Origin of the sequence: Modestobacter sp. VKM Ac-2977, assembly GCF_026968045.1 — a bacterium.
Taxonomy (GTDB): domain Bacteria; phylum Actinomycetota; class Actinomycetes; order Mycobacteriales; family Geodermatophilaceae; genus Modestobacter.
This window is the reverse complement of record NZ_JAPVBQ010000005.1, coordinates 113,686-171,356: the sequence shown is the minus strand read 5'-3', so window position 1 is coordinate 171,356 and position 57,671 is coordinate 113,686. Positions and strand designations below refer to the sequence as shown.

At 73.1% G+C, this 57,671-nt stretch carries 48 protein-coding genes, 1 tRNA gene and 1 pseudogene (2 of these 50 only partly in view); 22 read left to right on the top strand and 28 right to left on the bottom strand.

Annotation, left to right across the window (positions count from 1 at the left end; genetic code table 11):
- The 5 genes in view from O2V63_RS20315 to O2V63_RS20295 are tightly spaced (at most 56 nt apart) and all read left to right on the top strand, a layout consistent with a single transcriptional unit that may run on beyond the window.
- Positions 1–352, top strand: partial view of a mannitol dehydrogenase family protein gene (locus tag O2V63_RS20315; RefSeq protein ID WP_269169289.1) — the 3' end only. The gene continues 1,007 nt to the left of window position 1, outside the view; only the last 352 of its 1,359 coding nucleotides appear in the window; its start codon lies beyond the left edge, outside the window; the stop codon is at positions 350–352.
- 27 nt (positions 353–379) lie between these two features.
- Positions 380–1,009 carry a bifunctional 4-hydroxy-2-oxoglutarate aldolase/2-dehydro-3-deoxy-phosphogluconate aldolase gene (eda, locus tag O2V63_RS20310; protein WP_269169288.1) on the top strand — a complete coding sequence of 210 codons (630 nt, stop codon included), beginning with the start codon at positions 380–382 and terminating at the stop codon, positions 1,007–1,009.
- 43 nt (positions 1,010–1,052) lie between these two features.
- Positions 1,053–2,150, top strand: a complete 1,098-nt coding sequence (locus O2V63_RS20305; protein WP_269169287.1) for a sugar kinase — start codon at positions 1,053–1,055, stop codon at positions 2,148–2,150.
- Positions 2,147–3,385 carry a D-mannonate dehydratase ManD gene (manD, locus tag O2V63_RS20300; protein ID WP_269169286.1) on the top strand — a complete coding sequence of 413 codons (1,239 nt, stop codon included), beginning with the start codon at positions 2,147–2,149 and terminating at the stop codon, positions 3,383–3,385. Before O2V63_RS20305 ends, manD begins: the two co-directional genes overlap by 4 nt.
- Before the next feature lie 56 nt (positions 3,386–3,441).
- Complete coding sequence (locus O2V63_RS20295; protein WP_269169285.1) at positions 3,442–5,505, top strand: alpha-glucuronidase; 2,064 nt, start codon at positions 3,442–3,444, stop codon at positions 5,503–5,505.
- Between the two features lie 71 nt (positions 5,506–5,576).
- On the opposite strand, the gene O2V63_RS20290 is transcribed toward O2V63_RS20295, so the two are convergent.
- The 6 genes from O2V63_RS20290 to O2V63_RS20265 form a co-directional block, all read right to left on the bottom strand.
- Positions 5,577–6,338, bottom strand: a complete 762-nt coding sequence (locus tag O2V63_RS20290; RefSeq protein ID WP_269169284.1) for a hypothetical protein — start codon at positions 6,336–6,338, stop codon at positions 5,577–5,579.
- The gene (locus O2V63_RS20285) at positions 6,304–7,827 is read right to left on the bottom strand and encodes a GH39 family glycosyl hydrolase (RefSeq protein WP_269169283.1); all 1,524 of its coding nucleotides are present in this window, start codon (positions 7,825–7,827) and stop codon (positions 6,304–6,306) included. Before O2V63_RS20285 ends, O2V63_RS20290 begins: the two co-directional genes overlap by 35 nt.
- Positions 7,828–7,879: 52 nt before the next feature.
- Positions 7,880–9,913 (bottom strand): beta-galactosidase, encoded by a 2,034-nt coding sequence (locus tag O2V63_RS20280; protein ID WP_269169282.1) that lies wholly within the window; start codon positions 9,911–9,913, stop codon positions 7,880–7,882.
- Positions 9,914–9,981: 68 nt separating this feature from the next.
- On the bottom strand, positions 9,982–11,649 hold the full coding sequence (locus O2V63_RS20275; RefSeq protein ID WP_269169281.1) for an ABC transporter substrate-binding protein: 1,668 nt from the start codon (positions 11,647–11,649) through the stop codon (positions 9,982–9,984).
- 113 nt (positions 11,650–11,762) lie between these two features.
- A complete protein-coding gene (locus O2V63_RS20270) occupies positions 11,763–12,695 on the bottom strand; it encodes a carbohydrate ABC transporter permease (RefSeq protein ID WP_269169280.1) in 933 nt (310 codons plus the stop codon).
- Positions 12,692–13,690, bottom strand: coding sequence for an ABC transporter permease (locus O2V63_RS20265; RefSeq protein WP_269169279.1), 999 nt, complete (start codon positions 13,688–13,690; stop codon positions 12,692–12,694). The genes O2V63_RS20270 and O2V63_RS20265 overlap by 4 nt, the downstream gene beginning before the upstream one ends.
- A gap of 468 nt (positions 13,691–14,158) precedes the next feature.
- Between O2V63_RS20265 and O2V63_RS20260 the strand changes: the two genes are divergently transcribed.
- The gene (locus O2V63_RS20260; protein ID WP_269169278.1) at positions 14,159–15,175 is read left to right on the top strand and encodes an acetylxylan esterase; all 1,017 of its coding nucleotides are present in this window, start codon (positions 14,159–14,161) and stop codon (positions 15,173–15,175) included.
- Between the two features lie 88 nt (positions 15,176–15,263).
- Here the strand turns inward: O2V63_RS20260 and O2V63_RS20255 are convergent.
- Together O2V63_RS20255 and O2V63_RS20250 are read right to left on the bottom strand one after the other, a co-directional pair.
- A tRNA-Ser gene (locus O2V63_RS20255) sits at positions 15,264–15,351 on the bottom strand.
- 92 nt (positions 15,352–15,443) lie between these two features.
- Positions 15,444–17,204, bottom strand: coding sequence for a fibronectin type III domain-containing protein (locus tag O2V63_RS20250; protein WP_269169277.1), 1,761 nt, complete (start codon positions 17,202–17,204; stop codon positions 15,444–15,446).
- A gap of 367 nt (positions 17,205–17,571) precedes the next feature.
- Here O2V63_RS20250 and O2V63_RS20245 point away from each other — a divergent pair, with 367 nt between their 5' ends.
- Entirely contained in the window at positions 17,572–19,392 is a 1,821-nt protein-coding gene (locus O2V63_RS20245; protein WP_269169276.1) for a helicase-related protein, read from the top strand.
- A 14-nt stretch (positions 19,393–19,406) separates the two neighbouring features.
- Here the strand turns inward: O2V63_RS20245 and O2V63_RS20240 are convergent, their stop codons facing one another.
- Together O2V63_RS20240 and O2V63_RS20235 are read right to left on the bottom strand one after the other, a co-directional pair.
- A complete protein-coding gene (locus O2V63_RS20240) occupies positions 19,407–20,459 on the bottom strand; it encodes a hemolysin family protein (protein WP_269169275.1) in 1,053 nt (350 codons plus the stop codon).
- The gene (locus tag O2V63_RS20235; RefSeq protein ID WP_269169274.1) at positions 20,456–21,847 is read right to left on the bottom strand and encodes a hemolysin family protein; all 1,392 of its coding nucleotides are present in this window, start codon (positions 21,845–21,847) and stop codon (positions 20,456–20,458) included. The genes O2V63_RS20240 and O2V63_RS20235 overlap by 4 nt, the downstream gene beginning before the upstream one ends.
- A gap of 249 nt (positions 21,848–22,096) precedes the next feature.
- Here O2V63_RS20235 and O2V63_RS20230 point away from each other — a divergent pair, with 249 nt between their 5' ends.
- On the top strand, positions 22,097–24,748 hold the full coding sequence (locus O2V63_RS20230; RefSeq protein ID WP_269169273.1) for a phosphatase domain-containing protein: 2,652 nt from the start codon (positions 22,097–22,099) through the stop codon (positions 24,746–24,748).
- A gap of 43 nt (positions 24,749–24,791) precedes the next feature.
- Here O2V63_RS20230 and O2V63_RS20225 read toward each other — a convergent pair whose 3' ends face one another.
- The 6 genes from O2V63_RS20225 to O2V63_RS20200 all read right to left on the bottom strand — a co-directional run bounded on the left by O2V63_RS20225 (position 24,792) and on the right by O2V63_RS20200 (position 31,721).
- The gene (locus O2V63_RS20225) at positions 24,792–24,950 is read right to left on the bottom strand and encodes a hypothetical protein (RefSeq protein ID WP_269169272.1); all 159 of its coding nucleotides are present in this window, start codon (positions 24,948–24,950) and stop codon (positions 24,792–24,794) included.
- Entirely contained in the window at positions 24,950–25,933 is a 984-nt protein-coding gene (locus O2V63_RS20220) for a class E sortase (protein ID WP_269169271.1), read from the bottom strand. The genes O2V63_RS20225 and O2V63_RS20220 overlap by 1 nt, the downstream gene beginning before the upstream one ends.
- A gap of 358 nt (positions 25,934–26,291) precedes the next feature.
- Positions 26,292–28,034: a fibronectin type III domain-containing protein gene (locus O2V63_RS20215; RefSeq protein ID WP_269169270.1), complete on the bottom strand. Its 1,743-nt coding sequence runs from the start codon at positions 28,032–28,034 to the stop codon at positions 26,292–26,294.
- A 167-nt stretch (positions 28,035–28,201) separates the two neighbouring features.
- Complete coding sequence (locus O2V63_RS20210; RefSeq protein WP_269169269.1) at positions 28,202–29,023, bottom strand: MaoC family dehydratase; 822 nt, start codon at positions 29,021–29,023, stop codon at positions 28,202–28,204.
- A gap of 26 nt (positions 29,024–29,049) precedes the next feature.
- Positions 29,050–30,405, bottom strand: a complete 1,356-nt coding sequence (locus O2V63_RS20205; RefSeq protein ID WP_269169268.1) for a 3-oxoacyl-ACP reductase — start codon at positions 30,403–30,405, stop codon at positions 29,050–29,052.
- A gap of 32 nt (positions 30,406–30,437) precedes the next feature.
- A complete protein-coding gene (locus O2V63_RS20200) occupies positions 30,438–31,721 on the bottom strand; it encodes an acetyl-CoA C-acetyltransferase (RefSeq protein WP_269169267.1) in 1,284 nt (427 codons plus the stop codon).
- 99 nt (positions 31,722–31,820) lie between these two features.
- On the opposite strand from O2V63_RS20200, the gene O2V63_RS20195 reads away from it, so the two are divergent.
- Both O2V63_RS20195 and O2V63_RS20190 read left to right on the top strand, forming a co-directional pair.
- Positions 31,821–32,501 (top strand): TetR family transcriptional regulator, encoded by a 681-nt coding sequence (locus tag O2V63_RS20195; RefSeq protein WP_269169266.1) that lies wholly within the window; start codon positions 31,821–31,823, stop codon positions 32,499–32,501.
- On the top strand, positions 32,498–34,555 hold the full coding sequence (locus tag O2V63_RS20190; protein ID WP_269169265.1) for an acyl-CoA dehydrogenase family protein: 2,058 nt from the start codon (positions 32,498–32,500) through the stop codon (positions 34,553–34,555). The genes O2V63_RS20195 and O2V63_RS20190 overlap by 4 nt, the downstream gene beginning before the upstream one ends.
- Positions 34,556–34,659: 104 nt before the next feature.
- Here the strand turns inward: O2V63_RS20190 and O2V63_RS20185 are convergent, their stop codons facing one another.
- Positions 34,660–37,485, bottom strand: a complete 2,826-nt coding sequence (locus O2V63_RS20185; protein WP_269169264.1) for a SpoIIE family protein phosphatase — start codon at positions 37,483–37,485, stop codon at positions 34,660–34,662.
- 195 nt (positions 37,486–37,680) lie between these two features.
- On the opposite strand from O2V63_RS20185, the gene O2V63_RS20180 reads away from it, so the two are divergent.
- Together O2V63_RS20180 and O2V63_RS20175 are read left to right on the top strand one after the other, a co-directional pair.
- The gene (locus O2V63_RS20180) at positions 37,681–38,772 is read left to right on the top strand and encodes an EAL domain-containing protein (RefSeq protein WP_269169263.1); all 1,092 of its coding nucleotides are present in this window, start codon (positions 37,681–37,683) and stop codon (positions 38,770–38,772) included.
- A 92-nt stretch (positions 38,773–38,864) separates the two neighbouring features.
- Complete coding sequence (locus O2V63_RS20175) at positions 38,865–39,038, top strand: DUF1059 domain-containing protein (RefSeq protein WP_269169262.1); 174 nt, start codon at positions 38,865–38,867, stop codon at positions 39,036–39,038.
- A gap of 150 nt (positions 39,039–39,188) precedes the next feature.
- Here O2V63_RS20175 and O2V63_RS20170 read toward each other — a convergent pair whose 3' ends face one another.
- Positions 39,189–40,112: an aldo/keto reductase gene (locus O2V63_RS20170; protein WP_269169261.1), complete on the bottom strand. Its 924-nt coding sequence runs from the start codon at positions 40,110–40,112 to the stop codon at positions 39,189–39,191.
- Between the two features lie 349 nt (positions 40,113–40,461).
- Here O2V63_RS20170 and O2V63_RS20165 point away from each other — a divergent pair, with 349 nt between their 5' ends.
- From O2V63_RS20165 to O2V63_RS20155, 3 genes are all read left to right on the top strand, one after another.
- On the top strand, positions 40,462–40,749 hold the full coding sequence (locus O2V63_RS20165) for an HU family DNA-binding protein (RefSeq protein ID WP_269161111.1): 288 nt from the start codon (positions 40,462–40,464) through the stop codon (positions 40,747–40,749).
- Between the two features lie 133 nt (positions 40,750–40,882).
- On the top strand, positions 40,883–42,130 hold the full coding sequence (locus O2V63_RS20160) for a serine hydrolase domain-containing protein (RefSeq protein WP_269169260.1): 1,248 nt from the start codon (positions 40,883–40,885) through the stop codon (positions 42,128–42,130).
- A gap of 43 nt (positions 42,131–42,173) precedes the next feature.
- Positions 42,174–43,127 (top strand): acetamidase/formamidase family protein, encoded by a 954-nt coding sequence (locus O2V63_RS20155; protein WP_269169259.1) that lies wholly within the window; start codon positions 42,174–42,176, stop codon positions 43,125–43,127.
- A 529-nt stretch (positions 43,128–43,656) separates the two neighbouring features.
- On the opposite strand, the gene O2V63_RS20150 is transcribed toward O2V63_RS20155, so the two are convergent.
- Positions 43,657–43,926, bottom strand: coding sequence for a hypothetical protein (locus tag O2V63_RS20150; protein WP_269169258.1), 270 nt, complete (start codon positions 43,924–43,926; stop codon positions 43,657–43,659).
- 23 nt (positions 43,927–43,949) lie between these two features.
- Positions 43,950–44,510, bottom strand: coding sequence for a hypothetical protein (locus O2V63_RS20145; protein WP_269169257.1), 561 nt, complete (start codon positions 44,508–44,510; stop codon positions 43,950–43,952).
- A gap of 131 nt (positions 44,511–44,641) precedes the next feature.
- Here O2V63_RS20145 and O2V63_RS20140 point away from each other — a divergent pair, with 131 nt between their 5' ends.
- Both O2V63_RS20140 and O2V63_RS20135 read left to right on the top strand, forming a co-directional pair.
- Positions 44,642–45,751: an MAB_1171c family putative transporter gene (locus O2V63_RS20140; RefSeq protein WP_269169256.1), complete on the top strand. Its 1,110-nt coding sequence runs from the start codon at positions 44,642–44,644 to the stop codon at positions 45,749–45,751.
- Positions 45,748–46,362 (top strand): hypothetical protein, encoded by a 615-nt coding sequence (locus O2V63_RS20135; protein WP_269169255.1) that lies wholly within the window; start codon positions 45,748–45,750, stop codon positions 46,360–46,362. The genes O2V63_RS20140 and O2V63_RS20135 overlap by 4 nt, the downstream gene beginning before the upstream one ends.
- A 10-nt stretch (positions 46,363–46,372) precedes the next feature.
- Here the strand turns inward: O2V63_RS20135 and O2V63_RS20130 are convergent, their stop codons facing one another.
- From O2V63_RS20130 to glsA, 3 genes are all read right to left on the bottom strand, one after another.
- The gene (locus tag O2V63_RS20130) at positions 46,373–46,909 is read right to left on the bottom strand and encodes a DinB family protein (RefSeq protein ID WP_269169254.1); all 537 of its coding nucleotides are present in this window, start codon (positions 46,907–46,909) and stop codon (positions 46,373–46,375) included.
- A gap of 134 nt (positions 46,910–47,043) precedes the next feature.
- Entirely contained in the window at positions 47,044–47,589 is a 546-nt protein-coding gene (locus O2V63_RS20125) for a DinB family protein (protein WP_269169253.1), read from the bottom strand.
- Between the two features lie 26 nt (positions 47,590–47,615).
- A complete protein-coding gene (gene glsA, locus O2V63_RS20120) occupies positions 47,616–48,548 on the bottom strand; it encodes a glutaminase A (protein WP_269169252.1) in 933 nt (310 codons plus the stop codon).
- 48 nt (positions 48,549–48,596) lie between these two features.
- Between glsA and folP the strand changes: the two genes are divergently transcribed.
- The 4 genes and pseudogenes from folP to O2V63_RS20900 all read left to right on the top strand — a co-directional run.
- Complete coding sequence (gene folP, locus O2V63_RS20115) at positions 48,597–49,457, top strand: dihydropteroate synthase (RefSeq protein ID WP_269169251.1); 861 nt, start codon at positions 48,597–48,599, stop codon at positions 49,455–49,457.
- 36 nt (positions 49,458–49,493) lie between these two features.
- Complete coding sequence (locus O2V63_RS20110; protein WP_036339350.1) at positions 49,494–49,919, top strand: PaaI family thioesterase; 426 nt, start codon at positions 49,494–49,496, stop codon at positions 49,917–49,919.
- A gap of 93 nt (positions 49,920–50,012) precedes the next feature.
- The gene (locus O2V63_RS20105) at positions 50,013–51,608 is read left to right on the top strand and encodes a 4-coumarate--CoA ligase family protein (RefSeq protein WP_269169250.1); all 1,596 of its coding nucleotides are present in this window, start codon (positions 50,013–50,015) and stop codon (positions 51,606–51,608) included.
- Positions 51,605–51,979, top strand: a pseudogene (locus O2V63_RS20900) (alpha/beta hydrolase fold domain-containing protein); the annotation flags it as partial. The gene O2V63_RS20105 and the pseudogene O2V63_RS20900, both read left to right, overlap by 4 nt.
- Positions 51,980–52,047: 68 nt before the next feature.
- Here O2V63_RS20900 and O2V63_RS20100 read toward each other — a convergent pair.
- The 5 genes from O2V63_RS20100 to O2V63_RS20080 all read right to left on the bottom strand — a co-directional run bounded on the left by O2V63_RS20100 (position 52,048) and on the right by O2V63_RS20080 (position 57,405).
- On the bottom strand, positions 52,048–53,139 hold the full coding sequence (locus O2V63_RS20100; protein ID WP_269169249.1) for a LacI family DNA-binding transcriptional regulator: 1,092 nt from the start codon (positions 53,137–53,139) through the stop codon (positions 52,048–52,050).
- 56 nt (positions 53,140–53,195) lie between these two features.
- On the bottom strand, positions 53,196–54,164 hold the full coding sequence (locus tag O2V63_RS20095) for a hypothetical protein (protein ID WP_269169248.1): 969 nt from the start codon (positions 54,162–54,164) through the stop codon (positions 53,196–53,198).
- 4 nt (positions 54,165–54,168) lie between these two features.
- A complete protein-coding gene (locus O2V63_RS20090) occupies positions 54,169–55,041 on the bottom strand; it encodes a carbohydrate ABC transporter permease (RefSeq protein ID WP_269169247.1) in 873 nt (290 codons plus the stop codon).
- Entirely contained in the window at positions 55,038–55,988 is a 951-nt protein-coding gene (locus tag O2V63_RS20085; protein WP_269169246.1) for a carbohydrate ABC transporter permease, read from the bottom strand. The genes O2V63_RS20090 and O2V63_RS20085 overlap by 4 nt, the downstream gene beginning before the upstream one ends.
- A 94-nt stretch (positions 55,989–56,082) precedes the next feature.
- A complete protein-coding gene (locus O2V63_RS20080) occupies positions 56,083–57,405 on the bottom strand; it encodes an extracellular solute-binding protein (protein WP_269169245.1) in 1,323 nt (440 codons plus the stop codon).
- Between the two features lie 121 nt (positions 57,406–57,526).
- On the opposite strand from O2V63_RS20080, the gene O2V63_RS20075 reads away from it, so the two are divergent.
- Positions 57,527–57,671: the 5' portion of a hypothetical protein gene (locus O2V63_RS20075; protein WP_269169244.1), read on the top strand. 77 nt of this gene lie beyond the right edge of the window; only the first 145 of its 222 coding nucleotides appear in the window; its start codon is at positions 57,527–57,529; its stop codon lies off the right edge, out of view.

Below are 57,671 nucleotides of genomic sequence, written 5' to 3'. Positions count from 1 at the left end.
CGCCGCGCTGCTGCGGCGGTTCGCCAACCCGCGGATGCGGCACTCCCTGGCGCAGATCGCCGCCGACGGCTCCCTGAAGCTGCCCGTGCGCATCCTGCCCGCGCTGCACCGCGCGCGGGCGGCCGGCGCGGACCTCGCCGGCCCGGCCCGCGTACTGGCCGCCTGGGTGCTGCACCTGAGCGGCCAGGGCGCGCCGGTGACCGATCCGCAGGCGGACCGTTTCCGGGCCGCGGCGGGCGGCCCGCTGCCCGACGCGGTCGCCCGGGTCCTCGACGAGCTGGACCCGGAGCTGGCCGACGACACCGTCCGCGCCGCTGTGCTGGCCGCGGCGCACGAGCTGGAGCCGGCGTGACGACGCGATCGGCCTCGAGGGAGATCCGTGGACACCACTGACCAGCTGGCGCAGGCGCGGCTGGTGCCGGTCGTCGTGCTCGACGACGCCGGGCACGCCGACGCGCTCGCCCAGGCGCTGGTGGACGGCGGCCTGCCCCTCGCCGAGATCACCTTCCGCACGGCGGCAGGCCCGGAGGCCATCCGGATCATGGCCGCCCGCGGGGACGTCGTGGTGGGCGCGGGCACCGTGCTCACCCCCGAGCAGGTCGACCGGGCCGTCGACGCGGGGGCCACCTTCGTCGTCTCCCCCGGGCTCAGCCGCCCGGTCGTCGAGCGCTGCCGCGAGCGCGGCGTCCTCGCCCTGCCCGGCGCGGTCACCGCCACGGAGGTCCAGGCCGCGCTGGAGCTGGGCGTCGAGACCGTCAAGTTCTTCCCGGCCGCGACCTCCGGTGGGGCCGCCGCCATCGCCGCGCTGGCCGCGCCGTTCCCCGGGGTGCGCTTCGTGCCGACCGGCGGCATCGGGCCGGGCACCGTCCAGGAGTACCTGGACCTCCCGTCGGTGACCGCCGTGGGCGGCTCCTGGATGGTCCCCCGGGACCGGATCGCCGCCGGCGACCTCGCCGAGGTCACCCGGCGCACCGCCGCGGCGGTGGCCGCGCTGCCGCGCGCCGAGTGACCCGGCCCCCGCCACCCGCTGCGCCCGCCCCGAGAGGACAGCCATGCCCGGCCTGACGATCAGACCCGCCGCCGAGTGCCGCTACGACGCGGTCTCCCTCGGCGAGGTGATGCTCCGGCTGGACCCGGGCGAGGGGCGGATCCGCACCACCCGCCAGTTCCGCGTCTGGGAGGGCGGCGGGGAGTACAACGTCGCCCGGGGGCTGCGCCGCGCCTTCGGGCTGCGGACGGCGGCCGTCACCGCGCTCGCCGACAACGAGGTCGGCCGGCTGGTCGAGGACTGCATGCTCACCGGTGGGGTCGACACCTCGCTCGTGCGCTGGATGCCCCACGACGGGGTCGGCCGGGCGGTCCGCAACGGCCTGAACTTCACCGAGCGCGGATTCGGCGTGCGGGGCGCCGTCGGTGTGTCCGACCGCGGCCACACCGCGGCCGCTCAGCTGCGGCCGGGAGACGTCGACTGGGACGACCTGTTCGGCCGGCTCGGGGTGCGCTGGCTGCACACCGGTGGCATCTTCGCCGCGCTGAGCGACAGCGCCGCGGAGGTCACCCTGGAGGCGGTGACCTCCGCCAAGCGGCACGGCACGGTGGTCTCCTACGACCTGAACTACCGGCCGAGCCTGTGGCAGACCTTCGGCGGGCTGGCCGGGGCGCGCGAGGTCAACCGCCGGATCGCCCCGCACGTCGACGTGATGATCGGCAACGAGGGCCACTTCACCGCGTGCCTGGACATCGCTGTCCCGGACGCCGGCACCGAGCCCCCCGTCGGGGGCTCCTTCGCGGCGATGGTGGCCAGGGCGACCGCGGAGCACCCGAACTTCGCCGTCATCGCCGCCACCCGGCGGACGGAGCACAGCGCGACGGTGAACGACTGGGGCGCGGTGGCCTGGTCGGCGGGGACCGGACCGGTCAGCGCCACCCAGCGCGACGGCCTGGAGATCCTGGACCGGGTCGGCGGCGGGGACTCCTTCGCCTCCGGCCTCGTCTTCGGACTGCTCACGGGGCTTCCCCTGCAGACAGCGGTGGAGTACGGCGCCGCGCACGGCGCCCTGGCGATGACCACGCCGGGCGACACGACCATGGTGACGGAGGCGGACGTGGAGAAGCTGGTACGCAACGGCGGCGCGGGGGCGGACCGATGACCGGCGCGGGCAGCCTGATCCGGTCGGCCGAGGTGCTCGTCACGAGCCCGGGCCGCAACTTCGTCACCCTGCGGCTCACCACCGAGGACGGCGTCGTCGGGCTGGGCGACGCCACGCTCAACGGCCGCGAGCTCGCCGTGGTGTCCTACCTGCGCGACCACGTCGTCCCGATGCTGATCGGCCGCGACGCCCAGCGCATCGAGGACACCTGGCAGTTCCTCTACCGCAGCGCCTACTGGCGCCGCGGGCCGGTCACCATGACCGCGGTGGCCGCGGTCGACGTGGCGCTGTGGGACATCAAGGCCAGGACCGCGGGGCTGCCGCTCTACCAGCTCCTCGGCGGGGCCTCGCGGGACGGCGTGCTGGTCTACGGGCACGCTGCCGGCCGGACCACCCCGGAGCTGTTCGACTCCATCCGCTCCCAGCTCGCGGAGGGCTTCCGCGCCATCCGCGTCCAGACCTCGGTCCCCGGGATCGACAAGGTGTACGGGGTGTCGTCCCAGCCGCCGACCGGGCGCTACCAGTACGAGCCGGCGCACCGGGCTCCGCTGCCGGTCGAGGAGGACTGGGACTCCCGGGCGTACCTGCGCCACCTGCCCGGCGTGGTGGAGGCCGTGCGCGCGGAGTTCGGCGCGGAGCTGCCGCTGCTGCACGACGCCCACCACCGGCTGACCCCCATCCAGGCGGCCCGGCTGGGGAAGGACCTGGAGCCCTACGACCTCTTCTGGCTCGAGGACTGCACCCCCGCGGAGAACCAGGAGGCGCTGCGGCTGGTGCGGCACCACACCACCACCCCGCTGGCGCTCGGGGAGGTGCTCAACACGATCTGGGACTACCAGACGCTGATCCGCGAGCAGCTGATCGACTACGTGCGCTCCTCGGTCACCCACGCCGGCGGCATCACCGGGCTGCGCCGGATCCTCGACTTCGCCGGGCAGTACCAGATCAAGTCCGGCATGCACGGCCCCACCGACGTCTCCCCCGTCGGCATGGCCGCCGCGACACACCTCTCCCTCGCCATCCACAACTTCGGCATCCAGGAGTACATGCAGCACAGCCGGCTGACCGACGAGGTCTTCCGGCAGTCCTTCCGCTGGGCCGACGGCCACCTCCACCCGGGCGAGGAGCCGGGGCTGGGGGTCGACTACGACGACGACGCAGCCGGACGCCACCCCTACGAGCCGGCGTACCTGCCGTTCAACCGGCTCAAGGACGGCACGGTGCACGACTGGTGACCCGCCCGACCGCCACGTCCGGGGCCCCCGCGGCCCCCGCGACCCCGAGGAGAACCGTGGACACCGAGCCGCACCCCTGCTGGCTGCCCGAGCATGCCCTCGCCCCCGTCGGGCGCCGCGCCGTCGTCGTCCTCGGCACGGGCGCCGTGGTCGACACCGTCCGCGCCGAGGTGGACGCCGCCGTGCGGGCCCACGGCGGCGTGCTGAGCGAGGCCGACGGCTCCGGGCTGCCGGACCTGGTCCTGGCCACCGTCGACGGGGCGCGCGACCAGCCGGCCGGCGGGCCGCTGGCCGAGCCGCTGCGGACGGCGGTGTCCCGGTACGAGGAGGCCCCCCTGGTCACCGAGGGGTTCCTCGTCACCCGGCACGGCGACACCACCGTGGTCCTGGCCGGCGGCGGCCCCGGCCTGCTGTACGGGCTGCACCACCTCCTCCGGCTCGGCCACCGCGCGTTCGAGGACGGGCCAGCGGAGGCGGGGGGCCTGGTGACGCGGCAGGAGCCGGCGCAGCCGATCCGGATGCTCGACCACTGGGACAACCTGGCCGCCGACTCCCCGATGGGGCCCGTCGAGCGCGGCTACGCCGGGGCGTCGATCTTCTACGCCGACGGCCGGGTGCGTGCGGACCTGTCCCGCGTGGCGCGCTACGCCCGCCTGCTCGGCAGCCTGGGCATCAACGCGGTGGGGCTCAACAACGTCAACGTGCACCGCCGGGAGGCGGAGCTCCTCACCACCCACCTGCCCGACGTCGGCCGGCTGGCGGCGGTCTTCCGGGCGCACGGCATCCGGGTGTGGCTGAGCGTCAGCTACGGCTCGCCGGTCACCCTGGGGGGGCTGGACACCGCCGACCCGATGGACCCCCGGGTGCAGCAGTGGTGGCGGGACACCGCCGAGCGGGTCTACTCGGTGGTCGGGGACCTCGGCGGCTTCGTCGTGAAGGCCGACTCCGAGGGCCAGCCGGGGCCCTTCGCCTACGGCCGCGACCACGCCGACGGGGCGAACCTGCTGGGCCGGGCGCTGGCCCCGCACGGCGGCACGGTGTTCTGGCGGGCGTTCGTCTACGACCACCGGCAGGACTGGCGGGACCGGTCGACCGACCGCGCCCGGGCCGCCTACGACCACTTCGCCCCCCTCGACGGGCGCTTCGACGACAACGTCGTCGTGCAGGTCAAGTACGGCCCGATCGACTTCCAGGTCCGGGAGCCGGTCTCCCCGGTGATCGCCGCGATGCCGCGGACCCGGCTGGCCGTCGAGCTGCAGGTCACCCAGGAGTACACCGGGCAGCAGCAGCACGTCTGCTACCTGGTGCCGCAGTGGCGCGAGCTGCTCGGCTTCCGGCCGTGGGACGACGACCGGACCGTCTCCGACGTCGCGGCCGGCGCCACCGGCCCGGCCGGTGGCATCGCCGCGGTGTCCAACGTGGGCGACGACCCGTTCTGGACCGGGCACCCGCTGGCCCAGGCCAACCTCTACGGGTACGGGCGGCTCACCTGGGACCCCACGCTGGCGGCGGAGGACGTCCTGGACGAGTGGATCGGCCTGACGTTCGGGGACGACCCGGAGCTCCGCCGGGGGCTGCACGAGATCATGGACGGGTCCTGGCTCACCTACGAGCGGTACACCTCCCCGCTGGGCATCGGGTTCATGGTCAAGCCCAACCACCACTACGGGCCCGACATCGACGGCTACGAGTACTCCCCCTGGGGCACGTACCACTTCGCCGACCGCGACGGCATCGGCGTGGACCGCACGGTGGCGACCGGGACCGGCTACGCGGGCCAGTACCCGGAGCCGTGGCGGAGCGTCTACGAGTCGGTCGACACGTGCCCCGACGAGCTGCTGCTGTTCTTCCACCACGTGCCCTACGGGCACGTCCTGCACTCGGGGACGACGGTGGTCCAGCACATCTACGACACCCACGCCGCGGGGGTCGAGGAGGTCGAGCGGATGGCCGCGCGATGGGCCGAGCTGGCGGACCGGCTGCCGCCCGACGTCGCCGAGCGGGGCACCGGACGGCTGGCCGAGCAGCTCCGCTCAGCCCGCGAGTGGCGGGACCAGGTGAGCACCTATTTCTTCCGGAAGTCCGGGGTGCCCGACGCCCGCGGCCGCACCTTCTACTGAGCCCAGCCGGTGCCGGGCCTCGGCGTCGCCGGGGCCCGGTGCCTGCTGGGCCCAGACCGGGGGACCTCGGCCTACTGCTGCGACGTCCCGGCCAGGAACCGGGTGGTGACGTCCCCGGCGACCGGGGCGGTGATCCGCGTCAGCTGGAAGGTCAGCGGGGAGGCCAGCAGCCACAGCACCCAGTCCGACAGGAAGTACGCGATCCCGGCGCACAGCACCAGCCAGGACAGCAGCCCGAGGGTCACCAGCGGGCGGGCGCCGAGGTAGTGGGCGCCCAGCCGCGCCACGTCCCGGGCCCGGAACCGGAACAGTGCGGTGATCACCACGGCCAGCAGCATCCAGAGGACGACCCCGACGGCGAGCAGCACCTGGAGCGCGGTCAGCGGTGCGGGGAGTCCGACGGCCTCGCGGTAGGTCAGGTTGATCCCCAGCACGGTCAGGACGGCGAGGCCGGGCACCCACGAGCGGAGCACGTCCAGGGCGTTGAGCCGGTACCCGCGCCAGAAGTGCCGCGCCGGTGCGGTGTCCCGCTCCCGGTCGAACACCCGCCAGGCGAACACCGCAGCGGCCAGCGCCGGCCCCACCGGGACGGCGGCGAGGGCGACGAGGGGGATGTTGCTCGGGTGCCGGTCGAGCAGGACCACCGCGATCACGCTGGGGCCGGCGGTCACCGCGAGCAGCAACTCGACGACCAGGAACCAGTAGACGACGGCGGTGGCGCGGGACAGCGGTCCCTCGCCGAACTCCCGGGCCGGCCGGCTCATCGGCCCGACGCCGGCCTGCTGCGGCGTGAGGTGCTCATCGGGCAGCACCGTAGCCGGGGATGGCGGCATCGTCGGTCCACGGCGGCGTCTCCTCCCGCACCGGCTCCACCTCCACGAGGGTGACCTCGTGCCGCGACAGCGCGAGGTCGAGGTCCACCCGGCCTTCCACCACCGGCACCCGCCGGTGCTCGACCGCGGGCCGGGACGCCTCGTGCAGCAGGCCGAGCACCCGCTCGTCCGGGTGCCGCGGGCGGCCGAGCTCGCGCCAGGCGGCCCATGCGTTCCCGTCCTGCTCGCCGACGCGGGTCCGCAGGACGAAGGCGTGCCCGGCTGCCCCGGGCGCCAGCGGCACCGACAGGTGCACCCTGTGCCGGTCCGCGGCCGGCTCCGGGCCGCCGTCCACCGGCTGCCAGGCCAGCACTGCGATGCGGCCGTCGTCGTGCCGGGTCACCAGGTGGTCCGCGCCGCGGGCGAGGACCTGACCGCCGAGGCGGGCCATGAAGGCGTACAGGTGGTAGGTGGGCTTGCGGACCTGCCGGTGGGTCAGCAACCCGAACCCGCCGTGGAACGGCGCCACCGGCACCCCCTCCTCCTCGAAGACGTCGCAGAACGTCCAGTAGGAGAACGAGTCGACCAGCTCCCCGCCACCGGCGAGGACGGGGGCGAGATAGGCCGCGTTGTACGCGGTGTCGTGGACGGGGTTGTCCGGCCGGTAGGAGGTGTTGAACTCCGTGATGTGCACCGGGAGGCCGGCCAGCGCGGTGCCGGCCAGGTGCCGGCGGGGGGCGCCGAACTGCTCGAGCAGGGACGCCGGTGGGCGCAGGTCCTGGTGGGTGCCGAACGGGACGTGCCGTGCGGGGCCGGAGCTGTAGGCGTGCCGGGAGACGAAGTCGATCGGGACGTCCCGGGCGGTGACGAACTCGGCGAAGGGCGCCCACCACTCGTCCGCACCCGGGGAGATCGCCGGTCCGCCGACCTGCAGCGCGGCGTCGACCTCCTTCACGGCGCGCGCGCTGACCTCGTACAACCGGAAGTACTCCTGCTGGTCGGCGCCCTGCCAGAAGTTCGTCAGGTTCGGCTCGTTCCAGACCTCGATGGGCCAGTGCCGCACCTCCTCGAGCCCGTAGCGGTCCACCAGGTGCGCGACCGTGCCCCGGACGAGCTCCCCCCACTCGGCGTAGGACGACGGCGGGGTGACGTTCCCCTGCCACCAGAAGACCGTCTGGTCTCCCGAGGCCAGGCCCGAGGGCATGAAGCCGAGCTCGACGAAGGGCCGGATGCCGGTGCCCAGGTAGGCGTCGACGACCTGGTCCAGGTAGGTGAAGCCGTGGTGGACCGACCGCACGCCGTCCCGGGTGTAGGGCCGGTGGACGCCCATGTCGTCGCTGAACAACCCGTGGCCGCGGATGAACCGGAAGCCGATCTCCCGCTGCACCTGCGCGAGCGAGAGCTGGTGGTCCTGCCGCAGCGCGAGGCTCATGCGGCCGGTGCCCACACACTCCCGCCACGCCGTGGGCAGGGGACCGACGGGATGGTCGGCGATGCGGATCGCGGTCATGCTCGCTCCTCGTGCGTCGGGGGTGGTGGACCGGGGCGGTCCTGGTGCGGGGTCACCCGGCCCGGACCACGACGACGTCGATGGGGGCCAGCCGCAGCCGGTCGCCCGGCTCGATCCGCCGTCCGGTGAGGAGGTCCTCCCCGGCGACCTGGGCGGCCACCTCGACCGGCTCGTCCCCGTGGTGCAGGAGGAAGTCCACCCGCCGCCCGTCGACGACCCGCACCGCGTGCTCCAGACCGGCCACGCCGGCGTAGGGCCCCACCACCCCGTGCCGGTCGACCGCGCGGCGGATGAGCCAGTCGACCCCCTCCTGCGCCAGGCAGGTGCCGACGTACCAGGCCTCACCGGCCCCGACCCGGTTGCGGGTCACGGCCGCGACGCCGGCGTAGAAGTCCGACCCGTAGGTGCCGACGACGTCCGCGCCCCGGGGCAGGACCAGGTCGAAGACCGTGGTGGCCCCGGCCAGCAGTTCGTCCGCGGCACCGTCCGGGCTGCGCAGGGTCACCGGGTTGACGACGTCCGGGGGCTGGGCATCGGTCTCGTCGATGCGCACGCCGAACAGGTCGGCCAGCGGCCCGGGGACGTCGCTCAGGAAGGCGTTGTCGTTCTCGTCGACCCGCCCGGACAGGACGGTGGTGAGCACCGTGCCACCGCGGTCGGCCACCGCCGCCAGCCGCTGGGCGAGGTCACCCTTGACCATGTGCAGCAGCGGGGCGACGACGACGTCGTAGCCGCTCAGGTCCGCGGTGCCGGGCACGACGTCGACCTGGACGCCGGCCGCCCACAGCGCCTGGTGGTAGCTGATCAGGACCTGCTGGTAGCGCAGGTGCCGGTTCGGGCCGTCGGAGATCTCCACGGCCCACCACGAGTCCCAGTCGAACAGCAGCGCCGTCCGGGCCGGGGTGCGCCCGCCCAGCAGCGCGTCCCCGACCCGCTCGAGCTCGCCGCCGAGCGCGGCGACCTCCCGGAACGACCGGGTGTCGGTGCGGCCGGCGTGGTCGAGGACCGCACCGTGGTACTTCTCCGAGGCACCGCGGGACTGCCGCAGCTGGAAGAACAGGACCGCGTCGGCGCCGTGGGCGACCGCCTGCCAGGACCACAGCCGCATCACCCCGGGCCGCTTCACCGGGTTGACGTCGCGGGAGGCCGTCACCGTGGGGGTCTGCTCCATCAGCCAGAACGGCTGACCGTCCTTGAGCCCGCGCATCAGCGCGTGGGTCAGCGCCATGCGCGAGGCCGACCGGCTGTCGGGCGGGTAGTTGTCCCAGGACGCGAAGTCCAGGTGCGGCGCCCAGCGGTGGTAGTCGATCGGGCGGTACATCCCCATGAAGTTCGTCGTCGCCGGGAGGTCCGAGTGGGCGCGGATCGCCTCCTTCTCCTCCCGGTAGGTGCGCAGCAGGTTGTCGGAGGTGAAGCGCAGGTAGTCCAGGGTGATGCCCTGGAAGGCGGTGTGGTCGGGCCCGCGCCAGTGCTCCGAGAGTGCGTTCGGGGGCACGATCTGCCGCCAGTCGGTGAACCGGTGGGACCAGAACGTGGTGTTCCAGGCGTCGTTGAGCGCGTCCAGGCCGGCGTACCGGTCGCGGAGCCAGACTCGGAACTCCGCGGCGCACAGGTCGCAGTAGCAGGCCCCGCCGTACTCGTTGTTCACGTGCCAGGCGATCACCGCGGGGTGCCCGGCGTAGCGCTCGGCGACGGCGCCGGCGAGTGCCGCGGCCAGCCGCCGGTAGGCCGGGGAGCTGGGGCAGGCGTTGTGCCGCTGCCCGTAGACGTGCCGGCGGCCCTCGAAGTCGGTGCGGGTGACGTCGGGGTGGCGGTCGGCCAGCCACGGCGGGAGCGCACCCGTCCCCGTCGCCAGGCACACCTGCCGGCCCTCCGCCTGTGCACGCGCCAGGACCGCGTCCAGGACGGCGAAGTCGTAGGTGTCCTCGTCGGGCTGGGTGAGCGCCCACGCGAAGACCCCGACGGTGAGCGTGTCGATCCCGGCGAGGTCGAACGCCGCGTGGTCCTCGCCCCAGAGCTGCTCGGGCCACTGCTCGGGGTTGTAGTCCCCCCCGTAGGGGATGCGGGCGGTCGAGGGGAGTGGCATCGGGCTCTCCGGGTCGGGATACGGGAGCGGGCCCGGTCGCGCGTGCACGCGACCGGGCCCGCAGTGGATCAGTCCGTCTCGGCGAAGTCCGGGTTCTCCTCGACGAACCGCTCACGCGCCTGGTTGGCCAGGTCGACGTAGGCGGTCATGTTCCGGCCCTCGAGCTCCTCGACGAAGGCGTCCCACTCGGCGAAGTCCCGCTGGCCGAGGATGAACTGCAGGGTCATCTGGTCCACGTAGTCCTGGAGACCGGTCCGGTAGAGGCTCACCTGCTCGAGCTCGAGCTCGTCGAACGGGTGCGGCGGCAGCGGCTCGGCGATCTCCTTGTCGGCCATCGACTGCTGCCAGATGACCTCCTCCTCCGGCAGCGTGGACTGCGTGAGCTCCTCGGTGGAGCCGTGCGCCAGCATGAACACGCCGTTGGCGAAGCCGAAGTCAGCCTGCAGCTGCTGCGTCCCACCGGGGTTCAGGTCGGCGTAGTTGACGTCGGCCGCCAGGGTGCGGGTGCCGTCCTCGGCGACCTCGTACGTCTCACCGGGGACGCCCCACTTGGCGAACTCCAGGCCCTCGTCGGAGTAGTACAACCAGTCGATGAACTGCATCATCGCGACGAAGTCGTCGTTCTCCGCGCACTGAGCCGAGATCATGATGCCGCTCTCGATCCGTGGCGCGTCGATGACGTCACCGGCGGGACCGGCCGGGATGCGGATCTTCGAGATCGCGAAGTTGTCCGCCCCGAGCGTCTCCTCCATCGTCGCCCGGTGCCGGAGGATCTCCTGCCAGTTGGTGGTGATGCCCAGGGACTCCCCGGTCGAGAGCTTCTGGATCGCCTGGTCGTCCTCCTGCGTGAAGCTCGCCGGGTCCATCAGGCCCTGCTCCACCAGGCTGTTGAGGTACTCCAGCATGTCGCGGTAGCCGTCGGACGCGGCGGCGTACTGGAACTCCCCGGCCTCCTCGTCCCAGACCAGGCCCTCGCCGTAGCCCCACCCGCCGACCGTGCCGAAGCTCGCGTCGGCCAGGTTCAGCAGCGCCAGCCCCTGCCAGCGGTCCGAGATCGGGTAGGCCTCCGGGTTGGCCTCCTTCATGTCCGCCAGCATCGTGCGCAGGTCGTCCCAGGTCTCCGGCTGCTGGTTGCCGCCGGTCTCCTCCAGGACGTCGGTGCGCAGCCCGATGGTGTAGTCGGGGGCCACCACCTCGCGCAGGCCCGGCAGGAGGTAGTACTTGCCGTCCGCCTGGCGCAGCGTGTTCAACTCCGACTCCAGGCCCCACTCCTCGACCTTGGCCTGGTAGTGGGGCATCAGGTCGACGTAGTCGCTCACCGGGAGGATGGCGCCCGAGGCGACGAACGGGACCTCCTGGCCGGGGTAGGTGATCGGGATGATGCACGGGGCGTCGCCCGCGCCGACCAGCAGACTGCGCCGCTGCTCCCAGTCGCTCAGCGGTGCCAGCGTGGCGTCCAGGGTGACGTTGGTGCGCTCCTCGAGCGCGTCCCAGAGCAGCCACTCCTCGCTGTAGGCGTAGTTCGGATGGTCCCGGTAGAGCAGCGAGAAGTCCACCGGCGCAGTCGCGGTGAACGTGTCCCCGACGCCGTAGTCCTCCATCGCCCCGACCATCTGGCCGCTGAGGTCGAGCTCCTCACCCTCTTCTGCGCCGTCCGAGCTTCCGCAGGCCGCCAGGCCCGTGACGAGCGCGCCCGCCGTCATCAGCGCGATGGTGTGCCGTCGCGACGTCCTCATGTCTGTCCCTTCATCGGTGTGCCCTTCGTTGGGCATGTCTGCACGAGCTGCATGGGTGCACGAGCCGGTCGGCAACTGGTCCGGGCCGGCGGACGGGGGGGCCCCGGGAGCGGTCAGCCCTTCACCGAGCCGAGCATCACGCCCGACACGAAGTACTTCTGGATGAAGGGGTAGAAGCACACGATCGGCAGGACGGTGAGCAGCATCGTCACGGACTGGATGTTCGCCGCGATCTGTGCAACGTCCCCGACCCCTGCTCCGGTCGACGACGCCGTCGTCGTGCCGGCGATCAGGTTCCGGAGGTAGACGGTGACCGGGTAGAGCTCCGCCCGGTCCAGGTACAGGAAGGCCTGGAACCAGGAGTTCCAGAAGCTGACGGCATAGAACAGCACCATCGTGGCGATCACCGCCTTGCTCAAGGGCAGGACGATGCGGAAGAAGACGCCGTAGGTCGTCAGCCCGTCGACCGCGGCGGCCTCCTCGAGTTCCGCTGGGAAGTTCTCGAAGAACGCCTTCATCACGAGCAGGTTGAAGACACTGATCGCATTCGGCAGCACGATCGCCCAGATCGTGTTGGTGAACCCGAGCGTGTTGATGAGCACGTAGTTCGGGATGAGCCCGCCGTTGAAGAACATGGTGAAGACGGCGATTCCGATGAGGAACGTCCGGCCTTTCAGATGACGCTTGGACAGCGCATAGGCATAGGGGGTCGTCAGCGCCATGGCGATCGCCGTCGCGACGACGGTGTACACCACCGTGTTCCGGTAGTTGATCCAGAACAGGTCGTCGGACATGACGACCTGGAACGTGTCGATGTTGAAACCGCGCGGGATGAGGTTCACGTCGCCGGAGACGATGTAGGACTCGCTGGAGAACGCCTGCGCGATGATGTTGAGGAACGGGTACAGCGTGATGACGACGACCAGCAGCAGGATCGTGACGTTGACGAACCGGAAGGCCCGGTAGCCGCGGCCCTCCTTGACCCGCCGGGGACGCGGCGTGGTGGCCAGCCGGGTCGTGGCCCGGTCGGGGGAGGCGGTCGTCACCACAGGCTCGTCCCCACTGTGCGGCGCGAGATCGCGTTGGCGGACAGGATCAGCGTGAGGCCGATGACGGCCTCGAACAGGCCGATGGCCGTCGCGTAGGAGAAGTTGCTCGAGAGGATCCCGACCCGGTACAGGTACGTGGAGATGACGTCGGCCGTCGGGTAGAGCAGCGGGTTCTGCAGCAGCAGGATCTTCTCGAAGCCCACCGCGAGGAACGTCCCGATGTTGAGGATGAGCAGGGTGATCATCGTCGGGCGGATGCCCGGCAGTGTGATGTGCCAGGTCTGCCGCCAGCGGTTCGCCCCGTCCATGCGCGCCGCTTCGTAGAGGTTCTCGTCGATCGTGGTCAGCGCTGCGAGGTAGAGGATCGACCCCCAGCCCACGGTCGCCCAGACCTCGGAGCTCACGTAGATCGCCGGGAACCACTCGGCCTGGCGCATGAACGGTATGGCCTCGCCGCCGAAGGCCTCGATGACCTGGTTCACCGTGCCCTGCACCGACGTGATCTGCAGGATCATGCCGGCGATGATCACGATCGACATGAAGTGCGGCAGGTAGGAGACCGTCTGCACGAACCTCTTGAACCGCGCCGAACGGAGTTCGTTGAGCAGCAGTGCCAGGACGATCGGCATCGGGAAGGTGAAGACCAGGCCCAGCGCACCGAGGATCAACGTGTTCTGGAAGACCTCCCAGAACACGGGGTCGTTCAGGAAGAGCTCGATGTAGCGGAGACCGACCCATTCGTCGCCGAAGATGCTGCCCCCGGGCCGGAAGCGCCGGAAGGCGATGATGTTCGTGGCCATCGGCAGGTAGCGGAAGACCAGGAGGAACAACAGCGGCAGCAGCACCAGGGTGTACAGCCGCCAGTCCCGGCGGACGGCCCGCCGCCAGGTGTTCTTGGGCGGCTGGACCGGGGTCTGCCTCTCGATCGCGAGCGCCGCCGCGCGGGGCTCGATCGGCGCAACGCCAGGGGCATCGGCTCCGGTCACCGCCATGGTCGCACCTCCTGACTGCTCTGTCGGGTCGCTTGCGTCATCACCGCAAGGCACTCACGCCTTGTTCCGGCACGCCCGAACCGACCGGGGTAAATGCGCTGGATTGCGCAGAACATCGCCTCGGGTCGGGCATTACCTCGGGAGTCGGACACCAATGTTCGATCGGCCGGTTGGCACTGAAACGTAGGTGGGGCCCCAGGGGGGGTCAAACATTTGCCGCCGCTTGCCAGGGACGTGGCGTCGGTCACTCTGCGCTGGTAGATGTACAGGCGCTCGGGCGCCGCTCAGGACGTCGTCGGACCCCCCGGATGCCGTCCACGGGATCGCCGGGTCGATGCCTCCGCCGGTGCCCTGCGGCCTGCGGTGCGTGCCCTGCCGGCCCGACCGCGGGCTCCCGCCCACCCCTCCCCCGACCCGTGACCGGACCGCTGCGCCCGGCTGCACGACACCGCCCCTGGAGAGCTGACCATGGCCCTGTTCGACCTCCCGCTGGACGTGCTGGAGAGCTACCGCCCGACGGTCGACGAACCGGAGGACTTCGACGCCTTCTGGTCGACGACGCTGGCCGAGGCCTCCAGCCACGAGCTGCTGCTGCACGTCGAGGCCGTCGACACCGCGCTCGTCGGCGTGGAGACCTGGGACGTCACGTTCTCCGGCGCGCACGGCCACCCGGTCCGCGCGTGGTACTCCCGTCCCGCCGGGCGAGCGGGCGACCAGCTGCCGGGGGTGGTCGAGTACCTGGGGTACGGGCGGGGCCGCGGTTGTCCACAGGAGCGGCTGACCTGGGCCACGGCCGGGTACGCGCACCTGCTGATGGACACCCGGGGGCAGGGCGGCTCGCACGGATCGGGGGGGGCGACCGCTGACCCCGTCGGTGCCGGGCCGGCCACCCCCGGCTTCGTGACGAGGGGCGTCCTGGACCCGTCGGACTACTACTACTGCCGCCTGATCACCGACGCGGTCCGGGCCGTCGAGGCGCTGCGCGCCCTGCCGGGCGTCGACGGCTCCCGGGTCAGCGTGGTGGGGAACAGCCAGGGCGGCGGCCTCGCGCTGGCTGCCGCCGGGCTGGTCCCCGACCTCGCCGCCGCGCTGCCCAGCGTGCCGTTCCTCTGTCACGTCCGCCGAGCGGTCGACATCACCGATGCCGACCCTTACGGGGAGATCGTCCGCTACCTCGCCACCCACCGGACCGCGACCGAGCAGGTCTTCCGCACGCTGTCCTACGTGGACGGCGTCCACCTGGCGCGGCGGGCGAACGCGCCGGCGCTCTTCGCCGTCGGGCTGCGCGACACGATCTGTCCCCCGTCGACGGTCTTCGCCGCCTACAACCACTACGCCGGCCGCACCGGCGTCGACGTACCGCGCGAGATCGCCGTGTACCCCTTCAACCACCACGAGGGCGGCGAGGCCCTGCACGTCGACCGGCAGCTGCGGTGGCTGCGCGAGCGCGTCCCCGCCGGCGCCGCAGGCCCGGCGGGGACCTGAGCACCGCTCGGTCGGCGTCCGGCACCCGCCCCGCCCGAGCCCAGGTCCGTGCGACCGGGCGTCCGGGATGTCCTGGGACATCACAACGCGGAGGGCGTGGGATTCGAACCCACGAAGAGCTGTGAACTCTTAGCGGTTTTCAAGACCGCCGCCATCGGCCACTAGGCGAGCCCTCCTGGCACCCCGAAGGCTAACGCCCGCACCGGGAACGGGTCCGGCCCCGCCCCGCGGATGCGGGACGGGGCCGGAGGAGTGCGGCGGAGCGGGGTTACTGCGCCCGGCGGCGGGAGGCGACGAGCAGGCCACCGCCGGCCACCAGGGCGAGCGCGCCGGCGCCGACGAACGGCAGCGGCGAGAAGCCCGTGTAGGCCAGGACGGCCGTGCCACCGGAGACGGTGACCTCGACGACCAGGTTGCGCGGGTTGCCGTTGGCGTCGACACCGGAGGCCACCAGGTGGTGGGTGCCGTTGGCGAGCTCCTTGGGCAGCGTGACGGTGGCGCTGAAGGTGCCGTCGGCCAGCACGGTGGCGGTGCCGAGCTCGACCGGGGTGGAGTAGACCACCAGGTCGACCGTGGAGCCGGGGAGGAAGTCCTTGCCGGAGATGGTGATCTTCTCGCCGGCGACGACCTTGCCGTCGGCGTCGTCACTGGTCAGGGTGCCGTCGGCCTTGGGGAGCGAGGCCGCGACGGACGAGGCGAGGACCGGCCCGACGGTGACCTGGTCGGAGCGGCCGAGCCGCTCACCAACGGCGTCGAGGGAGTGGACGCTCAGCTTGTAGGTCGTGCCGGGGACGGCGGGCAGGGCGCAGGCGGTGCCCAGGGCGGCCGCCGGCTGGCAGGACCTCGAGCCGGCGCTGCTCTGCGCACCCTCGGGGGACGCGGTGACGAGGTAGCCGGCGACGCCCTCGAGGCTGGCCGGTGCGGCCCAGTTCACCTTGATCGAGGCGGGGCCGGCGACGGCCTTGACGTCCCGCGGTCCAGGCACGGCGGTGCGGCCGGTGACGGTGTCGGAGGCAGCCGTCGGGGCCTGCTTAGTGGTGAACCGGAAGTTGACCGAGTACGTGGCGCCCGACTCGAGGCCGGTGATCGTGCCGGAGTACTGGTAGTCGCCCAGGTTCGCGGCGGCGACGCCGGTCCAGGTCTTGCCACCGTCGAGGGTGTACTCGACGCCAGTGACCGGGTTCGCGGAGTCGACGGTGCTGGTGTTCAGCTGGAAGTCCAGGCCGTTGGCCACCCCGTAGACCCAGTTGGCCCGCGGTGCGCCGGTGACCTGCGTGTCCACGGGCGTCTGGTCACCAGGGGGCGGCGTGACCGGGCCGTCGGTGGGGGGCACCGCGCAGGCGATGGCCTGGCCGGAGACGAAACCGTCGCCCGTGTCCCCACCTGTGGACCCGTCGGTGGTCCCGTCCGAGTAGACGTTCGTCGTGTCTCCGGCACCCACGCCGGCGGCCGGGTCACCATCCGAGTCCGCGTAGCCGCCGTCGCCGCCATAGGCGAACAGGAAGTCGGCCGGAGTGCCGTCGACCATCACCTCCACGCGCGAGCCGGCGCCACCCCCGCCGCTGTACGCGTTGCCGCCCCCGGAGCCGAAGCTCGCACCATCGGTGCCGTCGTCACCGACTGCGTTCTCACCCCCGACACCGACCATTCCGTCGGCCAATGCCTCGGCCGACTCAGGCTCGGCGGCTGTGCCCGCCGTACCAGGAGAGAGCCGGTAGGTCTGTGCACCGGTGATGTCGACGACCTCGTAGAGGAAGCCGCCGCGGCCACCCTCACCCGCGGCGCTGCCGGCGCCACCCTGACCGCCGACGACGGTCCACTCGACGGAGCAGTAGCCCTCGGGGACCACCAGGACCCCGTCGGCGCCGACCGTCACGTTGGCCGCATCGGCGGAGGAGGTGCTGAAGGTGAAGTCGCCTGTGACGTCAGCCGAGGCCGAGCCGGTGACGCTGAGGACTGCGGTGGACACGCCGATCGTGGTGACGGCCAGCAGGCCGGCCGCACGACGGGCCGGAGACGTGAGACGCACGTCGATCTCCCAGGTGGGGGTGCCCGGAACGCCGGGCTCGTCTACCCGGAGGTCCGGGTGCTGCACGGAACCTGGCACTCACCTGAGCGTCGACTGTGCGCCGCCGAGCCGTTGGTGCGTGCCGTTACCAGACCGTTACCTGTGGTGAGCAGATGGTTCCTTGGTCACTTGCCTACAGTCGATCGAGCAGACGCCGACTCCATGCGCCCCACGGCTTGGCAGAGCTGCACGACCATCCTCTGGATCGTCGTGGAGCCCTGGATGGGGCATGATGGGAGCACTGGCGGTGTTCCACCCTGCGATGGTCCGCGCACGTGCGCGTCGACCTCCCACCGCCTGATCCCTCAGCGAAGGACACTCCCTGTCTGTGACCGGCCCCCAGCACTCCCCCACCCGGCGCCGTGAGCGCAGTGCGGCTCGCGAGACCGCCGCCCGTGACGCCGACCGGACCGCCGCGCGCGACGAGAAGCGCGCCCAGCAGATCTGGGTGGACGGCGCCGCGCCCGAGCTCCCCACCCGCGCCACCCGCCCGGAGAAGGTGGTCTTCCACCTCGGTCCGACCAACTCCGGCAAGACCTACGAGTCGCTGCAGGCGCTGGCCGCCACCGGCTCGGGCGTCTACGCCGCGCCGCTGCGTCAACTGGCGCACGAGGCCTACGCCAAGCTCTCCGCCCAGCTCCCGCCGGGCACCGTGGGCCTGTCCACCGGTGAGGAGGAGATCGACCCGAACGCGGCGATCGTCTGCTGCACCGTGGAGAAGGCCCCCGATCGCGGCGAGCTGCTCGTCCTCGACGAGTCCCACTGGGTCACCGACCCCGACCGCGGCCACCACTGGGCCCGGCTGCTGCTGACCGGCGAGTACCGCGAGATGCACCTGATCTCCGCCGCCGAGGCCTACCTGGTGCTCAAGCCGCTGGTCACCGACGCCCAGCAGGTGCAGGTCGTCAACCACAAGCGGCTCTCGCGGCTCGACGTCCTCAAGGCACCGGTGCGCACCGACGCCGTCCGCCCGCAGACGCTGGTCGTGGCGTTCTCCCGCAAGGCCGTCTACGCCGTCGCCGCCGAGCTGGACCAGCACCGGCCCGGCAAGGTCGGCGTGCTCTACGGCGCGCTGCCGCCGGCCACCCGCCGCCAGGTCATCGACAGGTTCACCCGCGGTGAGTTCGACGTGCTGGTGACCACGGACGTCATCGGCCACGGGATCAACGTGCCGGCCACCACGGTGCTGTTCGCCGAGACCACCAAGTTCGACGGCCAGGAGCTGCGTCCGCTGCGCACCTGGGAGGTCGCCCAGATCGCCGGGCGCGCCGGCCGGTACGGGCTCACCGGGCACGGCCAGACCGGGATCCTGATCGGGGTCGCCGGGCTCAAGCCGGTCGGCGCGCTGGTCGGTGCCGGTGCCGCGGTCGCCCGTGGCGACGAGATGAGCGACCTGCCCAAGCGCCGGCCCCGGCTCCGCCCGGAGCTGGAGGACCTCGGTGCGTACGAGGCGGTCGACCTGCCCGAGGCGCTCACCCGCTGGATGGCCTGGGCGCGGGTGGCGACCCAGGGCGAGGGCATGACCGCCGACGACGTCACCGGCCTGGTCCTGCGCGTGCACGCCCTCCTGCCGATGCTGCGCGGGCCGCTGGGCGAGGCCGGCGACCTGCAGACGGTGTGGCGGCTGATCAACCTGGCCATCGACTACAACCCGCCGCGGCGCACCCGCTGGCTGGTGCTGGCCCGGGCCGCCCTGCAGCACGCGGTCGGCCTGCCCGTGCCGGTCGCGACCGTGCTGCCCGAGTACCCGGTCAAGGGATCGGTCGAGGAGTACGAGCAGGCCGCTGCCGCCGCGCGGGACGCCCAGACGCTGCTCCGCCAGTTCCCCGGCGTGGCCGGGCTGGACAGCGACGACGCCGCCGAGCTCGAGGAGGCGTGCGCCGAGACCATCACCGAGCTGCTGCCCGACGCGATCGCCATCGGCCGCTCGGGCACGTGCACGGAGTGCGGCACCTCGATCGCCCCGTGGTTCACCACCTGCCGCCCGTGCAGCGGCCCGAGGTCCGGCCGGGGCGGCGCCGAGCGCTCCCGGCCGGCCGGGGGCCGCGGCGGTCGCGGCCGCTCCGACGGTCGCCCGGCGCCGACGGCGAACACCGGTGGCGGCGCCGGACGGCGCAACCGCTCCTCCCGGGGGTCGCGCCGCAGCTGACCGGGAAGCGGCCGCTACCGACGACCGGCCGCCACCGTCTGCGCGGCGTCACGCACCTCGCCGACCAGCTCCTCCAGCACGTCCTCCAGGGCCACCACGCCGACGGTCCGGCCCTCGTCACGGACGACGGCCAGGTGTGCGCCCTCCCGCTGCATGGTGGCCAGCACCTCGCGCAGCCCCTGGTCGGTCGTCGCGGTGGCCAGCGGCCGGATGAGCGCCGGGTCGACCGGGGAGTCCCGCTGCTCCGCGGGGACGGCGAGGAAGTCCTTGAGGTGCACGTAGCCTCGGAGGTCGCCGTCCTCGGCCACCACCGGGAAGCGGGAGTACCCGGTGGTGGCACAGACCTCCTCGAGCTCCGCGACGGTGATCCGGGGCGGCACGGTGACCAGGTCCGCCGTCGGGATCGCGACGTCTGCGGTCCGCTGCTCGTCGAACTGCAGGGCCCCGGTCAGCAACTGGTGCTCCCGCTCGTCCAGCAGCCCCTCGCGGCGGGACTCCCCGATCAGGCCGGTCACCTGGTCCCGGGTGAACGTCGAGGCGACTTCGTCCTGGGGGGTCACCCGCAAGGCCCGCAGCACCAGGTTGGCCACCTGGTTCAGCAGCCAGATCAGCGGGTGCAGCGCACGGACGACCCAGTACAGCGGTGGTCCGAGGAGCAGCGCCGCCCGCTCCGGGCCCGCGAGCGAGATGTTCTTGGGCACCATCTCCCCCAGCACCATGTGCAGGAAGACGACGACGGCGAGCGCGATGGCGAACGCCACCGGGTGCACCAGGGCCTCGGGCAGGCCCGCGGCGGCGAAGGGCCCCTCCAGCAGGTGTGCCACGGCCGGCTCACCCACCGCACCCAGCCCCAGCGAGCAGACCGTGATGCCCAGTTGGGCACCGGCCATCATCAGCGAGACGTTCTCGATCGCCTTCAGCGTCGTCCGGGCGCCGCGCACGCCCTCGGCCGCGCGCGGCTCGACCTGGGTCCGCCGGGCGGAGACCAGGGCGAACTCGGCTCCCACGAAGAAGGCGTTCCCGGCGAGCAGGAGCACCGCGAGCAGGATGGCCACGGTGTCGCTCATCGGGCGGTCTCCGTCTCGGTCCGTCGTGCCGAGGCTGCGGTCGCGCCCCCGGTGCGCCGCATCCGCACCCGGTCGACCCGGTGGCCGTCCAGCCGGGTCACCGTCACCGCCACCTCGGTCGGCACGGGGACGCCGTCAGGATCCGGACGGGCGACGTCGCGGGCGGGCAGGACGACGCGGTCGCCGACCCGCGGCAGCCGGCCCAGCCGCTCGGTGAGCAGTCCGCCGAGCGTGTCCGTCCCCTCGCCCTCGGGCAGCTCCAACCCCACGGCCTCCCCGGCCTCGTCCGGCCGCAGCAGGCCGGAGAGCACCCAGGACCCGTCCGGCGCCTGGCGTTGCCGGTGGACGGGGGCGTCCTGCTCGTCGTCGATCTCGCCGACGATCTCCTCGATGAGGTCCTCCAGGGTCACGATGCCGGCGGTGCCGCCGTACTCGTCGACCACCACGGCCACCTGCAGCCCCGGCTCGCGGAGCGTCTCCAGCAACGGGTCGAGCTCGACGGTCTCCGGCACCGCGCGCACCGGCACCATCACCTCGCCCACCGTGCGGGTCACCCGCTGTGCCGCCGGCACCGCCATCGCGTGCTTGAAGTGGACCACCCCGACGACGTCGTCGACGCTCTCGCCCTCGACCGGGAAACGCGCGTGCCCGCTGGACCCGGCCAGCTCCAGCAGGTCGGCGACCGGCTGGTCCGCACGGAGGAACCGCACCCGCGGGCGGGGGGTCATCACGTCGGCCGCCGTCCGGTCGCCGAACTGGATGGACCGGGCGACGAGGTCGGCCGTGCCCACGTCCAGCGTCCCGGCCTGCCCCGACCGGTTGACCAGCGACGCCAGCTCCTGCGGAGCCCGCGCCGAGGCGAGCTCCTCGGTCGGGGTGATGCCCATGAGGTGCAGCAACCGGTTCGCCGACCCGTTGAGGAAGGTGATCAACGGCCGGGTCGCGGTCGTGAAGGCACGCTGGGGCCCGGCCACGAACTTCCCCACCCGGGTCGGCTCGGCGATCGCCCAGTTCTTGGGCACGAGCTCACCGAAGACCATCTGCACCCCGGTGGCGACGGCGAGCGCCACCCCGACGGAGATCGCGGTCACCGCCCCGTCGCCCAGCCCGGTCAGCCCCAGCGGGCCACGCAGCAACGTGGCCAGTGACGGCTCGGCGATGAACCCGACGACCAGACTGGTCACGGTGATGCCCAACTGCGCGCCGGAGAGCTGGGTGGACAGCGAGCGCATCGCCGCGACCACACCGGCCGCCCGCCGGTCGCCGGCCGCCGCCTCCCGTTCCAGGGTGACCCGGTCGGCGGCGATGAGGGAGAACTCGGCCGCGACGAAGACCGCGTTGGCGGCGACGAGGAGGACGGCCGCCAGGAGCAGCAACCACTCGATCACCGGCGTCCCCGCCGTGTCCGGTCATGGCGCGGCCCTGGGCAGCGCGTGCTCACCGTGGTCCCCTGTTCGTCGTCGTCGATCCGGCGTCCGCACCCGGCTGCACCGCTGCACCGCGCAACGCCCGAGCGGACCGGGTGGTTCCACGATAGGACTGAGGACTCGCCCGCCCCGGCCCGCGCGGTGCTGCGCTGCACGGTGCCGGGAGCCGCGCCACCACCCACGGACGTCACCACCCACGGAGCCGCCAGGATGACCGCACAGACCCACCGCCGGCGGGGCGGTCCGCCAGCAGACCCGGCCGATCCCACCGCCGACACCCCCAGCCGGCTGATCGGGATCGCCTACCGGCTGGAGAACGGCCTGCGGGACCAGCTGGCCCGGGTGGCCCGACGCCGGGGCTGGCACCCGGCGGCGCTGACCTTCCCCGGCTACGGCGCCAGCGGCCGCGCCCGGGTGCTGGGCCGGGTGCTGCTCGCACCGGTCGGCACCGACCCGGGGGCCCGGCGGGACATCCCGGGCTGGCGGCGGTTCCTCACCCTCGAGGAGCCCGGCGGTGAGGTGGAGATCGCGCTGGGCGACGTGCGGCACACCGCCCGGTCCGATGCAGCCGGCCTCGTCGACGTCACCCTGGACGTGGCCCTCCCGCCAGGACCGGCGCAGGTCGAGCTGCGCGTGCCCGGGCGCGAGCCGGCCCGGGCGACCGTGCACGTCGCCGCGCCGGACGTCCGCCGCGGCGTGGTCTGCGACGTCGACGACACCATCTGGGTGACCGGGCTGCGGCACCCGCTCCGGGCCGCCTGGCGGACCTTCGCCCGGTCCAGCAGCGGGCGCACCGTGGTGCCGGGCATGGCCCTGTTGCTCACCCGGCTGGTCCAGGAGCACCCGCACGCCCCCGTGGTCTACCTCAGCAACGGCCCGTGGAACCTGGCCGGCCCGGTGGCCCGCTTCCTGGACCGGAACCGGTTCCCGGCCGGGGCCCTGCTGATGACCGACTGGGGCATCACGCCGCGCGCCTGGTTCCGGGACGGCCGGGCCCACAAGCGGAGCTCGCTGGAGCGGCTGTCCACCGACCTGCCCGGGATCCGCTGGGTGCTCGTGGGGGACGACGGCGAGCACGACCCGGAGATCTACCAGGACTTCGCCCGCCGGCACCCGGACCGGGTGGAGGCAATCGCGCTGCGGCGGGTCCTGCCGGTCGGGGGTGAGCAGGACGGCGGTGAGCCGAGCGGTGCCGTCGGCGAGGTGCCGGTCGTCCGGGCTCCGGACGGCGCCGAGCTGGCCGCCCGTCTGGACACCACCCTCGACCTGCCACCTGCGGCCCCGGCCGGCCCGGAGGCGTGGTTCCTCACCGCCGCCGAGCGCGGCAACGCCGCCACCCTGCTGCGACCGTGGACCGAGGGCAACCAGGTGCGGCCGATCGTGCACGGCCGCGCCTACTTCCGCGCTCTGGCCGAGGCGCTCGCCCGCGCCGGGCGCGGCGACGTGGTGTTCCTCGCCGGCTGGCGGGGCGACACCGACGAGCTGCTCACCGACGACGGGCTGACGGTGGGGAAGGCGTTGTCCGACGCCGTCCGCCGCGGCGCCGTGGTCAAGGGGCTGATCTGGCGGTCGCACGTGGAGGCGATGAGCTACTCCGCGGAGGAGAACCGGGGCCTGTCCCGGGACGTCAACGAGACCGGCGGGGAGGTGCTGCTGGACCAGCGGGTCCGGCCGATGGGCAGCCATCACCAGAAGTTCGTCGTCGTCCGGCACCGCGACCGCCCGGCCGACGACGTCGCGTTCGTCGGCGGGATCGACGTCGCGCACAGCCGCCGGGACGACGCCGCCCACGGGGGCGACCCACAGCCCCGGCCGTTCTCCGAGGCCTACGGCGACACCCCGGCGTGGCACGACGTCCAGGCCGAGCTGCGCGGGCCGGTCGTGCGCGAGGTCGAGACGGTGTTCCGGGAGCGGTGGGAGGACCCCGCAGCGCTGTCCCGGATGCCGTGGCACGTGTTGCCCGACCTGCTGCGCGGGCAGGACCGGACGCCTTCGTCCCTGCCCGAGGCGCTGCCGGCACCACCGGGTGAGGGGTCGTGCGCGGTCCAGCTGCTGCGCACCTACCCCAACCGCTGGCCCGGGTACCCGTTCGCCCCGGAGGGCGAGCGGAGCGTGGCCCGCGGGTACGCCAAGGCGCTGGCCCGGGCAGAGCGACTGGTCTACGTGGAGGACCAGTACATGTGGTCCACCGACGTCGCCCGGGTGTTCGCCGAGGCGCTGCGCTCCCGGCCCCGGCTGCACCTGGTGGTCGTCGTGCCCCGGCACCCGGACAAGAACAGCCCGGTCAGCATCCTGCCGGCGGCCGTCGGGCAGGACCGGGCGCTGGACATGGTCCGGGCCGCCGGTGGGGACCGGGTGCAGGTCTTCGACGTGGAGAACGCGCGGGGGAACCCGGTCTACGTGCACGCCAAGGTCTGCGTCATCGACGACGTGTGGGCCACGGTCGGCAGCGACAACTTCAACCGCCGGTCCTGGACGCACGACTCGGAGCTGACCGCCGCCGTGCTCGACAGCGAGCGGGACCCGCGGGAACCGACCGACCCCGGCGGGCACGGGGACGGGGCCCGCCGCTTCGCCCGGGAGCTGCGGCTGGAGCTGATGCGCGAACACCTCGGCCGCGCCGACGCCGACGGTGAGCTGCTGGACCCGGAGCGGGCGGTGGCGGTGTTCCGGGAGTGCGCCGCCGCCCTGGACGCCTGGCACGCCGGCGGGCGTCACGGACCCCGCCCCCCCGGCCGGCTGCGCGCCCACCACGTCGAGCGCCCGCCCCTGCAGGAGCGGCTGATGGCCGCGCCCCTCTACCGCTACGTCATCGACCCCGACGGCCGCCCGCCGCTGCTCAAGCTCCGCCGCAGCATGTGACCGCGCGACCCGCGCGACGTCTGACCTCCTCAGCCGGGCCGGTTCACTGGTCGATGGTCACGTCGTTGAACGGGAGCATCGGCTCGACCCACGGGAAGACGACGAGCAGCAGCAGCGCGCAGACGGCGAGCGCCAGCAGCAGGGAGAGCAGCGCCTTGCTCGTCCGTGCGCCCGGGAGGATCCGCCAGATCCAGCCGTACATCAGGAGTCCTCTCCGTGCTGGAGCAGGGCCGGCGGGCCGGCGGGCGCATCCGCCTTGGCGACCGGGGCGCCGTCCAGGCCGGCGTGCACGATCAGGCGCTGCCGCGCGGAGTACTTCGGGTGGCAGGTGGTCAGGGTCAGGTACGTGCCCGACGGCGCCGCACCGGCAACGCCCGGCGTGGGGGCGATGACGTCGACGTCGGACGGCCGGACGATCTGCTGGCCGGGGATCCCGCTGGGATCGGTGGCGAAGTCGCCGGTGACCGGATCGCCGAGCACCCGGTACACGAACCACGCGTCCGCGGTCTCCACCACGATCGGGTCCCCGGGCCGGAGCTGGTCGAGGTCCATGAACGGCGATCCCTTGCCCACCCGGTGCCCGGCCATGGCCAGGTTGCCGGGCTGCCCCGGCATCGCCGTCCCGGCGTAGTGCCCCGGCCCCTGCGACAGCTGGGCCTCGTCGGTGCCCTGCAGCACGACCTGCTGGTGGTCCTCCCCGAGCCGCGGGATGCGCAGCACCGCGAGCGGCTCACCGGCCGCCGGTTCGACCAGCACCGGGAGCACGCCCGAGGACTCCGGGGCGTCCGCCCAGAGGTCGCGGATCTCCTCGGTCAACTGGTCCTGCCGGCGGTCGTTGAGCAGGTCGGTGACGTAGACCTCGTAGACGACGAACAGCAACAGGACCAGCCCCACGGTCACCATCAGCTCGCCGGCCCCGCGGGTCAGCAGCCGCCAGACCGGGTCGCGCACCGTCCCCGGAGTGGACTCGTGGTCTTCCACGGCCTGCTCCTCGTGTTCGTGCCCGCCGGAGGGCTCCGCGTCGAACAGCCATTCCGGCGTCCTGGGGGGCTCCACCACGGCGGTCCGCGCATCATCGACGGAGACCGCTCTCCCGGCCGACGGCACCGGGACCAGGTCCGGGATCCGACGCCAGCGCTGGGTGTCTTCGATGTCCTCGTCGCCGCGCCACTCCGGGTCGGCCATGAACTCCCCGGTTCGCTCGGCTGCACGTTGCTGTCCGGGATGCTATGGACTCGGCGAGCGGGCTTCGCGCGCCACGCGGTCGCTGTGACGGATGGGTAGCGGTGGGGCGCGCCGCCGCTCCGGGACGGCCCAGGCGCAACGGTCGCTGCAGATCCGGCCGGGAGTCAGAGGGCCACGTGGACCGGCGCTCGTCGAGCGCCTCGGGGCCGGTCTCCGGCCGCCGTTGCCGGAGGTTCTGCAGCGCCCGGATCTGGCCGCCTCGGCCAGCGTCAGGCGGAGACCGCCGTCCTCCTCGATCCGGGGCGCGCGAACGGGGCGGACCCCGGAAGGGGTCCGCCCCGTGACGGTGTGCGATGGGTCAGGCGGCGCGCCGCCGGGCGAGGACGACCAGACCTGCACCCAGGAGCAGGGTCAGCAGTCCGGCGCCGGCGACCGGCAGCACGTCGACCCCTGTCCACGCCAGCTGCGCCGACGCCGCGGCGGCGGCGGCCAGCGTGACCTCGGTGCTCAGGTAGCGCGGGTTGCCGGCGGGGTCCAGGCCGCTGGCGACCAGGTGGTGCTGACCAGCCTCGAGGTCACGGGGCAGCGTGACGGTCACCGCGAATGCGCCGGCGTCGTCGGTGACCACCGTGCCGAGGAACTGCGGCGTCGAGTAGACGTAGAGGTCCACACGGGTGCGCGGCGCGTACCCGTCGCCGGTCAGCGTGATCGTCTCCCCGGGCGTGATGGTGCTCAGGGATGCGCCGCCCGCACCGGTGACCGCGCCGCTGCCTGCCGGCGGCACGGCCGGCACCGCCGGGGCCGCCGGCGGTGTGACGACCCGTGGCCCACCGGTCCCGGTGCCCTCCGGGTCGGTCGTGACGGGAGTCGAGGGCCCACCGCCACCCCGGCCCTCGACCGAGACGACGTCGTAGTCACCCACGTGCCCGTGGCTGTCCACCGCGCTGACGTAGAGGACGTAGTCACCGTCGGCCGGCACGTCCTCCATCACGCACCGGCGGGCAGTGGCATCGGTCGTGCAGGCCCACTCATCCCCGGGATCCTCCTCAGTGGCCTCCGCGGTGACCGCCGTGACCCGGTAGCCGTTGACGGGGTAGGTGCCGTTCACCGTGGGCGGCGCCCAGGAGACGACGAGCCCGTCGGACGTGAACTCCGCCGCCGCCGAGGTCGGCGCGCCCGGCAAGGCGAAGGGGGTCACCAGGGCCGGCTGGCTGACCGCGCCGGCGCCCAGGAAGCTCGTCGCGCGGACCCGGACCTGGTAGGTCTGCCCGTTGACCAGCCCCTGCAGGTAGAACTGCGGCGAGAAGCCCCCGAAGTCGCCGGGGTTCTCCACCCTGGTCCACACCCCACCGTCGATGCTGTACTCCCAGCCGGAGCTCGGCGCGACCTCGGGACCACCCGCCGAGGCCGGCTGGAACCACACCGACAGCTGACCGGGCCCAGGCACCGCCTGGGTGATCGTCGGGGCACGGGGGGCCTGCGTGGCCTCCGTGCCGCAGGTCACGCCGGTGCCGGAGATGCGGCCGTCGAACTGGCCCTCGGGCAGGGTGAACGTCGGGTTGGCCGAGGGGTCCTCGATGCGCTGCGCGGCCCAGCCGTCCGGCACCGAGCCACCGGCGCCACCGTCGACACCCGCCCCGTCCCGACCCGACCCGGCCAGGTAGACGGCACCGTCCTCGAGCACCACCGAGGCGGCGCCCCCGCCGCCACCGGTCGACGTGCCCGCGGCACCGTTCCAGGCCGCCTCCCCCCGTGGGTTGGTACCGCCGTCGGGGGCGCTGCCGGCGTCCGCCCCCGCGCTCCCCGGCGCGAGGACGAACTGGTCACCAGCGGCGACCAGGGTGCGAATCTGCAGACCGGCGGGCGCGCCGCCGGACGACCCGTCCGACCCGGCACCGCCTCGACCACCCGAGACGATCCAGTCGATGGCACAGGTGCCTGCGGGCACCGTGACCGTGGTGACCTCGCCGGTCACGGAGGAGAAGGACAGCCCGGACGGCGTCGCCTGGGCGAGGCCCGCGCCGAGCACGGTGGTGGAGAAGCCGACCGTCGTGACGGCCAGCAGGCCGACGAGACGGCGGGTGCGGAAAGCGGCGCGCACGCCGGACTCCCATCCCTGGTGCCCGGTGCGCCGGGCGCGTCGCCCGGTGCCCGGACGTACCGGGGGGTCAACCCCCGACAGGGACGTTCTCGGCAACCACACGACGATGATGATCACTCGTGATCAATCCGTTACCGATCGAGTCGGATCGCTCTCCCGCTCGACTCTCAGCCCGGTCGGACGACGCCCACCAGGTGCTCGATGCCGCTCTTCCCGTTGCGCACCGCGAGGTCCCAGCGGCCGCCGGTCTGCTCCGTGGCCAGGATGACCGTGGAGGGCAGGAACAGCGGCTTGCGGAACCCGACGTCGACGCTCACCGCATCGGGCAGCCGGCCGGACAGCGCTGCCAGCGCCCGTGCCTTCACCCACATGCCGTGCGCGATCGCCCGCTTGAAGCCGAACGCCTTCGCGGTCAGGCCGGAGAGGTGGATCGGGTTGACGTCCCCGGAGACCTTCGCGTACCGGCGTCCGGCGTCGTCGGGCACCCGCCAGCGGGCGGCGATCTGCGCGACGTCGCCCACCGAGACGTCGACGTCGGCCGCGGTCGCGCCGTCCGGTGCCGACGCACCGCGGGCCAGGTAGGTCGACCGGCCGCGCCACACCTCGTCGCCGCGGCTGCGCACCGAGGCCACCAGGTCGACGGTCGCCCCGATCCGGTGCGTGGCGAACCGGTCCGGCCAGACCTCCAGGTCCAGCTCTTCATCGGCCCGGATCGACCGGTTCACGGTGATCTGGTTGCGCACGTGCACCAACCCGGGCAGCGCCAGCGGGAACGCGCGGTCGGCCATCAGCGCGACCTGCAGCGGGAAGGTGAGGACGTGCGGGAAGGTGATCGGCAGCGCATCGGCCAGCGGGAGACCGCAGACCCGGGCGTAGCCGGCCAACTGCGCCGGATCGACGGCGACGCCCGTGCGAGCCAGGTGGGTGTCGGGCAGATCGCCGCCACGGCCGCGGGCGGTAACCGCTGCCTTCGCGAACAACGCTGCCATGTTCGGCGGGTCGGTGAGGACGATCATCAGGCGCCCAGCAGCGACTGGCCGCAGACCCGGACGACCTGGCCGTTGACCCCGGCGCTGCCCGGCTGCGCCAGCCAGGCGATCGTCTCGGCGACGTCGACCGGCAGGCCGCCCTGCTGCAGCGAGTTGAGCCGGGAGCCGACCTCGCGGGTGCCCAGCGGCATCTTCGCCGTCATCTCGGTGACGATGAAGCCGGGCGCGACGGCGTTGATCGTGGCCCCGCGCTCGGCGAACTCCGGTGCCCAGCTGCGCACCATGCCGATGACGCCGGCCTTGGACGCCGCGTAGTTGGTCTGCCCGCGGTTGCCGGCGATGCCGGACTGCGAGCTGACGCAGATCACCCGGGCGTCGGGCTTCAGCGCCCCGTCGGTGGCCAGCAGCGCCTGCGTGAGGTCGAGCTGGGCCTGCAGGTTCACCGCCATCACCGAGTTCCAGCGGGCGGCGTCCATGTTGACCAGCAGCTTGTCCCGGGTGATGCCGGCGTTGTGCACGACGACGTCCACCCCGCCGTGCCGGGCCACCAGCTGGGCAGCGAGCCGCGGGCCGGCGTCGTCCCCGGTGATGTCCAGCGCGACCGCCGTCCCGCCGACCTCGTTGGCCACCTGGGCCAGCTGCTCGCCGGCCGCCGGCACGTCGACGGCGACGACGTGGGCGCCGTCCCGGGCCAGCACCCGGGCGATGGCGGCCCCGATGCCGCGCGCGGCACCGGTGACGACGGCGACCTTGCCGGCCAGCGGTTGCTCGGCGTCCGCGGCGTCGGGCAGCTCGGCGGCCGTGACCGCGAGGACCTGGCCGTCGACGTAGGCCGACCGGCCGGAGAGGAAGAACCGCAGCGGGCTGGCCAGCGAGCCCTCCGCGCCGAAGGGCACGTGCACCAGGTTCGCCGTCGATCCGCTGCGCAGCTCCTTGGCCAGCGAACGGACCAGCCCCTCCAGCGCCTGCCGCGCGGCGGCCTGGGCCGGGGACGACGTCTCCGCCGGCGGGTCGGCCAGCACCAGCACCCGGCCCGACGGCCGCAGCCGCTTGAGCGCGGGGGCGAGGAAGTCGTGCGCGGCGGCCAGGTCGGCCGGCCCGGTCAGCCCGGTGGCGTCGAGCAGGACGGCCGCCAGCTTCTCCCCGTCGGCCGAGCCGTCGGCGGCCACCGGGGACACGACGGTGACCCCGGCGTCGCGCAACAGCCCGGTCACCTCCTCGCGCAGCCGGCCCTCACCGGCCGAGCCGACCACCGCCGGGCCGGGCAGCAGTGGCTGCCCGGGCTCGTAGCGGCGCAGCTCCGCCGGCCGGGGCAGGCCCAGCTGCTTGGTGATGGTCGTGCCGAGGCCGGAGTTGGCGAAGTCGCGGTACCAGTCGCTCATGGGGTTCTCCTCAGGGACGTGGGCGCGGGCGGTCAGGACTCGAGGATCGCGACGACGCCCTGGCCGCCGGCGGCGCAGATCGAGATCAGGCCGCGCTTGCCCGGGCCCGCCTCGTGCAGCGTCTTGGCCAGCGTCGCGACGATCCGGCCCCCGGTCGCGGCGAACGGGTGCCCGGCGGCCAGCGACGAGCCGTGCACGTTGAGCTTGGCCCGGTCGATCGAGCCCAGCGGCGCGTCCAGCCCCAGCTTGTCCTTGCAGAACGCCGGGTCCTCCCAGGCCTTCATCGTCGCCAGCACCGTCGAGGCGAACGCCTCGTGGACCTCGTAGAAGTCGAAGTCCTGCAGGGTCAGCCCGTTGCGGGCCAGCAGCACCGGCACCGCGTAGGCCGGGGCCATGAGCAGCCCCTCGCCACCGTGCACGTAGTCGACCGCGGCGGTCTGCGCGTCGACCAGGTGGGCCAGCACGGGCAGGTCGTGCTCGGCGGCCCACTCGTCGGAGGCGAGCAGGACGGCGGAGGCGCCGTCGGTCAGCGGGGTCGAGTTGCCCGCCGTCATCGTGGCGTCAGCACCCTGCCCGAACACCGGCTTCAGCTTCGCGAGCTTCTCCAGCGAGCTGTCCGGCCGGAGGTTCTGGTCGCGGGTGAGGCCGAGGAACGGCGTCACCAGGTCGTCGAAGAAGCCGCGGTCGTAGGCCGCGGCGAGGTTCTGGTGCGAGCGGACGGTCAGCTCGTCCTGCTCCTCGCGGCCGATCTCCCACTCGGCGGCGGTGATCGCCGCGTGGTCGCCCATCGCCAGGCCGGTGCGCGGCTCGGCGTTGCGGGGGATCTCCGGGACCAGCTGACCGGGCCGGATCCCGGCCAGCGCCTTGAGCCGCTGCTGCAACGTCTTGGCGCTGTTGACCGCCAGCAGCGCCCGTCGCATGTCCTCGTTCAGCGCCATCGGGGCGTCGGAGGTGGTGTCGACGCCCCCGGCGATGCCGGACTCGAGCTGCCCCAGGGCGATCTTGTTGGCGACCAGGACCGCCGCTTCCAGGCCGGTGCCGCAGGCCTGCTGGACGTCGTAGGCCGGCGTCGCGGCCGACAGCCGGGAGCCCAGCACGCTCTCCCGCGTGAGGTTGAAGTCGCGGGCGTGCTTGAGGACGGCGCCGGCGACCACCTCGCCCACCTGCTGACCCTGCAACCCGAACCGGGCGACGAGCCCGTCGAGGGTCGCGGTGAGCATGTCCTGGTTGCTGGCCCGCGCGTACGCGCCGTTGGAGCGGGCGAACGGGATGCGGTTGCCGCCGACGATCGCGGCCTTCCGGGTCTGCGGTGCCATGGGGACCTCCAGGAGGTGGTCACCACCAAAATGGCCATTTTGGTGGGGGGTGTTCCAGTCGCGATTCCGATACCCAGAGTATCAGGTACCGTCGGTGTCGTGAACACGGAGACGGCGGCCAGCCGGCGCGATCGGCGCGACTCCCGCTGGGACGAGCACCGCCGCGCACGCCGCGAGCAGCTGGTCGACGCCACCCTCGCCGCGGTCGGCAAGCACGGCGCCGGCGTCGGCATGGAGGAGATCGCGGCCGAGGCCGGCACCAGCAAGACCGTCGTCTACCGGCACTTCGCCGACCGCAGCGAGCTGTACGTCGCCGTCTGCGCGCGGGTGGCGGCGCAGCTCACCCGCAAGCTGCGCGAGGCGATGGGCAGCAGCGACCACCCCCGGCAGATGGTCACCGCCGCCGTCGAGACCTACCTGGCCTTCATCGAGGCCGACCCGGAGGTCTACCGGTTCGTCGTGGGGCAGGCGCTGGTCGACCGCCCGGTCGATGCCGACCCGATCAGCAGCCTGTCCGACCTGGTCGGCGACGAGGTCGGGGCGCTGGTCGGCGCCGCGCTGACCAGCGCCGGACAGGGGACCGCCGCGGCCGCCCCGTGGGGGCACGGCGTCATCGGGCTGGTCCGGGCCGCCGCCGACTGGTGGTTGCGCGCCGACCGCCCCATGCCGCGCGCCGAACTGGCGACCCACCTCACCGACCTGGCCTGGACGGGGTTGCGCGGCGTCGTGACCCCCGACCCCTCAACTCCTGCACCCGCGAGTCCGATGGAGGAATCATGACCAGCACCCCCACCCCCCTGCCGCCGGTCGACCCCGCCCGGCTCACCGAGGTCCTCGACGGCCGCTGGGCGCAGGTCCGCCGGGACAGCCGCGCGCAGCTCGACGACCCCCGATGGGCCCCGGTGTACGGCGAGTCGATGACCGAGGCGCGGGACCGGGTCACCGCACTGGCGGCGGAGCTGGCCTCCACCGGCCGGATCGCCTACGGCTTCCCCGTCGAGTACGGCGGCGCCGACGACGCCGGCGGCTCGGTCACCGCCATCGAGATGCTGGCCTTCACCGACCTGTCGCTGATGGTCAAGGCCGGCGTGCAGTGGGGGCTGTTCGGCGGGGCGGTCCAGGCGCTGGGCACGAAGCGTCAGCACGACCGGTACCTGCCCGACATCATGAGCTTCGCGCTGCCCGGCTGCTTCGCGATGACCGAGACCGGCCACGGCTCCGACGTCCAGCAGCTGCGCACCACCTGCACCTACGACCCGGCCACGCAGACCTTCGACCTGCACACCCCGCACGAGGCCGCGCGCAAGGACTACATCGGCAACGCCGCGAAGGACGGCCGGATGGCCGTCGTCTTCGCCCAGCTGGTCACCGGTCGCGAGGGCCAGGCACCCGAGGGGAAGGGCGTGCACGCGTTCCTCGTCCCGATCCGGGACGGCGACGGCGCCCCGATGCCCGGCGTCACGATCGGCGACGACGGCCCCAAGGCCGGGCTGCTCGGGGTGGACAACGGGCGGCTGACCTTCGACCACGTCTCCGTGCCGCTGGACATGCTGCTCGACCGCTACGGCCAGGTGGCCGCCGACGGCACGTACACCAGCTCGATCGAGAACGAGACCCGGCGCTTCTTCACCATGCTCGGCACCCTGGTGCGTGGGCGGGTCAGCGTCGGCGGCTCGGCCGCGTCGGCGACGAAGGTGGCCCTGGAGATCGCCGTCCGCTACGGCGACACCCGCCGCCAGTTCTCCGCCCCCGGCGAGGACCGGGAGGTCGTGATCAACGACTACCTGGTGCACCAGCGCAAGCTGCTGCCGGCCCTGGCGAAGACCTACGCCCTGAGCTTCGCGCAGGAGGAACTGACGTCGACCATGCACGACGTGCTGGGCGCCGCCGAGCTCGACGAGGCCGCCCAGCGCGAGCTGGAGTCCCGGGCTGCGGGGATCAAGGCCGTGAGCACCTGGCACGCCACCCGGACCATCCAGCTGTGCCGTGAGGCCTGCGGCGGGGCGGGCTACCTGGCGGAGAACCGGCTGCCCACGCTGAAGGCCGACACCGACGTCTTCACCACCTTCGAGGGCGACAACACCGTGCTGATGCAGCTGGTCGCCAAGGGCCTGCTCACCGGCTACCGGGACGCCTTCGGCTCACTCGACGGCTGGGGCCGGGCGGCCTTCGTCGCCGAGCAGGTGCGCGAGACCATGCTGGAGCGGACGGCGGCCCGCGGGCTGATCCAGCGGCTGGTCGACGCCGTGCCCGGGCGGGACGAGGACGTCTCGATGCTCGACCGGGGCTGGCAGCTGGCCGCCTTCGAGGACCGCGAGAAGCACCTCCTGGAGAGCGCCATCCGGCGGCTCCGCGGGGGCGCGGCGGCCAAGAAGGACCGGCCGTTCGAGATCTTCAACGACGTGCAGGACCACGTTCTGACCATGGCCGAGGCGCACATCGACCGGGTCGTGCTGGAGGCCTTCGTCGCCGGCATCGAGCGCACCACCGACCCGGCCGCGAAGGCGCTGCTGGCGAGGGTCTGCGACCTCTACGCGCTGAGCACCATCGAGGCCGACAAGGGCTGGTTCCTCGAGCACGGCCGGCTCACCCCCACCCGGGCCAAGGCGCTGACCGGGGTGGTGAACGACCTGCTCAAGGAGCTGCGGCCGCACATGCGCACCCTGGTCGACGGCTTCGCCATCCCCGAGTCGTGGCTCAACTGCGCGATCGTGGCCGAGGAGCCGGGCCGGCAGGAGGCGATGGCCGCGCACGACGCCGCGCTGCGGTCGGCCGGGGCCAAGCCCCAGCAGGACGCCACCGCGACCTCCCTGGAGATGGCTCCCGCCCAGTAAGAGGACCCCCTTGCCCCCCACCCCTCGCGAGCTCGCGGCGGGACCCTGCAAGGGGGCCGAAGGGGCCAGGACCACCGAAATGGCCATTTTGGTGGTCCTGGCCGTCAGGTGGGGCCGGCCGCCGGGTTGACGTCCGGGGCCGCCTCGATGCCCGGCGGGACCCGCTGGGGGCCGGCCTCGGGGGGCCGCGGCGTGTCCTGCGGATGCAGCCGGACCGCCAGCAACGCGACGTCGTCCTCGGTGTCGGGCAGGTACATCCGCTGCAGCAGCCGGTCGCACAGCTCCTGCAGCGGGAGCTCGGTGAGCCCGGTCAGCACCCGGCACAGCTCGGCGACCCCGGCGTCGAGGTCCCGGTCGCGCCGCTCCACCAGCCCGTCGGTGTAGAGCAGCAGGGTGCCGCCGCGGCCGATGACCGCGACCCGGTCGCTGCGTGCGGTGCCCGGCTCCACCCCCAGCAGCAGGTCGGGGTCGTCGCCGTCCAGCACGGTCACCTCGCCGTCCTCGCTGATCAGCACCGGCGGTGGGTGCCCGGCGGTGGCCCAGCGCACCCGAGTCTGCGCGGCCGACAGCTCCGGGTCGTCCTGCTCCAGCCGGGCGATCAGCGCGGTGGCCATGACGTCGAGGTCCAGGCCGGCGCTGGCCCGGTCCAGGCCGGTGAGCACCTCGGCCGGGGTGCCGCCGGTGTGGTGCCCGATGCCGCGCAGCAGCCCGCGCAGCTGGCCCATCGCCGCCGCGGCCCGGCTGTCGTGCCCGACGACGTCCCCGATGACCAGCATGGTCGCCCCGTCGGGCTGGACGAACGCGTCGTACCAGTCGCCGCCGACCTCGGCCCCGGCCGCAGCCGGCACGTACCGGACGACGATCTCGCAGTGGTCCGGCGCCGGCGGCGCGGTCAGCATGCTCCGCTGCAGCGTCTCCGCCAGCTGCCGCTGCTGGCCGAACAACCGCGCCTGCTGCAGCGCCACCCCGGCCCGCCGCCCGAGCTCCAGGGCGGTCTCCAGTGCGGCGTCGCTGTGCCGACCCCGTTCGGCGTCCACGTACAGGCCGAGCGCCCCGAGGGTGCGCCCCCGGCTGACCAGCGGGACGACGATGCCGGAGTCGGGGTGCAGCCGCGCCAGCTGCTCGCGGGCCACGGGGTCCGGCAGCGCCCGCGCGATGTAGGCCTCGTCCAGGCCGGGCACCCGCAGCGGCCGCCCGGTGCGGGTGACCACCCGCGCGGCGGCGTGCTCGGTCATCCCGCCGACCATCGCGCGGACGTAGTCGGCCAGCTCCCCCGACCTGGCCCGGTCGCGGTGCGCCGAGGCGAGCTCGCGCATCCGGCCCTGCTCGTCGGTGACGACGACCCAGCACCAGTCGCCGAGCGCGGGCACCACCAGCTCGGCCAGCCGGCCCAGCTGCTCGGTGATCTCCAGCGTCCCCGAGAGCACCCGGCCGGTCTCGGCCAGCAGCTCCAGCCGGGCGTTGGCCGCGGCCATCTCCGCGACCGCGGCGTCCCGCTGGGCGTCGGCGTGCAACCGGGAGACGCTCAGTCCGATCTGGGCGGTGAGCGCGCCCAGCAGCTCGACGTCCTCGGGGCTGAACGGGTGGTCCTCCGCCCACACCGCCACGAAGCTCCCCAGCAACCGGCCCTCGAGCCGGAGCGGCAGCGCGGCCACGGCACGGACCCCGACCAGGTCCCCCACATGGGCCATCCGGGGGAACCGGGCCACCGCCGAGGCACGGTCGGGCAGCAGCACCGTCTCCCCGTACCGGGCCACGTACTGGGTGGGGAGCTCGTCGTCGAGCGGCAGCTCCACGCCCTCGTCGGGCAGGACGGCGTCGCTACCCGACTCGACCGCGTCGACCAGGCGGCGGGTCATGTGCAGCCGCAGCGGCCCGCGCCCGCCGGCGAAGACGGCCAGCGCGCTGGCGTCGGCACCGAGCACGGCCGCGCCCCGCAGGGCCGCCTCCGCCAGCTCCGACATCCGGTCGGCGTTGGCCAGCTCCGCGGCGACCTCGGCGATCACCGCGGCACGCTGCACCGCGGCGAGCCGCAGCTGCGCCTGCCGGCGGGCCTCGGTGACGTCCACGGAGGTGCCCAGCAGACGCACGGGTTCACCTGACTGGTCGCCCACCACCCGGCCCCGGGAGACCGTCCACCGGGCCTCACCGTCGGGCCGCAGGGCCCGCATCTCGACGACGAACTCCCCCGAGCCGGCGAGGGCGGCCTGCATCGCCTGCTGCACCACGCCGTGGTCGTCGGGGTGGATCCGCTTCGTCATCTCCTCGTCGCCGGTGAGCACGACCGGGCCGGGGAGCCCGAAGATGGCCGCGTTGCGCTCGTCCCAGGTCGTCGTCCCGGTGCGCAGGTCCCGCTCCCAGGTGCCGACCTCACTGGCCTCCAGCGCCAGCTCCAGCCGGCTCAGCGAGGAGCGCACCGCGATCGAGGCGGCCACCAGCTCCAGCTCGGTGACGACGGTGGACGCCACCTCTCCGGCGAGGGCGACGTCGTCCTCGCTCCAGCGGCGGGGCTCCGGGGAGAGCAGGGTCAGCGCGCCCACCACGTCACCGGCGGTGAGCACGAGCGGGAGGGACAGGCAGGCGCCGACCTCGCCGGAGACCACCGCCGACAGCCCGGTGACCCGGGGATCGGTGGCGGCATCGGGCACCACCAGCGGCGCCCGCAGGCGGGCGGCGACGCTGCCGGGCACCTGGTCCAGCGGGGTGGCCGACCCCATCGCCGTCGGCCGGCCGAAGCCACCCACCCGGACCGCGACGTCGGTGAGCAGCACGACCTGCGCCGTCGGGACGGCCAGCAGCCGGGTGGCCAGGTGGGCCAGCCGGTCGAACGGCGCGCTCCCGGGCAGCTCGGCGAGCAGCCGGCGGACCACCGCGACGCGGGTCGGGTCGGCCAGCGGGTCGGGTTCGGCAGGCGTGCTCGGTGCGGGCACGGCTGGCAGCCTCCCTGCTGGCGCCGGCGGGGCCGGACACGGGTGCCGACGGCCGCCGACACGCCCGACTCGGCGCGGGCTGCCCCATGCTGGCACGTCCGGCCCACCGAGCCCGGCACCGACGGCCGGAGCGGTGTCCCCTGCTGGGGTGCGGACGGCCTCAAGCAGCTGGGCGATGCCGCCGATCCAGAGGAGGTGACGTCGACCCTCCCGGACCGCTGGGACTGCCGCCCGCTGCTCGCGGGTGAGGAGGACCTGACCATCGTCTTCCAGCCGATCGTCGACCTGGCCTCGGCCGAGGTCGCCGGCTACGAGGCGCTCGCGCGCTTCCCGGGCACCGCCTCCCCCGACGTGTGGTTCGCCGCCGCCGCCGAGGCCGGCCTGGGTGCCGAGCTGGAGGCGCTCGCCCTGCGGAAGGCCCTCGCCACCCTGCCGGACCTGCCGCCCAACACCTTCCTGACCGTCAACGTCAGCCCGCACCTGCTGGGCACCGCACCGGTCGCCGCGGCCCTCGCCCAGCCGGCCACGCTGCGGCGGGTGGTCGTCGAGCTGACCGAGCACATGCCCACCCCGGACCTGGCGGCGCTGCGGGAGCAGACCGCCGCACTGCGGGGACGCGGCGCGCTCATCGCCATCGACGACGCCGGGTCCGGCTACGCCGGGCTCCAGCAGCTCGCCGAGGTCCGGCCGCAGCTGGTCAAGCTGGACCGGGCCCTCGTCTCCGGCGCCGACACCGACCCGGTGAAGGCCGCGCTGGCGGAGATGGTGGGTGCCTTCACCAGCCGGATCGACGCCTGGCTGCTCGCCGAGGGCGTGGAGACCGCGGGCGAGCTCGCCGTCTTCGCCCGGCTCGGCGTCCCGCTGGCCCAGGGGTGGCTGTTCGGCCGCCCCACCCCGCACTTCGCCCCGCTCACCCCCGAGGTCACCCAGCTGGTGCGCACCCAGGTGGCCCGCGCCCAGCTGGCCGAGAGCGTCGCCAGCCTGCTGCGCCCGATCCGCCAGCGAGAGGCCTACGACTCCGACGACGGCCCGCCGCCCTACGTCGTGCTGGACCGCACCGAGGTGCCCATCGAGCTGGTGCTCGCCGACCCGCGGACCGGCGCGCCGTACCGGGCACCGGTGTCGCTGCGCGTGCACCCGTCGGCCGGGGTCCCCGAGACCCTGCACCGCGCGCTCACCCGCCCGCCCGTGCACCGGTTCGACCCGGTGCTGTGCACCGACCGCAGCGGCGCCGTCCTCGGCCTGCTGCGGGTCGAGGACCTGGCGGCTGCGGCCGCCACCGGCTGAGCCCCCGGGAGCCCTGACCCCGCCCCCGGTGCACCACCCCTGACCGTCGTCCGGCGGCCGGGTCCCCGCACCACCTGCGCACTGGAGCCCACATGAAGGCATTCGCCTGCGGGGACGTCGTCCCCGGCTGCACCATGACGTTCACCGGCCCGGACGAGGACGCCGTCCTCGGTCAGGTCGCCGCACACGCGACCGCCGACCACGGGCTGGGCAGCGTGCCGCCCGAGCTCGTCGAGCAGGTCCGCACCCACATCGTCGCGGTGTAGGCACCGCGACGATCCGGGCCGCAGCCGCTGTCCACTGCGCCCGGGTCGACGCGGACGGTTCAGGGTTGAGCCGCGTGCGCACGCGGCTCAACCCTCCCGCACCCGGGGTGACCCGGGTCAGGGACCACGGACGGCGGCCCGGGGGCTTCCTCAGGCGCTGGCGTCGGTGAGGCGCTGCCGCTCCTCGTCGGTGAGCACCAGGTCGAGCATCGGCAGCAGGTCGGCCAGCTGCTCGACCGAGCGGCCGCTGGCGATCGGCGCGGTGACCGCCGGGGAGTCGGCCAGCCAGCGCAGCGCCACCGCGGCGCCGGTCACCGCGTGCGCGTCGGCGACCTCGGCCAGCGCGGCCAGCACCCGGTCCCCCTTCTCCCCCACGTACTGCGCGGCGCCCTTGGCCCGCGGCGAGTCGATGGTCTCCCCCGCCCGGTACTTGCCGGTCAGGAAGCCGCGGGCCAGCCCGAAGTAGGGCATCGACCCCAGCCCGCGCTCGGTCACGACGCCGGCCAGCTCGGCCTCGTAGCCCTCACGTTCCATCAGGTTGTAGTGCGGCTGCAGCGCGACGTAGCCGGTGACGCCGAGCTGCTTCGCGGTGTCCAGCGCCTCGGTCAGCCGCTTCGCCGAGTAGTTCGACGCCGCGGCGTACCGGACCTTGCCGGCCTGCACCAGCTCGTCGAAGGCGGTGAGCGTCTCCTCCAGCGGCGTCGTCTCGTCGTCGTAGTGCGCGTAGTACAGGTCGATGGTGTCGACCTGCAGGTTGCGCAGCGAACGCTCCGCCGCGGCCCGGATCTCCGGGGCCGAGAGCGGGTGCTCCTTCTCCCCCGGCGAGGCCTTGGTGGCCACGACCAGCCGGTCGCGCACCCCCCGCTCGGCCATCCAGTTGCCGAGGATCGTCTCGGAGACGCCGTCGCCGTACATCTCGGCGGTGTCGACGAACGGCGACTGGGTGCTGGGGACGGCGTCGAGGAAGCGGTCGAGCAGGGCGAAGGACGTCGGCTCGTCGGCCGTCCAGCCGAACACGTTGCCACCCAGGCAGAGGTCGCTGACGGTCAGATCGGTCCCGGGGAGCTGAGGCATGCCCCCAACGCTAGGACGACCGTGAGCGGGTCGCGCGCCGGGCCGGACGGTCCACAGAACGTGACGGTTGTGACCAACGAGCAGGAAATCCCCGGAAATCCGGGGTCACCGCTCGCCAACACCCAGGTCGGCATGGCAACGTGCCCGCCGTTCCTGGTCGACGACGGGGTCGGCCAGATCCGCCCACCGGACCCCCGCTGCACACCTGGTGTCCAGCGAGTTGGCACGGTGGAGGCCCGGAGGTCCGCCAGGACGACCGGGGAACGCGCCCGGTCCGACCAGGCGCGACACCACGTCTGCGCCCACCCCGCACCGGGGTGGGCTGCTCCACCCACGCGAGAGGAACACCATGAACAAGGCCGAACTCGTCTCCGCCATCTCCAAGCGCGCCGACGTCCCGGCGTCCACCGTCGACTCGGTCCTCAACGGGCTCCAGGAGGAGCTCGTCGAGGCCATCACCCGGGGCGACAAGGTCGCCGTCCCCGGTCTGCTGACCGTCGAGCGCTCGCAGCGTTCGGCGCGTACCGGCCGCAACCCGCAGACCGGCGAGTCGATCGAGATCGCCGCTGCGCACACCGCCAAGGTGACCGCCGGCTCCAACCTCAAGAAGGCTGCTGCCGCCGTCCCGGTGCAGTGAGCTCAGGCCCCGTCCCGGGGCCGCACCGAGCACCACCCCGACGCCCCCGTCGCGCTCCTGGCACCCCGTGCCAGGATGCCCGGCGGGGGCGTCGCTCATCGGGGAGCGGTGCCCGCGACGAGCGGAGTGCCGCGTGACGGCTGTGCAGACCGACCTGTCCGTGACCACCGACCCGGCCGAGGTCGGGCTGGACGCCGGCCGGCTGCAGCGGCTGGACCGCCGGCTGGCCCGCTACGTGGACGAGGGCCACCTGCCCGGGTTCCTGGTCACCGTCGCCCGGCACGGCCGGCTGGTGCACGTCGGCCGGCACGGGCAGCGCGACGTCGAGGCCGGCCTGCCGGTCACCGACGACACCCGCTGGCGCATCTACTCGATGACCAAGCCGGTCACCTCGGTCGCGGCGATGTCGCTGTACGAGGAGGGCGCCTTCGAGCTCACCGACCCGATCAGCCGCTGGCTGCCCGAGTTCGCCGACACCCGGGTCTGGACCGCCGGCCCGGCGCAGAAGCCGGTGACCGTGCCGCTGCTGGAGCCGATCCGGGTGTGGCACCTGCTGACGCACACCTCCGGGCTGACCTACGGCTTCCACCACGCCCACCCGGTCGACGGGCTGTACCGGCTGCGCGGGCACGAGTGGGGCACCCCGCCCGGCGCCGACTCGGCCGAGGTGGTGCGCCAGTTCGCGGAGATGCCGGTGCTGTTCCAGCCGGGCACCGAGTGGAACTACGGCGTCTCCACCGACGTGCTCGGTCGGCTGATCGAGGTGATCGCCGGCAAGCCGCTGGACGAGCTCTTCGCCGAGCGGGTGTTCGGGCCGCTGGGCATGACCGAGACCTCCTTCGGGCTGCGCCCCGAGGACGACGTCGACTCCCTGGCCCAGCTCTACGGCCCTGGGGTGACGTTGCTGCCGGCCCCGTTCGCCCAGGCCGCGCTGCGCAAGCCCACCTTCCTCGCCGGCGGCGCCGGGCTGGTCTCCACGGCGGGTGACTACCTGAGGTTCGTCGAGATGCTGCGCCGCGGGGGTTCGGTCAGTGACGACCCGGACGCCGGCCGGGTGCTGGGCCCGCGCACCGTGGCGCACATGGTGCGCAACCACCTCCCCGGCGGGCTGGACCTGGAGACCGCCGGCCGGCCGCTGTACGCCGAGACCCCGCTGCGCGGCGTCGGCTTCGGGCTCGGGTTCTCCATGGTGCTGGACCCGGTGCGCTACGGCGGGGTGTCCAGCGTGGGCACGTACAGCTGGGGCGGGGCGGCGTCCACGGAGTTCTACGTCGACCCGGTGGAGGACCTGACGGTCACCTTCTACACGCAGCTCCTCCCCTCGAGCACCCTGCCGGTGCGCAACCACCTCCGCCCCCTGGTCCAGCAGGCGTTGATCTGAGGGGCCGAAATCACGACTTTGGCCCCTCCCGCAAGATGAGGGCATGGAGCCTGGTCACGTCCTGTTGCCCGACGAGCGCACGCTGCACGGGCACTGGGACCCCTCGCTCCCGCCTGCCCTGACCGTCGAGCCGGGGTCGACGGTGCGCATCGGGACGCTGGACTCCGGCTGGTCGACCGGCCCGTACACCGGCGCGGACACCGCGGCCGACCTGGCCGAGCGGCCCCGGCACCCGGCGTACGACCCGGCGGCCGGGCACGCGCTCACCGGCCCGGTGTGCGTTCGGGGCGCCGAGCCGGGGCAGGTGCTCGCCGTCCGCATCGACGACGTCGTCCCGGGGGCCTTCGGGACGACGTACTGCGGGCTGCGGTCGACCGCGCTGAACGAGCGGCTCGGGGTGACGGCGGCGCCCGTCGTCCACCGCTGGACGCTGGACGGCACGGCCGGGATCGGGCGCAACCAGGCCGGGCACTCGGTCGCGCTGCGGCCGTTCCTGGGCGTGATGGGCGTGCCGCCGGCCGAGCCCGGTCAGCACTCGACCATCCCGCCGTACTGGCACGGCGGGAACATCGACTGCCGCGAACTGGTCGCCGGCTCGACGCTCTACCTGCCGGTGACCGTGCCCGGCGGGCTGCTGTCGGTCGGCGACGGGCACGCCGCGCAGGGGGACGGCGAGGTGGCCGGGACGGCGATCGAGTGCCCGATGGACGCCGTCGACCTGACCCTGGACGTGCTGCCGGACCTCTTCGGCGCCCCGGTCACCACGCCGGTCGCCCGCACCCCCGCCGGCTGGGTGACGATGGGCGTGGCCGGCGACCTGGACGAGGCGATGGCGATCGCGCTGGACGCGATGCTCGACGTCCTGGCCGCGCTGCACGGCATCGGCCGCTCCGACGCGCTCGCCCTGGCCAGCGTGGTGGTCCACCTGCGGGTCACCCAGGTGGTCAACCAGGTCGTCGGCGTCCACGCCGTCCTCCCCTGGGGCGCCATCCGCTAGCCCCGAGGGGCCGACGTCGCGATGTCGGCCCCTCGGGCTCAGCGGAACGGACATCTCGGTAGATCGGGGGCCGGGGCGTGTCTCTTACGTTCAGGTCCAGGTGAGGACGGCTGCCAGGACGGCGGCTCCGCAGTACACGAGTGCGTGCTCGTCGCAGCGGGTGGCCAGCATTCGGCACCTTGTCGCAGGTGCCGTCCCGGGAGAACCGGGCGTGCCGCCTCCATCCCGTCTGCCACGGACCCGACCGCTCGGGCAGGTCCCGCCAGGCGGACCCCACCGGTAGCGGTGGACCATGCCCGCGACGACCTGCCGGTGATCCCGGTAAGGCCTCGACCGCCCCGTCACCTACGGCCGCCCGGCAGGATCACCAGCCGGTCGCGCAGGTCGAGTTGCCTGAGCCCTGCGCATGACGGGAGACGGTTTCCGGACGTCACATGCGACTCAGCGTCCGGTCGATGGTCGACAGACCGGCCTTTTGCTCGATCTCGAATGCTGGGGGGCGAGCTGGGTATGGCCCGCCCCCCAGCGCTCACCGAGGAAGTGCGCTGTCGATCTTCTTCTCGAGCTTCATCTTCCGCCTGTGCAGCTTCCACCAGCTCCACGTGCCCGACGCCTGGACCTTGCCGAGCTGCTTGACACTCGGCAACCCGTCCGCCGCCAGTTCCTTGTCGACCTCGGTCGCGTCTCTGGACTGGCGCTTGTCCACTATCGCGTGGGCAGCGCGCGTACGTTGAGATGCGAGGGGATGGGCGGAAATGAGTGCGTCCACTTCCTTCAGCTCGGCCTTCAGGGCGTTCACGTCTCGTCGTCCAGTGAACATATTCACCTCCCCATGACGCAACGGACTGCTGCCCAGCCACCTGCAGCAAGCATGGCTGTGACTGTACCCTTCTCCGCAATTCGAGTAATCTGCGGACCATTTAGCCCAATGCCCGTGAGGCACCGGACCACAAAGAGAGGGAGGAAGATCGGGTCGGCTACAACTGGGTATGCGACGGCCCCGGCACTCGTGTGACTCACCACCTGAGTGAGCGTGTTCCGCTCAATCTCAAAGTGAGTGGCAACCGTCTGCCCGTTGGCGTCCTTCGCCCACGGCGCCGTGATCAAGTGCCCAGTAGTGCCGTCTGCATTGAGGACAGCGGCCCCTTCATCAACGAGGGCGAGGCGCTGCCCGGCGGCCAACTCGATCTCGTACGCGTAATGCGTGGGAGCTGCTGCGTCGGCAACGACTGTCAGCATTTGCGCTCCCATCAGCGTGGGCACCACCACGTTGGCGCTTCCGTGGGCGGGGTACACCACAGTCCCGTGCGTCACCGCTGTGCCAGCCTCGCCCCTGAAGGGCAAGCCAATGCTCAGGGTGGATCCGTCCTCACCGGTGAGCACGACATCATGCACCGCGTCATGCGGCGCCTGAACGTCGATGACAGTATTGGCACCAGCCTCATCCGGGCCGCGCACAACAAGCGCGCGCCGGCCCAAGGCGGGGAGCTAGGGCGGCTGACCGAAGCGCTGCGGTGATCTACGCAGCGGTCGCCCTGCTCCGGATCGCTACCGCCGCCCGGGCGCGCAGCTTCGGTCAGGCACCCAGCTTCATCAACGGTACGTACGCCTTGGCTGCCGCCGCGGTGGCCGCCGGGGTGAGCATCAAGGCCACCGAGCAGGCCATCGACCACGTGACCGGACCCTACGTCAGCGACCTGCTCGAGCACGGGCTGATCGTGGTCGCCGGGGTCGCCGCGCAGCTGTTCCTGCTGGCCTTGAGGACCGGGCGCCCCAGCCGCGGGCAGACCGGTATCCGGGTCGCGGTGGCCGGCCTGGTGCTGGCGTTGATGGTGGTGGCCTTCCTGGCCGCCCCGGTGCACGACCGGTACGTCGGTGACCTGGACGAGGCCTACGGGATGCTGGGACAGATAGCGGTCTACCGGCTGGTGTTCAACAGCTACCTGGTCTACGTGCTGGCCGACATCGTGCGGCTGTGCCACCGCTACGCCTTCACCCCTGCAGACCGCGGGATCGCCGTCAGTCTGGCCCTGGTCGGCTGGGGGTCGGCGATCTGTCTGGGCTATCCACTCAGTCGCCTCCTCTACACGCTCATCGCCTCGGTGAGCGCCGCCGATCCTGCGGTGATCCAGCTCAGGGGGTCAGCGGCCGCGGTCGTGGGGTTGTGTGTGCTGGCGGTCGGGGTCCTCACCCCACGGGCCTTGACCGCCGCTCGGCGCTGGGTCACCGCCATGGCCGGCATCCAGCGGTTGGACCCGCTGTGGCGGGACCTCACCGGCTCGTTCCCGCTGGTGGCCCTGCCCACCAGCGCACCGACCACGGTGCGGCGGGCCGAGCTTCGCTATGACCGGCACCTGCTGGAGATCGCCGACGCCCTGGTCCACGCCCGGGTGCACGCGCCACCAGACGGAGATCTCGACCCGGTCACGGCCACGGCCCAGGCGCTGGCCGCCGACCGCGGCCGGTGGAGGAGCGGCGACGAGGAGCCCGGCGGGTGTATCGCCGCCGGGCTGCTGCCCACGGTGGCCAGTACTGCGCAGGAGCGGGAGCACCTGCTGGCCCTGGCCGAGGCCTACCGGGCGGCCCGCACCGGCTGCGCGAGACAGCCGCAGGAGGCCGGGTGAGCAGGAGGACGACGACCAGCCGCACCCGGCCTGCGCGGCGGCAAACGACGGCCCGGGTCATCACCGAGCTCAGCGGGCCGGCGATCTGCGCGGTGACCGGGCTGATGGTGGTGGCCATCCGCAACGCCGGCAGCGGCGCAGGTGCGGCCTGGGGCGGGTTCGCCGCCCTGTTCGTCGCCGGTGTCCCGATGGCCTACATCGCCAAGGGCGTCAAGGACGGCAAGTGGTCTGACCACCACGTCACAGAACGCGCCCACCGCGCCATTCCGCTGCTGATCGCCCTGGGCTCAGTGGCTTCCTGTGCCGCGCTGCTGGCCGCGGTCGACGCGCCCCGGGAGCTGACCGCGCTGATCCTGGCCATGCTGGCCGGCCTGGCGGTGGTGCTGGCGGTCACCCACTGGTGGAAGGTCTCCATCCACACTGCCGTCGCCGGCGGGCTCCTGGCCACCCTCGTTGTCCTCTTCGGCTCCTGGGCGCTGCTGGGAATCCCCGTACTGGCCGCGATCGCCTGGTCCCGCACCGTGCTGGACGCCCACACCTGGCCCCAGGTCCTCACCGGATCCCTGCTCGGCGCCCTGGCAGCAGCCAGCGTCTTCCCACCCCTGCGCTGAGGCCACCCCGCTAGGACGTGGTGCCGTCGGTGCGCTCGCGGAGCAGGTCGGCGTGGCCGTTGTGCCGGGCGTACTCCTCGATCATGTGCAGGTACACCCAGCGCAGCGACACCCGCTCGCCGTGCCGGAGCCCGGCGCCGACGTCGTCCAGCGAGGTGTGCCCGGCGGCCACCGCTCGGCTGGCCTCGACCTCGGCGGTGAAGGCGGCCAGCTCGGCCGGGACGGCGGTGGTCGGGTCGTCGCCGTCGGCCCCGACCCCGTCGAACTCCACGTCGTCCTCGTCGGCCCAGTAGACCGTCGGCGCCTCGCGACCGGCGACGACCCGGGTGAACCAGTACCGCTCGACGTCGGTCATGTGCCGGAGCAGCCCGCGCAGGCTCAACGACGACGGCGGCACCGACCGCTCCCCCAGCTGCTCCGGCGTCAGGCCGGCGCACGTGGTCAGCAGCGTCGCCCGGTGGAAGTCCAGCCAGGCCTCCACCGCGGCACGCTCGCCGTCGGTGAACGGCGGGTCGACCCGGGTGGGCGCAGGCGGCAACGCAGTCACCCGACCAGTCTGCCGGGGCCGACCGTCCTCACCCGGGGCGCGCTCCGCTGAGGCCCCTGGGCCTCAGCGGGTCCGGCGCCGTCGCAGGGGCCCGCCACGAGCCTGCGAGTGGTGGGGGGCGACGGGGTCCTTCTTCAGTCGCCGGTGGCGCCGTCGATGCGTTCGCGGAGCAGGTCGGGGTGGCCGTTGTGCCGGGCGTACTCCTCGATCATGTGCAGGTACACCCAGCGGAGCGAGACCTGCTCCCGGCTCCGGCTGGTGCGGCCCCGGCCCAGCTCGTCCAGCGACCCGAAGCCGTCGGCGATCTCCCGGCTGACCTGGCACTCCTCGGCGAACCGGGCGAACTCCCCGGCCACCGTGTCCGGCTCGTCGGCGTCCCGGCCCACGCCGTCGAAGTCACCGTCCGGGTCGTCGGGCGTGCAGTACTGGTCCGGGGCGTCCTGGCCGGCCAGCACCCGGCGGAACCAGCCCCGCTCGACCTCGGTCATGTGCCGCACCAGCCCGCGCAGGCTCAACGACGACGGCGGCACCGACCGCTCGCCCAGCTGCTCAGGGGTGAGACCGGCGCACTTGGTCAGCAGCGTGCCCCGCTGGTACTCCAGCCAGGCCCGCACCGCGGGGCGTTCGCCGTCGAGGTAGGGCGGGTCCACGCGCTCGGGTGCGTCCACGAAGTCGTCCATGACCGCAGATCATGGCGGGCTGGGCGCTACAGCAGGGACAGCCCCAGCCGCTCGCTGAGCAGGTGCAGCGCTGCCCGGCCGGCCCGGGAGTTGCCGGCGGCGTCCAGGGGCGGGGACCAGGCGCAGACGCCGAACCGGTTGGGCACGTCGCCCATCACCGCGCCGCCCACCCCGCTCTTGCACGGGAAGCCCACGTCGTAGGCGAACTGCCCGGCCGCGTCGTAGGTGCCGCAGGTCAGCATCACCGCGCTGACCCGCCGGGCCAGGGGCTCGGTCAGCACCCGGTCGCCGGTCCGTGGGTCCACCCCGTCGTGGGCCAGGAACCGGGCGGCCCGGGCCAGCTGCCGGGTGGTCACGGTCAGCGCACACATCTGCGCGAAGGCCTCCACCACGTCGGCCACCGGGTGGTGGAAGTTGTCGAACGACCTCATCAGGTGGCCCATCGCCGTGTTCATCGAGGCCGTGGCACGTTCCTCCTCGAGCACCTCGGGATCGATCTCGAGCCGCTCGCCGACCAGGTCGGACAGCAGGTCGGTGACCGCCTGCGTCGCTGCCTCGGCCGACCCGGTGGCGCCCACCAGCACGTCGCAGACGACGACGGCGCCCGCGTTGATGAACGGGTTGCGGGGCACGCCGTGCTCGCGTTCGAGCTGGACCAGGGAGTCGAACGGGTCACCCGAGGGCTCCCGGCCGACCCGCTGGAAGACGTCCTCACCGACGCAGCGGAGGGCCGCAGTGAGTGCGAACACCTTGACCACGCTCTGCACCGGGAAGCCGACGTCGGCGTCGCCGGCGACGTGCTCGGTGCCGTCGAGCTCGCACATCGCCAGTGCGAACCGGTCGGGTCCGGCCCCGGGTGAGGCGACCTCGTCGTCCTCGGCCAGCGGCCGGGCCTCGGCGGCCACCCGGTCGAGGACGTCGGTGAGGTCGTCGGGCACGTCGTCGGGGGTCGTGGACACCCCTGGACGGTGTCACGGCGCACCCGGTCGGGCTGGTTGAGTGGGTCCGTGCTGCGCATCGGTCCCCTGGACGTCCCGGACGGCGGGCTGGTCGTGATGGCGATCGTCAACCGCACCCCGGACTCGTTCTACGACGGCGGCGCGACCTTCGCGCTGGACGCCGCACTGGCCCGGGTCGACCAGGTGGTCGCCGAGGGCGCGGACATGGTGGACGTCGGCGGGGTGAAGGCCGCCCCGGGCGCGGAGGTGGACCCGGCCGAGGAGATCCGCCGCACCGTCGACCTGGTCGCGGCGATCCGCGCGGCACACCCGCAGCTGCCCATCTCCATCGACACCTGGCGGGCCGAGGTCGGCCGGGAGGCGCTGGCCGCCGGCGCCGACGTGGTCAACGACGCGTGGGGCGGGGTCGACCCGGAGCTGGCACACGTCGCCGCCGAGGCCGGTGCCGGGATCGTCTGCACCCATGCCGGCGGCCTCCCGCCCCGCACCCGGCCGCACCGGGTGACCTACGACGACGTCGTCGCCGACATCGTGCGGCGGACGACGGCGCTCGCCGAGGCCGCGGTGGCCGCGGGCGTGGACCGCGAACGGGTGCTCATCGACCCCGGGCACGACTTCGGCAAGAACACCCGGCACTCGCTGGAGGCGACCCGGCGGCTGGACGAGCTGGTCGCGACCGGCTGGCCGGTGCTGGTGGCGCTGTCGAACAAGGACTTCGTCGGGGAGACCCTCGACCTGCCGGTGGACCAGCGGCTGACCGGCACGCTGGCGGCGACTGCGGTCAGCGCGTGGTTGGGGGCCCGGGTGTTCCGGGTCCACGACGTCGCCGCGACCCGGCAGACGCTGGACATGGTGGCCTCCGTCCGCGGCGACCGGCCACCGGTCCGCACCACCCGCGGCCTGGCCTGAAGAGGACCGCGGAGGTGCGGGGATAGGTTGCCCGGCATGGCCGCCACCGGGTTCCACACCGCCGACGAGCTCAACGACCTGCTGCCGGGCACCTTCCCGGGGCTGCTCGGCATCGTCGTCGACACGCACGAGCCGGGCCGGCTGACCTCCCACCTGGACGTCCGGCCCGAGCTGCTGGCGCCCAACGGCTACCTGCACGCCGGCACCGTGGTCACCCTCGCCGACACCAGCTGCGGCCTGCCCACCCGGGCACTGCTGCCGGAGGGGTCCAGCGGCTTCACCACCATCGAGCTGAAGAGCAACCACCTGAGCACCGCCCGGGAGGGCCGCATCTCCGCCGTCGCCACCAACGTCCACGCCGGCCGGACGACGCAGGTCTGGGACGCCGTGGTCACCGCCGAGGCCACCGGGAAGACGCTCGCGCTGTTCCGCTGCACGCAGTCCGTCCTCTGGCCCCGGTGACGCGCTGGGCTACCGGCGGGTAGCCCCCGGGTGTGGCGCACGACACGCCGAGTGTGAGACTGGCGTCACCGCACCTGAGTCGAGGAGGACCCCGTGGCGTTCGCCAGTCGCTATCCCGATGTCGAGATCCCCGAGCTGTCGGTACCGCAGTTCGTGCTGGGCGGTGCCGCGGAGCGCGCCGACCGCCCGGCGCTGATCGACGGCCTCTCCGGCGAGACGATCACCCACGGTGAGCTCGCCTTCTACGTCGAGCGGGTCGCCGCCGCGCTGCACGCCCGGGGCCTGCGCAAGGGCGACGTCGTCGCCGTCTTCAGCCCGAACACCATCTGGTACCCGGTGGTCTTCCACGGCATCGCCGCGGCCGGCTGCGTGATCAGCCCGGTCAACGCGCTGTACACGCCGGAGGAGATCGCCTTCCAGCTGAAGGACTCCGGCGCCAAGGTGCTGGTCACCGTCTCGCCGTTCCTGGACCGTGCGCTGGCCGCGGTGGAGAAGTCGCCCGTCGACGAGGTCATCGTGATGGACGGCGCCGAGGGCCACACCTCGCTGCGCGACCTGATCACCGCCGACGCCCCCGCCGTCCAGGTCGACATCGACCCGGCGAACGACCTGATCACGCTCCCGTACTCCAGCGGCACCACCGGGCTGCCCAAGGGCGTCATGCTCACCCACCGCAACCTGGTGGCCAACGTCAGCCAGTCCCGCCCGCTGGCCGGCGTCGACGAGGGCAACGAGCGGATCATCGCCGTCCTGCCGTTCTTCCACATCTACGGCCTGACCGTGCTGATGAACCAGGGCCTGCAGTGGGGCGGCGCCGTCGTCACCCTGCCGCGGTTCGACCTGGAGCAGTTCCTCCGCACCATCCAGGACCAGAAGATCACCCGGGCCTTCGTGGCCCCGCCGATCGTGCTCGCGCTGGCCAAGCACCCGATGGTCGACCAGTTCGACCTGTCCTCGCTGCGCAGCGTCACCTCCGGCGCTGCCCCGCTGGACGAGTCGCTGGCCCAGGCCGCCCAGGACCGGCTCCGCAAGGGCGCCGCCGAGGGCACCGCGGTGGGCCAGGGCTACGGCATGACCGAGCTCTCCCCCGTCTCGCACACCACCCCCGAGGCCGGGCTCGAGCCGGCCGGCGCCGGTGAGACCCCCAAGGGCACGGTCGGCTACGCGCTGCCCAACACCGAGTGCCGGCTCATCGACCCGGCCACCGGCGAGGACGCCGCCCCCGGCGAGCGCGGTGAGCTGTGGGTGCGCGGGCCGCAGGTGATGAAGGGCTACCTGAACAACCCGCAGGCCACCGCCGAGACGCTGGACGACGAGGGTTGGCTGCACACCGGTGACGTGGCGATCGTCGACGACGAGGGCCGCTACACCGTGGTCGACCGGGTCAAGGAGCTGATCAAGTACAAGGGCTACCAGGTGGCGCCGGCCGAGCTGGAGGCCGTGCTGCTGAACAACCCGCAGATCGCCGACGCCGCGGTGATCGGGGTGCTGGACAAGGAGAGCGGCGAGGAGCTGCCCAAGGCCTTCGTCGTCCGCGCCCCCGGCTCGGAGATCACCGAGGACGACATCAAGGCCTACATGGCCGAGCACGTCGCCCCGCACAAGAAGATCCGGCTGGTCGAGTTCATCGAGCAGGTGCCCAAGTCGATGGCCGGCAAGATCCTCCGCAAGGACCTCAAGAACCGCTGACGGGCCCCGCCCGCACCGGACCTCCCAGGAGCGCGGAATGCGCGGTTGGACCTACGGGTGCGGCCGGCGGGGCTGGCCTTCGGCGCCGTTTCCGTGGGCCGGATGGACGACGCCCGGCTGCGCCGGGCCCAGCAGCAGCGGATCGGCCACAACCGGCTGACCGACCTGCTGCTCGGCCCGGTCGCGGCGGGGGTCGAGCTGACGGACAGCATCGCAGCCGGGGCGGACGGCGACGTCCCGGTTCGGGTTCCTACGCCTCGCCGCGGGACGCCGCCGACCACCGCAGCCTGCCGCCGGCGCTGGTCCAGGTCGCCGAGCACGATCCGATCCGGGACGACGGGCTCCGGTACGCCGAGCAGCTGCGCGCGGCCCGCTCCCGGTGCGTACGACGAAGTACGTGGGCATGCCGCACGGGACCATGTCATCTCCTCGACCACCCCTACCGGTGCGATCGCTCTGGAAGGGGCTGGCCGGCGGCCAGTTGCCCGCGGTGCGCCGGTGCGTCGGGCGATCGGGCCGGGCCGACTGAGCCGCGCCGGATCAACGGGCAGGCCACCAGGCGGGCGACAGCCGGTGGGCGCTCTGCGCCCTCCACCTCGGCGAGCAGGAGCTGCGTCGCGGCCTCCCCCATGGCGTAGTGCGGCAGGGCGACCGTCGTCAGACCCGGGGACAGTTCGCGACCGATGACGTAGAGGTCGTCGAACCCGACGACCGACAGGTCCTCGGGGATCCGCAGGCCCCGCTCGCTCGCAGCGTGGTAGACCCCGACCGCCATCTGGTCGTTGAAGGCGAAGATCGCGGTCGGCGGCTCCGCCTGGTCGAGCAGTTCGAGGGCTGCGCGCCGCCCACCCGCAGAGTCCGACGCCGCCCGCACCACGCGGCCGGGGTCGTCCAGGAGTCCCTGCCGAGCGAGTTCCGCGCGGTACCCCCGCAGGCGCCCGCGGGCCGCCGGGCCATCCCGTTCGTCGAGCACGAATGCGATGCGGCGATGCCCGTGCCCAGCAAGCTCCTCCACCGCGGTACGTGCGCCGGCTTCCTCATCCGGGACCACGCACGGGAAGCCGTCCGTCTGGGGCCGGGCGTCCAGGACGACGACGGGCAGACCGTCGAGGCCCTGCGGGACGGAGACGACCCGGTGGTACATCGTGGCGTACAGAGCGCCGTCGACCTGCTGCTGGCGCAGGGCGCGGATCGCGTGCTCCTCCAGCTCGGTGTTGCCGCCGGTGTTCACCAGCACCAGCAGGTACCCGGCCCGCCAGGCTGCGTCCTGAGCCCCCTGGATCAGCTGTCCGGCGTAGGGCGTCGTGGCGATCACGTCGCTGATGAGCGCGAGGGTCATGGACCGCCGGGTGCGCAGACCACGGGCGATCCCGTTCGGCACGTACCCCAGGCTCCGCGCGGCCTCGTGGACGCGCTCGCGCGTGGCGACGCTGGCGCGTGGGCTGCCCTCGTCGTTGAGGACCGCGGACACGGTTGAGGGCGCCACGCCCGCCAGGGCGGCGACGTCCTTGATCCGTGGTCGTGCAGCCACTCGATCCCCACCCAGCCAGGTCCTGCCGACGATCCCGGTGCAGGCAGTATCCGGTCTCAGAGGCGCGCGGGGGAAGCGTGCACCCGCAGCTCCCCACCCGGACCGACGTGCACGGGCATGGGATCGGTGAGGTGACCGACGAACCGTCCGTCGTCGTCCTCGTTCTCCCAGGCGAAGAAGCTCCACTCCCCACGGTGCTCCAGCAGCCGTCCGGCGTAGTGGCGCGCCCGCTGGTCGCCGACGAGGAAGTCGTCGCGCTCCAGGACGTACGGGCCGAACCGGTCGGCCGAGGTCAGGTAGTGGGTGCCCCCTTCGGCCACCACGCCGGCGCGCGCCAGCCGCCGTGCGCTGTGCTCCCCCGAGGTCGTGCAGAACAGGACCCGCCACGCACCGCCGATGCGGACGAGCTGGGGCACCTCCAGGTGGTAGAACTCCCCTGGCTCGGACACCGGCGGCCCCGCCACCCAGGACGTGAGGTCCGGCGCGGAGGCGTGGCCGACGACGCCCCGGCCGTCGTGCGGCCCGTGGTTCGCCCGCGCGGTGATGAACATGTGGAACTCCTGCGTTCCCTCGTCCCACCACACCCACGGGTCGCGCCAGGCCTCCTCGCGCGTCCGGTCGTCGAGCTTCTCGTACCAGCGGGGGTCCGCCTCCAGCACCTGACCGTGCTTCGTCCAGGACGTCAGGTCTGGGGAGCTGGCGCGTCCGATGCGCTGCACGCGCCCGGACTCGGCCCGGGACACCCCGGTGTAGAACATGTGCCACTCGCCCCCGGCGCGCAGCACGCTGCCGGTCCAGGTGGCCAGGTCGTCGAAGGCACCGGCCTGCCCCGGCTCCAGCGCCGTGGGCAGCACCTCCCAGGAACGCAGGTCCTGCGAGACCGCGTGCCCGATCGTGGCGTGGTGGTGGCGCAGGTCCGGATCCCCGAGCGAGCGGGGTGCCTGCAGGTAGAAGACGTGGATGTCGTCGCCGTCCTGGGCGAACCAGAAGTCCCAGACCCATCGGTCGGCAAGGGCGAGGGTCATCGGATCAGCCCTTCAGGCCAGAGGAGGCGACGCTCTGGACGAACCATCGCTGGAAGAGGAGGAAGACGAGGAGGACCGGCAGCACCATGAGGACTCCGAAGGCGAAGATCTGACCCCAGTCGTAGGGCGGCTGACCTTGGAAGACCGCGATCTCCAGCGGCAGCGGCCTGCGCTGCGGCTGGTCCACCATCATCACCGGCCACAGGAACGACCCCCACGCGGTGAGGAACGACAAGATGGTCACCGTCGCGAAGACCGGCTTGGAGTTCGGCACGATGATCAGGAAGAAGGTCCGCCACGGACCGGCGCCGTCGACGCGGGCGGCCTCCTCCATCTCCTTCGGCAGGCCGGCGAAGAACGAGTAGAAGAGGTAGATCGAGAAGGCGCTGGCCACGAACGGCAGGAACTGCACGTAGTACGTGTTGCGGTGGTCGTTGAGCAGGTAGAACAACGGCACCGCGATCGCCTCGAAGGGCAGGATCACCAGCAGCACCACGATCATCAGCACCGCGTCCCGCCCCCGCCAGCGCAGCCGGGCCAGGGCGTAGGCGGCCATCGAGTTGACGACCAGTCCGCCGAGGACCACGACACCGGCGACGATGAGCGACGTGAGGTAGAAGTCGCTGAAGCGGCCGGTCGCCGGGCTGTCGAACCGGTCGAGCATGCCCGTGTAGTTGCCCAGGGAGAGGTCCCGCGGGAGGAACCCGGACAACCCGTCGATCACCTCGCCGGCGGGCTTGAAGCTCCCGATGACCATGTAGGCGATCGGGGCGACGAAGACCACGGTGAGGACGGTGAGGAGGAGGTAGGCACCGGCGCGGCCGGCCCGGCCCTGCGCGCGGCGACGGTGGGTGCGACGGTGGACGGTGGCGCTCATGCGACCTCGCGCTCCTCACGCAGCAACCGGCGCTGCACCAGGGTGACCACCAGCACGATGACGAAGAACAGCACCGTGATCGCCGACGCCCTCCCGACGTTGTTCGCGTCGAACGCCGTGGTCACCGCCTGGTACATGACCGTCGTGGTGGCCTCCTGTGGACCGCCTTGGGTCATCACGTAGACCTGGTCGAACAGGCGGAAGGACAGGATGGTGGTCACCATGACCACGAAGATCAGCGTGTTCCGCAGGCCCGGCAGGGTGATGTGCACGAACTGCCGCCACCGTCCGGCCCGGTCCAGCGCCGCGGCCTCGTAGAGGTCTCCAGGGATCCCCTGCAACCCGGCCAGGATGATCACCATCTGCAGCCCCACGCCCTGCCAGATGGACATGATGATGATCGAGAGCAGCGCCGTGCTCTCGTTGCCGAGCCAGTCGTAGGGGCCCAGCAGCCCGAAGGACGCCGTGTCCAGGAACGCGTTGAGCATCCCGAGGTCGTCGCGGGCGTAGATGAGCTTCCAGACCACCGCGACCAGCGCCATGGGGAAGACGACGGGCATGAAGAAGAAGGTGCGGAAGAACGCCATCCCGCGCAGCGGCCGGTTCAGCAGCACGGCCAGGGCCAGGGCCAGGGCCGTCTGCACCGGCACCACGACGGCGGCGAAGACGAGGTTGTTGAGCAGGCCCCGGTAGAACTCACCCCGGAAGTTCGGGTCGAACAGGATGCGCCGGTACTGCTCCACGCCGAACCAGCCCGGCGGCGTGGGCGAGTCCAGCCGCACGTTGTGCAGCGACAGCCACACCGCCAACCCGAACGGCACGACCACGAAGGCCAGCAGCCCGAGTGCAGCAGGTGCGGCCATCGTCATCGCCGGCAGGGTGTCGCGGCGCAGTCCGCGGGCCGCCTTGCGCGGGCTGAGCAGCGGCGCGGGGTCTGAGGTGCTCATCGCTCGGTGTCTCCTCCCTGCCCGGAGCCGGCGCGGAGCGCGCGCGTGTCCGCGTGCGCTCCGCGCCGTGCCCTGCCCGGACCCGTCGTTGCCGTCAGGACCCGTAGTTGTCGTTGTCCTGGTAGTCCAGGTCGATCAGCTCGGCCGCCGAGTCCAGCAGCTCCTGGGCATCGCCACCGTCGTAGGCGCCGAAGAACGCCTCGGAGAACTGCTGGCTGATCACCGGGTACGCCGGGGTGACCGGCCGGGGCACCGCGACGCAGTCCGGCGTGGGCTCACCGTCACCGCAGGTCAGCTCCAGCTGGCGGGCGAAGAGCTCGAGCGGCCCGCCCTCCTGGTACAGCTCGCTCTCAGCGGTCACGCTGGTGGTTCCCGGGGGTGCGGCGTTGGCGTCGGTCATGCCGGAGACGGCCTCGTCCGAGGCGAGGCAGTCCAGGAGCGCCCCGGCCGCCGCGCCGTTCTCGGTGGCGGGGTTGACCCCCCACGCCCACGAGCCCTGGCCGCTCTTCGGGCCCGCACCGAAGTCCGGCAGCGGGAGGACGACCAGGTCCTCCCCGAGCGCCTCGTCGTAGGTGTTGTAGACCCAGTGACCCACCCAGCTCAGCGGGACCCGCCCGTCGACGAACGCCTTGTCGTCGGTGTTGGGGTCGATGTACTGACGCAAGCCGGCAAACCGCTCGACGGCCTCCACGACGGGCGCGCTGTTCAGGTTCCCCTGCGCGACGCCGTCCTCCACGACCTGCTCACCCGCGGAGTAGACGATCGGCAGGAACCCGAAGGTGGGCCACTCCGCGCCGTAGTTCTCCTTGATGTCGAGCACCTTCTGGTCCGGGTCCGCGGCCGCGAGGGTCTGCAGCGCGGCCTCGAACTCCTCCGCCGTCCAGGCGTCCTCGAGTCCCTGCGGGTAGGACACCCCCGCGGCGTCCAGGAGCGCCTTGTTCCCGTAGATGCCGAGCGAGGAGTCGTACTGCGAGATGCCGTAGACCTCGCCGTCGGCCGGGTAGGTGTTCTGGGCCAGGACCGAGTCCGTCTGGTTCTCCAGCGTCTCGGCCGAGACCAGGTCGCCCACGGGTGCGAGCTTCTGGGCGTACGCCAGGGAGGCCATCATCGGCCCGTCGTACTCGAGGACGTCGGGCAACTCGTCCGGGTCCGTCGTCGTCACGGTCCGCATGTAGTCGGCCTCGGGGATCAGCTGCAGCGTCGCCTGGACGTCCTCCTGGGAGGCGTTGCAGTCGTCGATCGTCTGCTGCAGCACATCGACCTCGGCCGGCTGGCCCTGGTGGGCCCAGACCGTGATCTCCCCCGTGCCGTTGCCGGGCTCCGCACCACTGTCGGTCCCGCCTCCGCTGCAGCCCGAGACGGCGACGACCGACGTTGCGGCGAGGACGACGCCCCACCGTGCCCGTGCTACGTGCATGGCTACCTCCAAGCAAGATCCACCCTCGTTGGCGAATCGATTCGCCAACCGTGGCAGCGTGTCCCTAACCTGTCAAGCGTCGGCCGTGACCGACGTGTCCACCCCGTCGGGAGGAGGTTCCGTGGAGGTCGTGATCGTGCCGTGCCCGGCAGCGGTCGGGCGACTGGTCGCCGACGTGGCCACGCAGATGCTCGTCGGTGGGGCCCGCACGCCGGGCCCGGTCACCGGCTCGCCCCCGCCGGCGGTCCGCCAGGAGCTCGCCCGAC

Coding starts and splice junctions, on each gene's coding strand:
- O2V63_RS20175 (WP_269169262.1), top strand. CDS start 38,865: ATGAAGGCATTCGCCTGCGGGGACGTCGTCCCCGGCTGCACCATGACG.
- O2V63_RS20155 (WP_269169259.1), top strand. CDS start 42,174: ATGGAGCCTGGTCACGTCCTGTTGCCCGACGAGCGCACGCTGCACGGG.
- O2V63_RS20290 (WP_269169284.1), bottom strand. CDS start 6,338: ATGCCGCCATCCCCGGCTACGGTGCTGCCCGATGAGCACCTCACGCCG.
- O2V63_RS20275 (WP_269169281.1), bottom strand. CDS start 11,649: ATGAGGACGTCGCGACGGCACACCATCGCGCTGATGACGGCGGGCGCG.
- O2V63_RS20085 (WP_269169246.1), bottom strand. CDS start 55,988: ATGAGCACCTCAGACCCCGCGCCGCTGCTCAGCCCGCGCAAGGCGGCC.
- O2V63_RS20090 (WP_269169247.1), bottom strand. CDS start 55,041: ATGAGCGCCACCGTCCACCGTCGCACCCACCGTCGCCGCGCGCAGGGC.
- O2V63_RS20110 (WP_036339350.1), top strand. CDS start 49,494: ATGGCCGCCACCGGGTTCCACACCGCCGACGAGCTCAACGACCTGCTG.
- O2V63_RS20265 (WP_269169279.1), bottom strand. CDS start 13,690: ATGGCGGTGACCGGAGCCGATGCCCCTGGCGTTGCGCCGATCGAGCCC.
- O2V63_RS20170 (WP_269169261.1), bottom strand. CDS start 40,112: ATGCCTCAGCTCCCCGGGACCGATCTGACCGTCAGCGACCTCTGCCTG.
- O2V63_RS20240 (WP_269169275.1), bottom strand. CDS start 20,459: ATGAGCGACACCGTGGCCATCCTGCTCGCGGTGCTCCTGCTCGCCGGG.
- O2V63_RS20095 (WP_269169248.1), bottom strand. CDS start 54,164: ATGACCCTCGCCCTTGCCGACCGATGGGTCTGGGACTTCTGGTTCGCC.
- O2V63_RS20260 (WP_269169278.1), top strand. CDS start 14,159: ATGGCCCTGTTCGACCTCCCGCTGGACGTGCTGGAGAGCTACCGCCCG.
- O2V63_RS20220 (WP_269169271.1), bottom strand. CDS start 25,933: ATGGCCGACCCGGAGTGGCGCGGCGACGAGGACATCGAAGACACCCAG.
- O2V63_RS20165 (WP_269161111.1), top strand. CDS start 40,462: ATGAACAAGGCCGAACTCGTCTCCGCCATCTCCAAGCGCGCCGACGTC.
- O2V63_RS20210 (WP_269169269.1), bottom strand. CDS start 29,023: ATGGCAGCGTTGTTCGCGAAGGCAGCGGTTACCGCCCGCGGCCGTGGC.
- O2V63_RS20305 (WP_269169287.1), top strand. CDS start 1,053: ATGCCCGGCCTGACGATCAGACCCGCCGCCGAGTGCCGCTACGACGCG.
- O2V63_RS20080 (WP_269169245.1), bottom strand. CDS start 57,405: ATGCACGTAGCACGGGCACGGTGGGGCGTCGTCCTCGCCGCAACGTCG.
- O2V63_RS20205 (WP_269169268.1), bottom strand. CDS start 30,405: ATGAGCGACTGGTACCGCGACTTCGCCAACTCCGGCCTCGGCACGACC.
- O2V63_RS20280 (WP_269169282.1), bottom strand. CDS start 9,913: ATGCCACTCCCCTCGACCGCCCGCATCCCCTACGGGGGGGACTACAAC.
- O2V63_RS20190 (WP_269169265.1), top strand. CDS start 32,498: ATGACCAGCACCCCCACCCCCCTGCCGCCGGTCGACCCCGCCCGGCTC.
- O2V63_RS20125 (WP_269169253.1), bottom strand. CDS start 47,589: ATGGACGACTTCGTGGACGCACCCGAGCGCGTGGACCCGCCCTACCTC.
- manD (WP_269169286.1), top strand. CDS start 2,147: ATGACCGGCGCGGGCAGCCTGATCCGGTCGGCCGAGGTGCTCGTCACG.
- O2V63_RS20225 (WP_269169272.1), bottom strand. CDS start 24,950: ATGTACGGCTGGATCTGGCGGATCCTCCCGGGCGCACGGACGAGCAAG.
- O2V63_RS20285 (WP_269169283.1), bottom strand. CDS start 7,827: ATGACCGCGATCCGCATCGCCGACCATCCCGTCGGTCCCCTGCCCACG.
- O2V63_RS20230 (WP_269169273.1), top strand. CDS start 22,097: ATGACCGCACAGACCCACCGCCGGCGGGGCGGTCCGCCAGCAGACCCG.
- O2V63_RS20200 (WP_269169267.1), bottom strand. CDS start 31,721: ATGGCACCGCAGACCCGGAAGGCCGCGATCGTCGGCGGCAACCGCATC.